This is a genomic window from Weissella sp. ESL1177 (assembly GCF_058107185.1).
The window spans coordinates 1,728,549-1,786,219 of record NZ_CM176591.1 but is presented as its reverse complement, the minus strand read 5'-3'; the positions used below and the strand labels follow the sequence as shown (position 1 = coordinate 1,786,219).

The following is a 57,671-nucleotide window of genomic DNA, read 5'->3' as shown; positions in this document are numbered from 1 at the left end:
ATGTTAGGCCGGTTTCATCAAGAACTAATTTGATTCCCTTTAAGATTGTCATTGATGTTCGTGATGAAATAGCCCGGTTAACATTATTCATTGCTTTGATAAAAGCTGCTCGATTAATAGTAAATTCCATAAGATCTCCTCAATGTACAAAAACATAATTATGAAATGCGTTCTGCCTTACTTAATTATAAATAAAAAGATAATAATAATAATAAGGGGTGTGGAAGTTGTGGATAACTCAAACCTATACCATTATACCAATTATTGGTCTATGTATATAAATCTGTGGATAACTAGCTAATGATTAGTGAATTATTCACAAGGCACTTTCTTACCCATTGCTCAATTCTTCACGAATATTTTGCACTTGTTCAGCTAGAATACTATCATTTTCGATGGCATTCTCAATTTTTTCCGTAGAATGCATAACAGTCGTATGATCTTTACCACCAAATGCACGGCCAATCTGTGGTAAAGAATCCTGTGTTAATTCGCGAGCGATATACATTGCGATTTGACGTGGGACAACAATTTCTTTATTACGCTTTTTCCCGTTTAAATCTTGGACAGTGACATTAAAGAAATTAGCAACAGCTTCTTGGATCAATGGAATCGTGATGGCTCGTTGTCGCTTGAAATTCATTGTTTCCAATATAGTACGCGCTGTTTCAACGGTAATTGGCACATTTGAAAAACGCATTTTTCCAACAACTTGATTGAAGACACCTTCTAGATCACGAACGTTGGTATCAACGGCTGCTGCAATTTCATCAATGACATCATTTGGGATGCTTAGATTTTCTAAATCAGATTTATTTCTTAAAATAGCAACACGTGTTGGTAGATCAGGTTTTGTGATATTAGCAGAATAACCTTGACCAAAACGGGTGACTAATCGCATTTCTAGACCAGGAATTTCTTTTGGTAATTTATCAGATGTTAAAACGATTTGATGATTTTCACGTGTAATGGCATTGAATGTATTGAAAAACTCTTCTTGGATTTTTTCTTTACCAGCTAAGAATTGTACATCGTCTACCATTAGTAAGTCAGTTGATCGATATTCACGCTTGAAGGCTTCAGTTTCTTTCTGACCACGACGCAATGCTTCAGTAAAATCATTGATAAAGTCCTCAGTCGTAATGAATTTGACGTTAGCATTTGGTGTGCGTTCAAGCACTTTATTACCAATAGCCTGCATCAAGTGCGTTTTTCCTAAACCAACACCACCATAAATGAGTAAAGGATTCCATTGTGTTCCTGGCTTATCGGCAACGGCTTGTGCAACAGCATAAGCTTCGCGATTTTCGTCAGAAGAAACAAATGTTTCAAATCGAAATTCTGGATTTAAAATCGATTGCGTCACAAATTCAGAAGCTAAATTGGCTTTACCTTGTTGTGTTAGCTGTTCATCATCATCTGGTAAATCGAATAACGTCGTTGGTGTTGGTGAAACATATGTGACAGAAGGAATAATGAAGGTTGGTTTACCAGTTAAGTTCAGTGTGGCAGTCATTGCTGCTTGCATGAATGCTTGATAATATGAACTACTTGCATTTAACCATTCAGTTGCGACTTGTTCGTATGCCGTTGTTAACTGTAAGGTTACCGTATTATTTTCATTTTCAACCAGTTGCAACGGTTTCAATGTATCAACATAGTTTGTGTATGAAAAGCCTTGTGAAATTGAATTCCGGAGCTCTTCTTTAATGGCATTCCAAAGTTGGATAGGATCCATTTGGTAACCTCCTTAAAAAATTAATTTATCTTTTTGTGGGTTTTCCACAGGACGTTTGCTGAATCTATTTTCTATAGATAGCACAATTCGACAAAGTTCATTTTATCAGCAAGTGAATAAGTTTTCCACAAGGAATATGCCTATTATATCAATGTTTTCGCCTCATTAAGTAACATTTTGGTAGATTCACAGGCTGTGGAAATCTTAATTTAAGTTATCAACTGGATGTAAAACAAAATAATGACCCAATTCTGGAAAGTGTGGATAACTTAGGGGAAAAGTGAGAAATTTACAAGCAATTGTTAACAACAGAATGTTGATAGTACAGTTTTTAAAATAGTTATCCACATATCCACAGGGTATGTGTTAGAAGGTTTTCCCAATATGTGGAACATGTGGAAAAACTGTGGATTGTGGGGAAAACTCACCTAACACTCTGTTAGATTACCTCTTTTTATTAACATAACGCTCTGTTAGTTTTTGGAAAACTTCTTTAAAAAAAAGGTGCTTCTAAATATAAAGTTTTTTTTAAGGAAAATATTAATCACGCATTATCCGCAATTTAAAATACATAAAGATTATCTAAATGACTTAATTTTCTTGATTTGACGTATCGGTAATGGTACAATTGGATACGAATTGTGGTTTGGCCATGCCAACCGCAGGCCAAATCTAACTACGAATGGGAGGTGTATTCATATGAAGCGTACATACCAACCTAAGAAGCGTCACCGTGAACGTGTGCATGGTTTCCGTAAGCGCATGAGCACTAGCAACGGTCGCAAGGTGCTAGCACGTCGCCGCCAAAAGGGCCGCAAGGTATTGTCAGCCTAATTAGGTCAGGCCTTCTATTAGGATTACTGATAATGATCGCGCATGAGTCGGCTATTTGGGCCGATTCATGCGTTTTCTTTTGTCGTGAAAAAGTTTGGAGCAAAAACAAATGCGTAAGAGTTACCGTGTAAAAAAAGAAGCTGATTTTCAACTAGTTTTTGAGCAGCATCACTCGGTCGCAAATAAAATGTTTATTGTTTACACAATGAGGCGTGAACAACCAACCCACTTTCGTTTAGGGATTTCAATTTCTAAGAAAGTTGGTTTGCGTGGTCATGAGCGTGTGTGGGTAAAGCGTCGTATTCGACAAAGTGTTTTGGAATTCAAACCCAAAATGCGTTCGGATATTGATATCCTTGTGATAGCGCGACCAGCAGCACATGATCAAGACATGGCGATCATTAAAAAGAATTTAGAACACGTTTTTAAATTGGCAAATGTTTTTGTCGATGATGAAGCGGAATAAAAACTACTATATATGGAGAGAACGAATGCAGACTGCTAAAAAAATGTTTACCATGCGTTCGGCTATTACTGCAATTGTTGCGTTGTTGATCATGATAGTTGCGGCCGTCATGTATGATGGGCATGTTACAGGAAATGGTTTTTGGCGTGGTATAATTATCGCTAATTTTTCACGTTCAATATTGGGTGTATCAGCCTGGTTTGGCAATAACTATGGTTTTGGTATTATTATTTTTACGTTATTGATTCGGTTATTGATTTTACCGTTGATGGTTTATCAAACTGGTTCAACGCGTAAGATGCAAGAGATTGCACCTGAATTAAAAAAATTACAACAAAAGTATTCAAGTCGTGATCCTGAAACAATGCAGGCAATGCAAGCTGAACAAAAGAAGTTATATCAGGAAGCTGGTGTTAATCCGTTTGCCAGTTTTATCCCACTGCTTGTCCAAATGCCAATCTTAATTGCGCTATATACGGCTATTCGAACAACGAAAGTATTGGAAACAGGCACATTTTTCTGGGTACAGCTGGGTGAGCGTGACCCTTACTTTATTTTGCCAATCTTGGCCGCCCTATTTACCTTTGCGTCATCATATTTGATTATGATGGGTCAACCAGAAAAAAATGGTATGACAACGTCAATGACATATGTCATGCCGATCATGATTTTTATCTTTGCGATCTCAGTACCTTCTGCCTTGTCACTTTACTGGGTGATTTCAAATGCATTCCAAGTTGCCCAAACGTGGACGATTCAAAATCCATTTGAGATTCGACGAGAGCGTGCAGCAAAGAAAGAAGCTGAACGTGCTAAAGAGCGTGCTATTCGTAAAGCGGTCCGTCGCCATAAGCGTTAATATAAGTTATCTAAAATAGCAGTCTACGAAATCATTCGTGACTGTTTTTTTGTTTGGTCATCTTAATCTATTTTTAATTTAGCACCTCTATGGTTAGAATTATGGTAAAATTAAGCATTAATAATATTATGTGTAAGGAGCGTACCCATGAAAACATTTCGTGAATTAATGTCTTGGGTTATTCCAATTCTGTTAGGATTACTTATCGCTTTTGGGATAAGGTCTGTTTGGTTTACCATGGTTCGAGTTGATGGTGCGTCAATGGAACCAAATCTAACCAATAACGAACGCGTCTTTGTTTTTAGAACTGATAAATTAAAAACAGAGACGATTCACCGTGGTAGTGTCATCGTATTTGATGCTCATGGTGAAGATCCAACAGCAACTGAAAGTAAGGACTATGTAAAACGTGTTATTGGATTGCCTGGTGATACGGTTAGTGCTGTTGACGGTGTTCTAAAAGTCAACGGAAAAGTTGTTGATCAAAAATATATTTCTGAATCTGAACAATTAGCAACCAATACAGTCAATCAAGTTGGTAATTGGCAATCACTTAAGCAATTAGGTAATCGTCAAGGTTGGACAGGTCAAAAAACGGTTAAAGTGCCAGCTGGTAAATACTTTGTGTTAGGTGATCATCGAACAGTTTCTAATGATTCTCGTTATTGGGGATTTGTCGATAATAATAAAGTGCTTGGGGTTGTTAAAGTGCCATTCTGGGGAAATACAACTAAGAAACAAAATATTAATACGGCTTGGAAATCATATTTTGAATAAGTAAAATTGAAATTAGAAAAATAAGAGGTTGGAACATGTTTTTTTGTTCCAACCTCTTATTTTGTGAAAACAACAGTTATTTTTAACGTCTTAACACGGTGACGATTAATAATCGTGCCATTTTAAACAGTGTATACTAAGGGTGAATGGAGGTACTGTTATGCAATTAGGATTAAAGGCTAGTACGAATAAACGTCAAATTGATGATCGACTACAATATCATCCTGATGTCTTTGAATTTCATTTAACGGATCAAGATTTTACAACTGATGGTTGGAAACACTTTTTAAAGATGGTCTCATATGTTAATGATCAAGTGCCTCACATCGTTTTTCATCATCCTATGAAATGGCACAATCAACGTTGTGAGCTATATACGAATCCAGCAGTAAACCCAAATCTGTATCAATTTGTTATTCAAAGTGCAGCACGTTTAATAAAATTGGCAGCACAAACCAATAGCTATGCCCTAGTGCATGGCGCTTATAAGTCTGCTATGAGTGATATTACAAATCAGTGGCCAACGATTGCACTCGCTCAAGATGCCGTTTTTCATGAAATGGATCGGTTAAGAGAAATTGCGCCCGAACATGTTGTTTTTGAAAATGGTATCTCACCAGTTTACGGATATGGTGATCCTGAAATAGAGAATCGAATCGTTCAAGCGAACTTCCCCTTGGCATTTGATATTAGTCATGCGTTCATTACCGTTCATGCTGATAATGATGCACTGATAGCAAGCTTACGACACCTGAAGCCGCAAGTGAAACACTATCATTTGGTTGATTCGATGGGAAAAGATCATGATAGTCTACCATTAGGCAAAGGACGAGTGGATTGGCAGCGCGTTATTGATGAGATAAATCCGTCAGCTAGTTGCATCTATGAAATTAACTTAGCAGATCAATGGCATTGCCAAGAGATGATTGCCAGTCATCAATACTTAACACATATTGTTTGCGAACACCAAAGCGCATTAAAATAAGTAATTTTCGTTATCATCTCACAGAAATTAACAGTAGAAATAATATGAGTTTCTATTACTAATTTCTAGGAGAAATTTTTTTATGCGGGACGCAACCCTCTCATTAAAAATTCGGCTGCTTCTTGACTAACACGAGTCACATCGATCGTATAGTTCGTAGAAAAAATTAACGGTGCAAGATAACTACCAATGGTTCCTAGAATATATTGGCATGTTCGACTGATCTGCCAATTAACGATTTGACCCTGTTGTTGATAGTATTCAAAAATTATGCTTAATTTCTCCAAGTTCAAATTAGAAATATTTTTGATAATTTGTTGGCGAATTTTGTCATTAGTCATTGATTCACGAATCAAAATACGAATTTGTGGCAAATTATTAATAAAAAATTGTAGTCGATTTTGAATGATATTTTGTAAAAATTCTTGAAAGTGAGGAACTTTTAGTTTTGTTAGTTCATTGATAAATTCATTTGCAACATTAGGCATCACTTCATTAATGATTGAATCAATCACAACTTGTAATAATTTTTTTTTGGTCTTAAATTGTTTATAAACGGTGCCTTCTGCGACACCAGCTAACTTGGCAATATCACTAGTACTCGTATTTTCAAAGCCTTTTTCAGAAAATAGCATCAAACATGCTTGCAAAACGGCTTTTTGTTTATCAGAAATATTCATTTCAGTCAGGCTTTTATTAAATAGTGTTGAAATATTGTTAGTCATAAATAATTTAATCCCCCCTAAACTTCACGATAACGGCGCATACCATTGAGATTCAAGACCAAGAATAGGACAGTAAAAGCTAATAATGCTAATAGATCTGGCCAAATTTGGGTGATACCAAATCCCTTAGTTACAACAGCGTTCATTGCATCGGCACCATAATAGAGTGGCATAACATGGCCAATTGCTTGTAACCAGCCCGCCATTTGGTCGATGGGGATGATTCCTGAGAAGAAGACTTGTGGAATGACAACAATTGGAATGAATTGCATCATTTGGAATTCTGATGTTGCAAAAGTTGAAATAAATAAGCCCATTGTTAGGGCAATCGTAGCCATTAGAACATTAATCAAGATGACATGCCAAATACTACCCAAGATTTGAATATCAAAAACGTAGATACTATATACAATAATCAATAGTGTTTGAATCAGCGCAAAAATACCATAACCACTTAAGTAGCCAGTAATAATTTCACCACGTTTGATGGGTGTTGCTAATAGACGCTTTAACGTACCGGTTGTTCTTTCACGTAGTAGGGCGATTCCTGAAATCAAAAAAACAAAGAAAAAGACGACAAACCCCATCATAACTGGCAAGAAAGCATCAAAAAAATTCGTGTCTTTGTCACCATAAATGTAGTGTGTGCTAACCGAATAGGATTTCGTTGCATTATTTTTTTGTTCAGGTAATGTGGTTTGAACATTTGCTTGCGTACCAGTTTGTTTTGCAAGTATTACTAGCTGTTGCTGTAATTTTTGAATCGCTTCTTTTTGTGTTTTTAAAGCCGTTACTGAAGCCTGTGTTTTTAGCTTAACTTGACCGGCTTGCAAACTTTTTTTAATAATTGAACTTTTGGTTTGATTACTATTTTGTAGCGTTAAAGTTAATTTATTGTCTTTTTGTGTCATGACAGCAGCATAGTCATGATCATGGATCAATTGTTTTGCCGAATCATCGGAAGAGATATGATGTATTTTCAAATTGTCATTGTTAATGGCTTTCACAAGCGTTGTGTCAACATTTCGAACGGCTAAATCTGCTGTTTGATCGTCATTAGATTGAAAAAGAAAATACATCAAAGTAAGAATCAGTAAGGGTGCGATAAACATCATGGCTAAAGTTCGTTTATCTCGCAACATTTCTTGTAAAATTCGCTTAATCATTGCTAGTGTGCGCATCTTGATCCCTCCCTGCTTTTAAAAAGACTTCCTCAACACTGTTAACTTTATATTCTTTTATTAATTTGGCTGGTTGGCCCTGCGCGATGGCGACACCATTGCGAATCATCAACAGACTGTCTGATTCTTCAGCATCGTCCATGACATGGGTCGTTAAGAGAATTGTTTTGCCTTCATGACTTAATCTGTGTAATTCTTGCCAAATTTGTTGTCTTAATTCAGGATCGATGCCCACAGTTGGTTCATCCAAAATGAGGATTTCTGGATTGGCAACTAAAGCAATGGCTAAAGATAAGCGTCGTTTCATACCGCCGGAATAGTCACTCACCTGTTTATCTAAATCTTCATCTAAATTAACAACTTTTGTTGCATAGTCAATTTGCGTTGGTAACGCTTTTTTATTCATACCTTGCATTTGTCCAAAGAAAATCAAATTTTCTCGAGCAGTTAATGATTCATATAAAGCATCAGCTTGCGCCATAAAGCCAATTCTAGCCAATATTTCGCGATTAGGCATAGCTGTCCCTAATACAGTAACAGATCCTTTTTTGGGTTTCGACATGCCCATGATCGTATTAATGAGCGTGGTTTTCCCCGAACCACTTGGACCAATTAAGCCTAAAATTTCACCAGATACAATCGATAAATTAATATCGCTAATAACAATATTTTTCCCATAACCTTGGGCAAGATCTTTTATTTGAATGATTTCTCCCATGTTGTCACCCCTCTGATTATTCTTTGTGACATTATTACCTTTAAAAGTGAGTGAGCATTCACTCCTTCGGTGTCAGCGTAACATGACACTGAAAGAATGTAAAAAGATTAGCTTGTTTTGTAGGTTAAACATAGTAAAAACATGATACTTATGACTTGTCCCATTATAGATATGAGCCTCAAATATTGTATTCAGTTGTTATTTTTCTTGACTTAAAGGTGATAATTTTGCGCTTATACCTGCCAAAATTCGGATAATTTCAGCAATTAAAGCGCCAATACCATCAAAAGATATGAAATCGTTGCATCTATTACTGGATAATGAAGAGATTTAGTCATATAGAAAATAAAATTGACTTCAAACATATTCAAAGAAAAATTGGGTTTAACTTTAACTTTCAACCGTTTCGGTATGGCGATCTATTCCATCAAAAATGGGTAACATTTTTTGTAAAGTCCATAAAAAATCGCCACACCTAACACTTGACTGCATTCTCACTTTAAATCAAAAATAGCAAACAAATATTTATTTTAGAGTATAATTACTCTAACTATTTGTTTGTGTTCAAAAAATTTAAGAAAAGCGAGAGTGGGAGTATATGCTATTTGATATGGTTAATTACGATGAATTAGAAAAAACACTTGAGAAAAAGTTTGAAGAATTTGACCATAAAAATGGTTTGGAAGTCACAAATAAAAAATATGCGTTTTCTGTTAAAGACAGCAATGGTAATTTCAAGGCTGGCGTGACCTTTAGTCAATTTGGTACTGAATTTTGGCTTCAAGATATTTATATTGATGAAAAATTTAGAGGTCAAGCTATCGGCACAAACTTAGTCGCAGAAGTTGAAAAATTTGCTAAAGAAAATGATGGAACGGTCATACGCCTCACAACTTATACAGATTTAGCGCCTGAATTTTATAAAAAAATGGACTACCGTATTCTTGGAGTTATTAAAGATGTTCCCCAGTCAGGAATTGACCGTATAGACTTCGTGAAATATTTAAAGTTTTAGTCAATCGCTTACTTTGTAAATACAAATTATTTAATTTTATTCAAACACAGATAAAAGAGAGTAAAAATATGCTGGAACAAGTTTATCTTGCCTATGGAGGAGTCATATGATAATCACTTTGAAAGAACTACAAAGTAATGAATTATCAGCTTTTTGGGAACTAGCTTTTAGTGATCCCAACGCTGAATGGACTAAATGGAATGAGCCATATTTTCCCAATAAAATACCGACAAAAGAGGCTTTTACTGATTTAACTCAGGAAAATACTTATTTAAATAATCCTTTACGTAAAATCATTTGGGCAGATGGTAAAATGACTGGAATGGTTACGGCCAACTATGAAGATAAGCCATTAAACCATTGGCTTGACGTGGGAATTGTCATTTATCGACAATCTGTACAACACCAAGGTATTGGGAAAATTGCTTTAAAACAATGGATAGATGAATTATTTGCGGCAACATCATTACCACATATTGGTTTAACCACATGGTCAGGTAACTATCGCATGGTTGCTTTAGCTGAAAGTTTGGCTCTAAAAAAAGAAGCTGAAGTGCGCCAGGTTCGTTATTGGCAAGGACAGTATTGGGATTTTGTTAAATATGGTATCCTACGTTCAGAATGGACAAAGTAATTTTTTACGGTAACATTCTCGTATGTTAAAATCCTCATAGTCCTGATTTACGAAGAAAATAAATTTGTGAAACGAGACTGGTGAGAGCCTTAAAATCTAAAATCCAATAGAGATTGGGACAAAAGTAAAAAAATTAAATATTCGAATTATGTATGATGAAATTAATAATTTTCGTCATTTAATTATAGTTTGGATATTTTCTTTTTAACTAGACTTTTGTACTTATCTCTTTTTTTATACACTATATTGGTTTTTAAATATTTTTATTGTGGGTACAAATAACAAGATTAAAACCATTAAACGTGTCGTCTATAATTTTTGAAACTTTAAAATGATTCGTCTACACATGTAATTACCTTTAAAGATAGTTTTAACTTGTAAAATTATACAAAAAAGCAGCCAAATTTATGAAAAATTCAGCTGCTTAAAGTTTAAGCTATTTACCTTTTTAGGTATATCTCAAAATACATCCATTATCTGTTAACCAAATAATCGTCCTAAATTGGTTGAATGATTGTTTGGTCGGCTATTTTGAGCAATTGTAGCGGGGTATCAAATGCTTCAGAAAGCAAATCTATTTGTTTTTGCATTAGGATAGCAGATTCGCTGATTAGGTCAGCAGAGCGCCGTAATAACCAAATGTGTTGGCTGTACCGGAATGCCTGATTTAAATCATGAAGCACCATTAAAACGGTCATTTGTCGTTTTACTTGTAGTTGTTGCAAAGTTTTTAAGAATCGTTCTTGAAAATGCAAATCTAAAAACGTTGTTGGCTCATCTAAAATCAATAAATCTGGTTGTTGTTGTAACACGAATCCTAACCAGGCAAGCTGTTGTTGTCCACCGGATAAATCAGACATTTGTTGATTTAATAACGGCGTCAATTGCAAGGTTTCGATGACTTCTGTATCCATCGTTGCCTGACTAAGTTGTAGTAATTCATACACAGTTAAGGGTTCGTATAACTGGTTATGTTGAGATAATACAGCAACGTGCTTGGCTTGACTAATGACTGAACCATGGTCGGGTTGCAGTTCGTTGGTTAGTAATTGAATTAAAGTTGATTTACCAACGCCATTTGGACCAATCAATGCAGTAATTTGATGCTCAGGTAAGTACGCTGATACATTATTTAATAACTGATGATTACCACGACTAAAGGAAAGATGATCAAGGTTGAGCATGATGACCTCCTTTGATTAACATTAGACCAAATAACGGGCCACTAATTGCTAATAGAATGGCACTGGTGGGTAGTTCCTTGGGTGCCATGACTGTACGTGCAATGGTATCAGCATTAAGCAATAACAAGCTACCCCATAAAGCGGTAGGCCAGATTAACTGCTGACTTTGTTGTTTCGGACTCATAAAACGGGCAATTTCTGGCAAGATGGCCCCTAGAAAGAACACTATACCGATGAGACTGGTTAGTGCCCCTGTCCATAAACCAATTGCCAGCAGGATGAACCAAATCGTTTTCTCTTCTGAAATACCAAGTAGTTTGACTTGCCGAGAAGGAAGCGCAAAATATTTCAAATTTGGCCAAACAACAGTGATCAGGATACAACCAATAATCGTCATCATGAATAATTGCATGACTTGTGGCCAGCTCACCGTACTTAGTGAGGGTATTGGAACTCCCAAACCTTCACTAGCAATATTAGTGAGTGCTTGAAAAGTCATGGCTGTTGCAATTCCCAATAAAATTAGACGCAATGGTGGTTGATGTTTTGGTAGTACAACGAACCAAACGGCTGTCAATACTGCTCCAGCAAAACTACTTAGCAAAACGTTGACGTTTAACAAATGTGGTAAAAGTACCAAGAAAGCAATCAATAGAAATTGACTACCATTCATAATACCTAAAATAGATGTATCCACAAGTTGATTGCGTAAAACGCTTTGTAGCAATAACCCACTAATACCAATGAGTGCCCCACCTAATACCGCGACAAGAATTCTTGGTAACCGGTAATTAATCATTAATTGCCAAGTGTCATGATTACCTTGAATAATTTTCATCAAAGAAATTGGTGTACTACCAACGACAAGTGCGACCATGATACTGATAACCACTAAGATGGCCAAAATAAATCGATAATATTTTGACATGATCGCCTCCTATTTTTTAAGCCAAGTACGAATTTGTTGATAAGCTTTAGGCGCATTTAAATTAGCAGTCATACCAAATGTTGGTTCCTTTGCTCGGTAAATATGACCTTCTTTAACGGCAGGAATTGCTTGCCATGTTGATTGCGTGAACAGTGAGTCAAAATTTTTGAAAACACTACCAGGCATTGCATGAGCCATCGTGATGATGACCGTTGGTTGCGTTTGGGCAATTTGTTCAGCATTCATCGTGACGAACGGACTGGAACCATTGCCAACCACATGACCACCAGCTTTAGTAATTAAATCACCGACATAACTATGTTTCGTACCAACTAAGAATGAGCCACCGGGCATTCCCATTAATAACAAGACATTTTGATGATGTTTGGTATGTTGTTGTGGTAACGACAGTGTGTGATTTAATTTTTTAGCAGCAGTTTCTCGATGGTAAGTTTTACCAAGAGAAGTAATTGCTGACTGTAAATTCGATAATGTATTAAAGTTCAACTGTTGATGTTTAATATGATCACTATCTAACTTTTGCTGATAATCAGAAGCAATCGCCGTATCTAAATACACCAAGTCAGGTTTTAATTGACCAATTTTTTCCAAGTTTGGTGCCACATGATTACCTACTTGTGGTAAATCACGATATTTTTTAGGTAGCGATTGTTGATCACCAGGTGTTGGTACACCTACTAAAGGCACGTTTAACTTATCAAATATTTGGGATTGTGCATTTGTTGTCACAATAATTCGCTTTGAAGTTGTCGTTTCATGAACTGGCCGCATCATTAGCCAAATCCAGCCAGCACTAATAATTAATAGTATTAACAATAAAATAGTTAATATTTTTTGTTGTTTTCGCATCGTCACTTACTTCTTTTTCTTCAAATTAAAGACAAGACCAAGAATGATACCTAAGACTAAGCCACCGCCAACGATACCAACGATTGGTAGTTGCGTACCCTGATCTTTATGTTTTTCTTCAGTAACTTGAGTTTTATGTTTTGCTTTTGAAGTTGATTTGTTAGTTGATGACGACTTGCTACTTACTGCATTAGTGTTGTCATTGTCATTTTGAGAACTTGAGCTAGTGACAGATTCACTTGTACTATTTGTTGTGACTGATGAACTGCTGGATTGTGAATTAACCTGTTGACTAGAAGATGTTGATGTAGAGGCAGCAGGTACTTTAGATGTATCTAATACTAAACCAACAATGTAGTTATGATGGTAATTAATACTGTCGACATCAACTTTAATTGCAGCATTGTGACGAGCGCTTAAGTTTGATGTCACGAAACTATAAGTAATCGTCTGTGAATTACCAGATTGGCTACGTGATACATTTGCTCCTGCACCATCAATGTTCAGTACTTGAACAGGATAGTCACCAAGATCTTTACCAGTTGTCACAGTTGACGTTACAGTATAAGTATTATTACCGTTCGCCGTCACTGTGGCAGAATGTGAAAAGTACGCTGCTGCATAAGAAGTATTAGATGTACCATTTTCTAGTACTTGCATAGGAACAGTATATGAGTCTGCATGAACAGCAGTTTGCATACCAAACATACAAAGTATTAATGCGAATAGTCCAAGGACTGCTCGAAGATATTTATTATGAAACATTTGCCTACCTCATTTTAAAGAAATTCGTCAAAAGGGCGACACCAACGTAACCCAATGCAGCAGCTAGAATACCACCAGCAACAATTAATACGTTACGTTGTGTCGTATTATCGTTTTTAGAATCATCTTGGGTATCTTTAGTGACATGACTATTTTTCTTAGCATGTGACTTGGTATGTGACTTGGCTTTAGCGTTATTTTGCGTATTACCTTTAGAAGTAGTTGTTGCATTATTTAAAGGTGTAAATGATGTTCCACGTGAAACATCTGAACTTAATGGGCTAGTTGTGAGACCAGAAGCATCTGGCAAACCAGTTGTTGGTTGCGTGGCTTCACTAGCACTACTCAATGCACGGCCAATTACCAAGCGAATCGTATAGATGTGATCGTATTGAAGCGGTGAGGTAAACTGAACGTGAATTTGCGTTGCAATAGGTGCTTTAATTTCATTTTCTGAGAATTGAAGCTCATAAGTTGATTGATAGTAGTTACCAGTCTTAATCGTGCTAATCCGCTTAACTTGGTGACGACTATCCATGAATGAAATTGGATTACGCCCCATCATAACAGGTGTATGTGTTGTGATATATCCAGTGTATGAGCCATTCTTATTGTGACGCAATTGAATAGTAGGTAGGAAATATTGTGCAGCAACTGAAGTACTATTACTATTACTCTGCAAAATCGTTAATTGATGCAGGGTTGCATTTGGAATACCAAGATAATTTTGAGAAGCAGAATTATCTTTCTGATTTGTATCAGCCTTTGGAATAATATTTTTGCCAAGGTTACTTGGTTGTTTTGTAGGTTGTATACTCTGAATATTAAAGACAATATCAGCACTAGGATTCTCAGTGAAATTGAGCGTTGGAACATAGATAGTCATATTAGACTTTAGCGTGTGTAATAAGTCAGACACTGGCAAAGTTACTTGCCAACCATTTTCTTTTGCTTGTGCCTTGTGACCATTGACAGCAAAAGCGGTCATTAGTGACATTGCACCATTTTTAGTTTTAAAGTAAATAGTTGCTTGACCATTTTTGACATCAACAATAGCTGTAGATGTCATGTATTGTTGCATTGTTGATGGTGTATGAGTACCAGTTTTATAAACTTGGTATCCAATTTGGTAACGACCATCTTTATTTATATTAGCGGGTTTTGAAGAACTTTGACTAGATTGACTTGTAGAAGCAGCGCTAGAAGAACTCTGACTAGACTGACTAGTAGAAGTAGCGCTAGAAGAACTCTGACTACTCGTTCCCTTAGCAATATCAAACTTAATATCAGCATCAGGATCTTCTGTTAAACCTATTTGTGGTACTTCGATATGCATGTGGGCTGTTAATGTCTTGGCTAAGTCCTTTGCTGGCAAAGTCACAATCCAATTATTTCCATTTGCTGTAGCTTTAGTATCATTAACCGATAATTGTTTCATCATTGACATCGCACTATTCTTTGTTGCAAAGGTAATCGTTGCTTTGCCATTTTTGATCGTCACTTTGGCTGATTCTGTCATGTAATTAGCCATAGTTGAGTCAGTCGTTGTTCCTGATTTATAAATATGATATTTGACATTGTAAGTACCATCTTTGAAATCAGTTGTCAGTAGCTGCTCAGGTTGACTAGTAGAAGTGGCACTAGAAGAACTTGAATTAGGTTTGCTTACAGATGAAGCACTGGAAGAACTTTGACTAGGCTTGCTTGTAGAAGCGGCACTAGAAGAACTTACTTGACTGTCAGATGAAGAGTCAGCTGCCCCATCATCACTACTAATATCCTTGATACTATTCATATCAAAGGAAATGTCTGCAGATGGCTTTTCCGTGTAGTTCAATTGGGCAACATAAATCGTCATGTCAGCTTTAAGGGTGTTAGTTAGGTCTTTCGCTGGCAAAGTGACAATCCATGAATCCCCCTTGGCCTCAGCGTCAACGCCATTAACCGAGAACTGTTTCATCATTGACATGGCATCGTTCTTAGTCTCGAAGTTAATGGTTGCCTCACCATTTTTAACAGTCACTTTGGCTGATTTAGTCATGTAGTTAACCATGGCCGAATCAGTCGTTGTCCCTGATTTGTAAACATCGTAATTTATAGCATACTTACCATCTTTTTGAATATCGGGTTGAGCTGGTGTGGGCTTAGATTCTGAAGTAGCGCTAGAAGAGCTTTGACTAGGCTTGCTTGTAGAAGTAGCGCTGGAAGAACTCTGACTAGGCTTGCTTGTAGAAGTAGCACTGGAAGAGCTTTGACTAGGCTTGCTTGTAGAAGTAGCGCTAGAAGAACTTTGACTAGGTTTACTTGTAGAAGTAGCGCTAGAAGAACTTTGGCTAGACTGACTTGTAGAAGCTGCGCTAGAAGAACTTGAACTAGGCTTGCTTACAGATGAAGCACTAGAAGAGCTTACTTGACTGTCAGATGAAGAGTCAGCTGCCCCATCATCACTACTAATATCCTTGATACTGTTCATATCAAAGGAAATGTCTGCAGATGGCTTTTCCGTGTAGTTCAATTGGGCAACATAAATCGTCATGTCAGCTTTAAGGGTGTTAGTTAGGTCTTTCGCTGGCAAAGTGACAATCCATGAATCCCCCTTGGCCTCAGCGTCAACGCCATTAACCGAGAACTGTTTCATCATTGACATGGCATCGTTCTTAGTCTCAAAGTTGATGGTTGCCTTACCATTTTTAACAGTCACTTTGGCTGATTTAGTCATGTAGTTAGCCATGGCCGAATCAGTCGTTGTCCCTGATTTGTAAACATCGTAATTTATAGCATACTTACCATCTTTTTGAATATCGGGTTGAGCTGGTGTGGGCTTAGATTCTGAAGTAGCGCTAGAAGAGCTTGAACTAGGTTTGCTTACAGATGAAGCACTAGAAGAACTTTGACTAGGCTTGCTTGTAGAAGTAGCGCTAGAAGAACTCTGACTAGGTTTACTTGTAGAAGTAGCGCTAGAAGAACTTTGACTAGGCTTGCTTGTAGAAGTAGCGCTAGAAGAACTCTGACTAGGTTTACTTGTAGAAGTAGCGCTAGAAGAACTTTGACTAGGCTTGCTTGTAGAAGCAGCACTAGAAGAACTCTGACTAGATTTACTTGTAGAAGTAGCGCTAGAAGAACTTTGGCTAGACCGACTTGTAGAAGCAGCACTAGAAGAACTTTGGCTAGATTGACTTGAGGAAGCAACACTAGAACTTGATGAATCATCCGTTGCGACATTTTTGATACTTTTCATGTCAAAGACAATATCTGCACTAGGTGTTTCTGTGAAGTTAATTGCGGCAACATAAATTGTCATCTCAGCAGTCAGTGTTTTATTCAAATCTTTAACTGGTACGGTCACAACCCAAGAATCATCTTTGGCTTTTGCCGTAACGCCATTGATTGAGAATTTCTTCATCATTGACATCGCATCGTTCTTGGTTGCGAAATCAATGGTAGCCTCCCCATCTTTAACGTTTACTTTGGCTGATTCAGTCATGTAAGTTTTCATCGTTGAATCGTCAGTTGTTCCTGATTTGTAGACATTATAATTAATAGAATAAGTGCCGTCCTGCAAGATGTCTTTGTCAGATGTGGCTGTCGATTCTGATGATGAACTAGATGAGCTGTCATTATCACTTGGTGCATTGATCAATGCTGGGGTCATATCAAAAGTGATATTTGAACTATAACCTTTACTTGGACTCTTTGGTACACTGGTAAATGACGCAATTGTTACCTTACCATCTTTATCTGGTATCAAGTCCTTGGTAGGAATAGTAAAATCAACGGATGTTTTACTATCTGTATCCTTAGTTTGACCGTCAAAAGTGACACTTGGAATCATTGACATCATGTCAGGAACACCATATGTGACTGAGACGACACTTGTTTGATCACCAATTTTAACGTTAAACTTTGGTGCAAAGAACTTATCCATTTGACTGTCAGGGCTAACATTAATTTGATAGTCACCAGTTTTGAATGTGTCTTGCGTTGCTGTTAGATCACCAACGTTAAAGGTTAGATTAGATGGATAATCGTGGACATATCCCATAGCGTCAACATGAGTAGTAGACTTTAAGGTTACTTGTCCATTTTTATCAGCTTGTAAATCCTTAGTTGGTATTGTAAAGGTTGTATCTTGACTAGTCACTGACTTCTTTTGACCATCAAGAGTGATATAAGGAATCATCCCAACTGTTTTGTCATCCAGAAGACTGATTGTGACGTCAGTTTTATCCCCTTTGACATTAATGTGAGCAGTTGAATTGAAGAACTTGTCCATGCCCTGATCAGCAGTCATTTTAACTGCTTCACCAGCTGAAACTTGATTACTATCGTTAGCGTCAGTTGATTTGCTTTCATCAGTTTGTGAATTGTCAACTGTTGATACGGTTGTGTCATTATCAGAAACTGATGTTGTAGAAGAAGACGACACACTTGTGGATTGACTATTCTTGGTTGAAGATACTGATGAAGTTGGTGAACTAACTGACGTTTGATCATCATTTGAACTAGCAGTGCTGCTTGATGACACACTAGAACTTGAAACAGTACTTGACGACACACTAGAATTTGAACTAGTAGTTGTTTCAGGCTTGAATCCCTGAATAGCTAAACGAATGTCATATTCATGATCATAATTCATCATTGGAATGTTCACATGAATCTTCGTTTTGATTGGTTGACCACTTGCTAATTCGTCAGCGGTTAATGTTAGGCGATAAACTGTTTGGTTGTACCCATTTTTTTGAGTGGTCCCCATTTTAACAACTTGATGTTGGGTATCCTCGCTTGAAATGGGGTCGTCGCCAAGACTAACTGGTGTATTAGATGTTAAATAGGCATAATAATTACCATCAGCCAGCTTCTCTAATGAAATCGTGTTTAAATAGAATTGGGATGCAGTAGAAGTTGCATCACTATTTCCCTGCAAAATTTTCAAATCATAATTCTTTTTAGTTGTTGCAGCTTGAGTTGTTTCAGCAGCATTAATGACCGTATTAACACTTGAAACAGTTGTTGTTGCTAGCATACTTCCAAGAACAACCGTTGAAAACAGTGTTGCAGTTCGTGAAAAAGTACTCATATCTGTCCTAAAACTCCTTGTATTATATTTTATTTGTCCAGTTTACAAGACTTCACACAATATTCATGAAAAGTTCATAATCGAACATGGTCAATTTTAAAGGTTATTTTTAGGTTAATCAAGTTATTTAAATCGAGAGTCTGAATATAATTAGTGATAAAATGGATTAAAGAAAATTTGCGAGGTTACCAATATGAAACAGACGTATGCGATTGTTGGTTTGGGCCGGTTTGGTAGCTCATTACTAGAATCACTAATAGAGGCTGATCAGGAAGTTTTAGTTATTGATAAAAATCCCAACCTAGTTGAGAATTATATGGATATTGCAACACATGCGGTCATTGCAGATGCACAGGATGAAGATGCATTACGAGATTTAGATTTAGCAAGTTTTGATCATGTTGTGGTTGCCATTGGGCATAATCAACAGGCATCGATTTTAACAACGATTCTATTGAAAGATTTAGGCGTTCGCCACGTTATTGCGAAAGCTGAAAATAATTTGCACGCTCGTGTACTAGACAAAGTTGGTGCTGATCAGGTTGTGAGACCCGAAAATGAAATGGCCCATCGTTTAGCTGAACAATTGATGACACCAAACTTGCTTAATTTTATTGACTTAGGTGATAAACATTCATTAGGTGAAATTAAAATCGGTAATTTACGTTTTGCAAACAAAACGATTGAAGAGATTGACATTAGAAAAAATTATGGTCTTAATATCATTGCGATTCGTTCAGAAGACCGAGTCGTTATTACACCCGAACCTGATGAAGTGATTCAGGTTGGGGATGTGTTAACAGTTGCGGGTGAAACGAAAGATGTGAAGCATTTTGAATCGTTAGTTGCCAAAATTAAGTAATTATCAGTGAATCGCTATTGACTATCAAACTTAAACGTCCTATAGTTAGACATACTAATTGATGTCTTGGTGAAAAAAGAGACTGTTGGTTATTGATGATATCTAGAGAATTTGTATTTGGTGAAAACAAATTATCATCAGCTAATAGTGGCGCTTTTGGAGAGACGAAAATTACCTGTAATTAAGTGGCTTAGTCAGCGACTAAGAATTAGGGTGGAACCGCGTTATCAAACGTCCCTATGTCAAATTTAATTTGGCATGGGGATATTTTTTTATCCTCATGCAGTGAGGTATATTTATGAATAATCAGTCTGAACGTGAGTTATCACGTGGTCTCAAGGCACGTCATGTACAAATGATTGCCATTGGTGGTGCGATTGGAACGGGTCTATTTTTAGGATCAGGTTCGGCAATTAAAGCAGCAGGTCCAGCGCTAATTTTAGCGTATGCCATCACTGGTTTATTTGCCTATTTAATGATGCGTGCGGTCGGTGAACTATTACTTTCGAATACAAAAGTTCGTTCATTCATTGATTTTGTACGAATTTATTTGGGTGATAAATGGGAATTTGCTATTGGTTGGGCATATTGGTTAAGTTGGGCAAGTTTAGCCATGGCTGATTTAACAGCTAGTGGTATTTATTTGCGGTATTGGTTCCCATCATTACCACAGTGGATTACGCCATTAATCGTTATTATTGTATTAGTAACATTTAATTTGATCAACGTTCGGTGGTTTGGTGAATTAGAATCATGGTTTGCTTCAATTAAAGTATTTGCGATTTTGGCATTGATCGTTGTCGGCATTGGTCTAATTCTTTCAGGATTCCATACAGGTGGCAATACAGCTAGTTTTAGTAATTTAGTGTCACATGGTGGTTTCTTTGCAACAGGATTTAAGGGCTTTATCATGGCATTTCCAATGGTGATCTTTGCTTTTACAGGAATTGAAATGGTTGGTTTAACTGCTGGTGAAACAGAAAATCCTGAACGTGATTTACCCAAAGCAATTAATTCAGTGCCCGTGAGAATTGGTTTATTCTACGTCGGGGCCATTGCAATTATTATGTCAGTTTATCCTTGGGATCAAATTGATACATCACAGTCCCCTTTTGTACAGGTGTTTTCGGGTATGGGGATTAAGTTTGCAGCAACATTAGTTAACTTTGTTATCTTAACAGCTGCTTTATCAGCGGCGAACTCAGCGATTTTTTCAACGTCACGTACATTATACGTGCTAGCAAAAAATCGCCAAGCACCTCATTCACTAGCAAAAGTGTCAAAGAATATGGTGCCTGTTACAGGTATGTTGGCATCATCGATTGTGTTCTTAGTGGTTGTCTTATTAAACTATTTCTTCCCTTCAAAAATATTTACGATGATTACCAGTGTTGCCACAATGAGTTTCATTTTTGTTTGGTTACTGATTATGGTTGCACATATTAAATATAGGCAAACACAAGCAGCGATTAATAATCCCTATAAAATGCCACTATTTCCGGCGACAAGTTATTTAACGATTATTTTCTTTATTATTGTGTTAATTATTTTAGCAATTAACGTTGAAACCAGATTATCAGTCTTTCTAACCATTCTATTCTTTATCTTGTTACTGGGTGGTTATAGTTTGTGGTCAAAACGTCGGCGTCAAGAATAAATGAAAAATAAGCGTGAGACAAAAGGCTTCAGTCTTTTGGAACACATTTAAGGACGGCAATCTACCAATTAAATTGATAGATTGCCGTCCTTTTCAGCTGGTCAAAACGACCGATGTTTTTATTAATAACGATGACTAATCTTCTAATAGTAGCTGAAAAGCAAGTCGTTCACCATTTGGGACAGGCATAAGCACGTGACCACAATATTGAAAACCAGCTTTTTTAACCGTCTTTTGCATCCCCTGATTAATTTCATGGGTATCAATCCGAATATCACGATAGCCATGCTCTAATGACAATATCACTAGATCATGAATTAAATGATGTGCGAGACCTTGACCACGAACATCTGCATCGATGGCAATGCGATGTAGACAGAGATATTGTGACTCATGACCTAACCATGAACCATCAATGTCCTCATAAGCTTGCTCAGGTCCGGGCACTAATTTACCAACACCAGCCACCTGATGATGATGGATGAGCACATAGACAAGGCCATTCTGAATATCTTGCACAAATTCTTCTCGTTGGGGCTCTGCTGATCCTTGCCATTGGGGTGAATTTTGACTGCCGAGATAGGCTACTGCCTGTTGAATAATACGATAAATAGCATCAACATCTGTTAATTTTGCTTGTCGCGTATAAGTTAATGACATGGATATGCGCCTCCCGATATAATTGAAATTTTGTACTTCATTATAGCAAATAATTAAAAAAATTGGTTTATAAAAAAATAAGCTAATAAAACAATGTTTTTTTAACTTATTATAAGGAATGATTAGGTATAATACTAATTAATGGTCATTTATATCGCCATGAACACGAATATAGTGATAAACGACATGAAATGAGGAAATAATCAATGCAAAAACGACCAGGAGATATTATCTTCCGTGCTGTTAAAGGTGCATTAATTGGATCAGGATTTATTTTACCAGGCATTAGTGGTGGCGCTCTTGCCGCCGTCTTTGGATTATATGAACGCTTAATTTTATTTATGGCAAATCCATTGAAAAACTTTAAAGCAAATGTCCGGTTTTTCTTACCAGTTGGAATTGGTGCAGTGCTGGGTATTTTTTTACTATCATTTTTGATTAGCTTTATGTTAGGAGAAATTGAAAGTGTTGCACGTTGGTTCTTTATTGGTGCTATTTTAGGAACGGTGCCAACATTATGGTATGAAGCGGGAAAAATGGGACGATCACAATGGGATATCGCATTGTCCATAATGGCGTGTATTTTGATGTTAATATTCTTATGGTTTGGTCGACCATTATTTTCAACCATTGAACCCAGCATGGGCGCTTGGTTTTTAGCAGGTGCTTTGATTGGATTAGGATTACTTGTACCAGGATTGAGTCCATCTAATTTTTTAATTTATTTAGGACTATACAAAGGAATGAGTGATGGTATTAAAAATGGTGATTTAACGGTATTGATCCCCCTTCTCTTAGGATTGATTGTGATTGTTTTAGTATTTGCAAAAGTTATGGCGTATGTTTTTAAAGTTGCTTATGCCAAGTTGTTCCATATTATTTTTGGTATTGTGATGGCATCAACAGTGATGATTATCCCGATAGATTATACTGGTTTCACTGTTTGGCATTATATGTTTGCAGTTATCTTATTAGCTCTTGGCACAGGATTGGGCTGGTGGATGGGTCGTTTAGAGCAGATGGTAAAGCCAGAGATAGTGGTTTAGAATTTCATAGTAGTGAAATTTGAGGTGGTGACTTGTCGTATGATACAAGGTAAATGATGCATGCAACAGCTCATCATTGAAAGCGATTTCAATAATGAGTTGTGTTTCATAATTAAACGTGCTATGGTTATCTTGTTAAGTTAATTAACGTATCTGGGGTGCTGTTAAGCTGAGAATATACCCACTGAACCTGATTTGGTTAATACCTGCGCAGGAAGATACAGTCCGAACATAGTAATTGATGGGCAGTCTTTTTGTGAAAACAAAGAGGCTGCTTTTTATATTTTATGAGGATTGCATAAAGCAATTGGTAAAAACAAAATCTAAACAACCATCGTCTGGGGTGCTGTCAAGCTGAGAATATACCCATGAACCTGATGTCGATAATACGATCGAAGGAAGTACGATATTTGACTGTGTACAAATACCCTTCTTTCGTGATGAGAAAGGAGGGTATTTTTTTGATTATTTTAAATGGTGAACAAATCGCAAATATGGCTGGTAAGACACTAGTCGATTTATTACAAGAAAAAACAGATATGATGCAAAATGTTGTTGTGGAATTAAATGGCAAAATTATTCATCGTGAAGAATTAGCGACACAAAGATTATCAGAAAATGATCATGTTGAACTAATTTCTTTTGTTGGTGGTGGTTAGAAAAGAGGACAAATAAAATGACACCAAAATTTCAAGGCGTAGCTGTCGCCGATTTCTTTGAGGGCATGAAAGCACGTAATGTTGCTGGTACAACGGAACCTTTGCAAAATGCGCGAGTTACGATTGCTGGTGCAGGTGGCTTAGGTTCAAATATTGCAATTGCACTTGCCCGTAGTGGTGTTGGTCATTTAACAATCATTGATTTTGATACCATCGAAATGAGTAATCTTAATCGGCAACAATATAAAGTTAGTCAGATTGGGATGCCTAAAGTTGTGGCATTGAAGCAAAATTTATTAGAATTTAATCCATTTATTGATATTGATATCCAGCAGGTCAAAATAACGCCTGATAATATCGAAATATTATTTGCAGATTGTGATATTGTCTGTGAGGCGTTTGATAACCCAATGGCCAAGGCGATGTTATTGGATGGTATAACCAACTTTTATCCTGACAAGCCACTTGTTATGGGCAATGGTATGGCAGGATTACATGTCACTAATGAGATGAAAACAAAACAACAGTTACCAAATGTTTATATTTGTGGAGATGGTTATAGTAAAGGTGCTGAAGGACTGATGGCACCACGTGTTATGGTATGTGCTGGTCATGAGGCTAATGCCATCTTACGGTTATTAACTAAGCGCCCCGTTTTAGCAGAATAGGAGATAAATAATCATGGTTGAAAGTAATGATGATTTAATTATTGGTGGTCACCATTTTTCTTCGCGTTTCATTTTAGGATCAGGGAAATATTCATATGAATTAATTGATTCGGCAATTCATCATGCTGACGCACAAATTATTACAATGGCTTTGCGCCGAACGAACGCAGCTGAAGAAAATATTTTGAATTATATTCCTGAAGATGTCACGATTTTACCAAACACATCTGGTTGTACGAATGCTGAAGAAGCTATCCGCATGGCACGCATTGCTCGTGAATTAAGTGGTAGTGATTTCATTAAGCTTGAAGTTGTACCAGATAAAACTTACTTGTTACCTGATAATGAAGAAACAATCAAAGCAACGCAGGTTTTGGTAGATGAGGGATTTATTGTGATGCCATATATGTTGCCTGATTTAAATGCTGCGCGTAAGTTAGTGGCCGCAGGTGCTGCAGCTGTGATGCCATTAGGAGCGCCAATTGGTACGAATCAAGGCTTGGCAACGAAAGCATTGATTCAAATTTTAATTAACGAAATTGATGCACCGATTATCGTTGATGCCGGTATTGGTCGTCCAAGTCAAGCAGCTGAAGCTATGGAAATGGGTGCCGCTGCAGTAATGGCTAATACAGCGATGGCAACAGCTGGTGATATACCATTGATGTCAGAAGCCTTTAAGTTAGCTGTTCAAGCAGGCCGAAAAGGTTATCTTGCGCATCTTGGTCGTGTTTTGGATAAAAAAGCTGTGGCATCTTCACCAATAGCGGGTATTAGTAAATAATTATGTCGAATGAAACTGTACAATTAGGTGATTTGCTAGATCAGTTCAATGCATCAGATGAAGTTGGGCAAAATCGGCTCGTTTATAATCAACAGTGGTTGCAGAATCAACGTGCTTTAATTTTACTTGGTCAAAAATATCATGCAAAAGCCACTGTTGATGATTATGGCAATGTTTCTCTAGATTTTCCGGGACAAGAAACAGTTGCACCGATTGCAACGGGTTCTCATATGGACACTGTGCGTCAAGGTGGTCGTTATGATGGCTTATTTGGTATTCTGGGTGGATTTTGTGCGATACAAAAAGTCTATCAACAAGGTTCTTTACCTAAAAAACCGCTCCGTTTGATTTCTTTTAGCGAAGAAGAAGGTAGCCGTTTTCCAGCAGCATTTACTGGATCCAGTTATTATACAGGACATCGGCAAGTAACATCATTAGTTGATAAATCAGGTATAACATTTGAACAAGCTAGACGCAGTGCAGTCAAACAATTACAAGCAATGTCTGGTGTGAGTCGACAGCGAGCGTCTTTACCAGCAAGCTTTATGGAATTGCATATTGAACAAGGACCGCGCCTGGCACAGGCACACCAATCAATTGGGTTAGTGACTGGCATTGTTGCACAAAATCGCTATGATGTGACGGTGCATGGTCAGGCAAACCATGCTGGTACGACACCAATGGCACAACGTCAAGATGCAGTTGCAACGGCAAGTTATCTGATGACAAAATTATATGATTTGGCCGGACAATCATCACAAAGTCTAACATTTACCATTGGAGAAATATATGTCTCCCCTAATGTGAGCAATGTCATTGCCGAAACCTGCATGTTTACCATTGATTGTCGGGATGAATCAGACGAATTATTAGCCACATTTGTGACAGCGATGAAAGCAATGATAGCACAATTTGATCATGTGACGGTAAAACAGACATTACATGTTCCTGCAACCCTTTTATCACAGGCATTAAGACAACAAAATGCTAAGATAGCTACTCAAATGAAGCTCCCCTTCCAAGAGTTATTTTCGGGTGCAGGTCATGATAGTCAAATAATGAGTGCGGTTGTGCCAACAACGATGATTTTTGTACCAAGTGAAGCAGGAATTAGTCATGCCCCGGTTGAATATACAAAGATGTCAGATTTATTAAATGGTATTGCATTGTTAGCTGTTAGTCTGTCTACACAAGCAAATGGGGCGTGAGAAAATGCGAGTAAAAGTTCATCTAACAACGCAAATTATTATTGGGATGATCATTGGTGTGATTTTCGGTGCTATTTTTGGCACAAAAATTGCAGGGATTCAAATGATTGGTGATATCTTTTTGAGACTGATTCAAATGGCAGTGATGCCTTTAGTTTTTTGTACAGTTATTGTGGCAGTCGGTAAATTACCATTGCAGCAATTAGGACGTCTCGGATTAAAAACAGCTACTTGGTTTGCAGGTACGACCCTTGTTGCTGCGTTAGTTGGACTTTTATTGGGTTGGTGGTTGATGCCTGGTGTTGGCATTCACTTGAAATTACATCCAGAACTCGTTGAAAATATAACGAGTCAGCCCCTTTCAACGTCAACCATGATATTAGATTTTTTCCCAACCAATATTTTTACGGCGTTAGCAAAAGGCAATACGATTCAAGTGATTATATTTGCACTCTGTTTTGGTGTTGTTTTAAGCCATGCAAATGCTCATCAACAGTATCAAAATATCATTCGTGGCCTAGAACAAATGAACCAATTATTGATTGATTTGATTCAATTCGTTTTACGATTGGCACCCATTGGTATTGGTGCGTTAACTGCAGCAACCATTGCTAAAAATGGGTTATTAGTTCTACTACCCTTATTCAAGTTTTTAGCCTTATTTGCGATTGGCACGATTCTTTTCTTAGCTGCCCTATTTGGCATGATTATGATACGTGCGCAGATGTCTTTACGGACAGTCATGCATGGTTTTGCTAATATTCTATTGATCGCAATGACAACGACATCTTCTGCTGCCTCATTACCAATCGAAATGGCTGATGCTGAACATCGTTTGGGTGTTAAAAAAGAGATTAGTGAGTTAGTTTTACCATTGGGGATGGCATTAAATAGTAATGGGTTAGCCATGTATTTAGCATTAGCATGTGTGACAATGACTCAGTTTTATGGGTTGTCATTGTCATTTGCGATGATGTTAAAGATTGTGCTGTTAGCCATTGTGGCGTGCTTAGGAACTGTCGCAGTGCCTGGTGGCGGCTTAGTGGCGCTAACAATTATTGTCCCAACGCTTGGATTACCATTAGACAGTATTGCCTTATTAGCAGGTATTGATTGGTTTGCAGGTGTTTTCCGTACGGTACTTAATGTTGTTGGTGACACAACGACTGCGATTATGATTGCAGCTGATGAAAAGGAATTAAAGCAAATCGTCTTGCCAGTAAAAAATTAGCTAAACGCTCAGCTGATGATTAAAGTTATGAATTTGTTAACTTTAGTATTTACTATAATGTTGGGTATGAATAGAAGTATGCATAGTCGTTTAAGTATTGAGATGCTGCTTAGATTTATAGTTGCACAAGAATAAAAAGATAGTGCAGCTTTGCATCAACGAGACTTCCCATTAAGTTGATACAAGATGGTGGCATAATTTAACGACGAAATAACCGCTAGTTTGTTGGAACTAAGGCGGTTATTTTTTTGCAATGATTAATCAATCGATTAAATTTAACCTAACATTGATATGCACCATTTTTGATTTTTATAAGTTAGACTTAAATTAATTAAAAGAATAAAAAAGCGCTCAAAAATTTTCATTCTGAGCTTTGTAATGAATTTCTATCATAAGCTTTACGATATAGATTGGTAATTGCGTATTACTTTTCAAAATTTCTAAATCTTGTAACATACTAATTTGTAGGAATCTTGTACTATTTTAGCGATTGGGTGAATATTTTGTCGTGAATTTATATCTCAGCGTTAGCTTGCTTTGTAGGTCAAATACAGTAGAAAACGCGATATTTATGACTAACATTGCTGTAGACACAACTCTTAAATATAGGATTCAGATATTACTTTTCTTGCCCTAAAGGTGATAATTTTGCGCCTATACCTGCCAAAGTTCGAATGATTCCAGCAATTAGAATGACAATAAACATCGGTTGACCATGGTCTAGTAAAAGACCACCAAACCATGAACCGATAGGAATGGACGCATAAGATACCATACGTGTAACTGAAACAACTCGCCCTAATAGTTCTTGAGGGACAGTTCGTTGTCGTAATGTAAAATAAGTAATCACATTGATGTTACCAAAAAAACTAATCAGACCTAAAATACAACCAATATAGAGATAATGCGTATTTAACAACAATAACAGGGTACTGATTCCTGCTAAAATAGTGCTGCTGGATAGCAAAAAGCCTGCATGAAAGTGATTGACGACTTTTCCCCCGATTAATCCAGCAATTAAAGCGCCAATACCACCAAGAGACATAGCAATCGTCGCAGCTATCACTGGATAATGAAGGAATTTCGTCATATAGAAAATAAAATTAGCTTCAAACATATTCAAAGCAAAATTGGTAAATAAAAACATTACTGAGCCACTAAAAATCACGCGTTGTTGCACACTATATTTAGCACCTGTCCCAATATCATGGGCTATTTTGTGCCACATACTAGTTGGTCTGTTTGCTTGATGATCAATCTTACTAGGTAATCCCCAAAGCATGATTGCTGCTAGCAAAAATGAAATGGTGTTGATCCATAAAGCATGGTTACCACCTAATAGGGTCACCACTGACCCACCCATTAAAGGGCCTAAAATTGATAACGTATTATCAATTGTTTGAATGACTGCATTAGCATTAGCAAACTTTTCTGGTATAACAATCTCTGGAATAATACTTTGAAAACTTGGGTGAATGAGAGGATCCATTGAAGATAAAATAAAAATACCAATATACAATAGTGTAAAGTTAATCGTTGCCTTTGATAGCATGATCATTAAACCGAAACTAGCTATCGCAGAAAAAAGATTTCCTAAAATTAAAATTTTCTTCTTATCGTAATTATCGGCTAAACTACCACCCACCAAAGAAAAAACTATCCAAGGAATAAAAGAAACACCAAACGTTGTTGCTGCATGATAAGCAGAGCCTGTCTTATCTAAAATAATGATTGGAATGGCTAATTTATATAGCCAATCTCCAATCGATGAAATTAAAAAACTAAGCCATAAATAATGAAACTTCGACCGTATTATCTGCAAATTTTTTCCTCCATAGATTAGATATTCATCAGTTTTTTGCTTATAAATTGAACTGATGTCTTTTATTTTAAAAGAAGTGTAAAATGGGAAGATGAGAATTTGCATATAGGTTAAAAATTATGAAAATTGGACAAATATTTAAAGAATTTAGAACAAGTAAACATATTACTTTACAAGAAGCAAGTCAGGGAATTATTTCTGTCCCTTTTCTGTCACGTTTTGAACGTGGCTTGACTGATATTTCTTTCACACATTTATTACAATTACTAAATCGCATTAACGTACAACTTTCGGAATTTGAATTTTTATACCAAGAACAGCGTACAGAAAATAATGATTTATTACCTGATTTTCAAATGGCTTATCAAAATGGTGATGTTAAACAATTAAAAAAATATTTAAGTCAGTGGCAAAATAAATCTGGTAAGTTTGCGGAGTTGCAAGTTATCCAATTAAAAATGATGTTGACAACCTTGGGTGTGGGTAAAATAAACGAAAACGAGATGCGAATTCTCGAAGAGTATTTTCAGAGTATAGCAAGTTGGACTTTCTTCGAATTATATTTATTTGGTCATGCGGTTCCATTTTTAAATAAAACTTTTATGTTTAATTTATTTAAAGAATTACAAAAAAAAGAAATCATTTACGATAACTTTCGTAATGATAGTTTTTCCATGCTCTTTTATATTTACAATAACGTCATCTTATTTTTATTAAGTCATAACTCTCTGGATGAAGCAGAGACACTAGTTATCAAATTAGAAAGTTATTTCAATGATCGTGATAAAGATTATTATCATAAAGCACGCATTTTTAACTTGAAGGGGCTTTTATTTTATCTACAAGGGAAAAAAGAAGTCGGACTACACTTAATCAAAAAAGCAAATATGATTGCCTATTTGACCAATCAAGATGCTAGTTATCTAAATAATGAACGACGTTATTTGGATGATTATTTAACATTCAACGAAGTGGAATTCGTTTTTGATTTCTCTGATGTATAAATTTAATTAGTGATTCCTGACAATCTAAATAATAATGAATTTTTAAATATGTAAGGTACAATACGTAGTTATAAAAAGCGCCAATTACAACTGTAATTAGCGTTTTTTAATTAAGCTATTTTCATGCATATATTGACCTTATATTAGGTAATGCTTTGATTATTATTTGTGCAACGCAATTCCCTTAAATAACTTGTCCACGTGATTCTTTTTGCCACGCATACCCACACCAACTAAGTTTAAGTCATTGGTTGAAAATTCTTTAATAGATGCACGATTATCCTCATCATTATATGTGGTAAATAACTCTTCGGTATAAATGGTCATTACAACATCTTTGTTTAATGCTTTTTGTACTAATTCTTGCAGTTGTTCCTTAGTAGCAGTATGAATCATAATTGGTTGTTGAGACATAGGTAAATATTCTTGCCCATCTTTATCTTGATATGGTTCGCCAATAATGTCTTGTGTCCCAGCAATACCACTAACTAAGAAAGAATTAACGTTAAGTTCTTGCCATGGTGCCAAATCATCACGTAGTGCAATTTTTATTTTAGTATCAAATGCCATTTCATACACCCCTGAATTAATATTTTATTGGTTACATAATAGCATGGTAAAATATATTAGTAAAATCGATATTTTTAATTTTTAATATCTAATTAATGAATTTAAAAGGTGGCGCTTATGGAATTAAAAAATTTATTAACTGTCAAAAAAATAGTAGAAACGGGTTCATATCAGAATGCAGCGAAGTCTCTTGGTTATTCACAATCAACAATAACTTTTCAAATTAAACAACTTGAAAAAGAATTAGGTTATCAGTTATTCAATCGACAAGGGCATGCTATGGTTCTTTCTTCAAATGGCAAGAAAATTATGCCAATGATCAATCAAATATTATCTAGAGTCGATGAAATGGAAAATATTAATAAAAAAGATAATATTAGCGGAGAAGTTATTTTGGCTGTTCCGGAAAGTCTAATTACCTATCAACTGCAACCCCTACTTCGTGAGTTTAAAAAAAGGGCCCCAAAAGCTAAGCTTGTTATTAAAGTTATGAATTGTTTTCAAATTTATAATCAAGTAAAACATGGGAATGTTGATCTTGGTATTCACTATAACGTTGGGTATGATGAAGGCATTCATCAAAAGAAATTGAACTCTTTTTCATTGGCCTTAGTTTGTTCTCCTTTTTTGTCATCAAAAAAGGATAAAGATTTTATAACGCGTAATCAAATTAAAGAAATATGTCATATACAAAATGATGCAGATGCCTTGTACTTAAAATATTTCAATCAATATTTAAAAGAAAAAAATATTGTATTAAATGGCACGTTAGAATTATGGAGTATTGAAGCTATCAAGCAAAGTGTTCATAGTAATTTAGGTGTTGCGATTCTTCCTAGATTTACAGTTGAGGAAGAATTAAAAAATGGCTTTTTAAAGGAAATACCACTCAATGATTTTTCTCACCAATTACAGTCAGTTGCTTCGTATAAAAAAAATCATTTTCAAAATAGTGCAACGAAATTATTACTCAATCTATTAGATACTTTTTGTTGATAATTGATGATGTTTATTCAAAATCTATTCCGGTTTGGGAAGCAGCGAAGGCGAAAAAGAAGAAGAAAAAAGAACTTTCAACCAAAGAAACAGAAATTACTGAGATAACAAATGATATAACGAGTGAAGATTACGTTACGGATATTGACGAAGGTGAATTATGGCGTGAAAAGTTGTTGGATAAACTACAACGAATGAATCCGTATAAATTCGAAGAATTAATCGTTAGTTTAATGCGTAAAATAGGTATTAAAATGGAACAAACGCCGAAATCAGGTGATAGTGGGATTGATGGTATTGGTTATTTAAGAACGCCAGAATTATTAACGTATAAAGTTGTTTTACAAACGAAGCGGTTTAATAAGGGTCAAGTAACTGGACCAGATACTGGACCAGATATTAGTAATTTTGCGGGTAGTATTAGTGGACATAATGCTGACCGTGGTATTTTTGTCACAACGTCAGTTTATACAAAAGATGCCATTGAACGGTCTCGTCAAGGAGCTAATTTAATTACACTCATTAATGGTGATGAGTTAATAGATTTATTGTATGAAAATCAAATGGATGTCCGTGAAAAGACGATTGTGGTTATTGACGATGATTTATTCGCAGAAGATTAATTATTGACTAAAATGGTTCTAAACTGTACCATACAGACGTACACGTACACAAAATGAGAGAGGTATTATATTAAATTAATTTTGGATAGAAGTATTTGTCTTAAATAGTATCAACTGGTACTGCTTAAAATGGAGGTGATAATCATGGTAAGCCAAGTACATTTCAGAATGGACGATAATGAAAAACGAGCTTTTGAAGTCGATGATATTCCTTTTGAAACGTTACAACCAATACCACAATTAGCGGCAGTCATTAAAAGTCAAGACTATATTGAATTTAATCATCCTGAAGAAGGGTTAGCATGGTTAAATGACTGAATACGTTTATAAAATTAATTTTGTGTGCTTTATTGATACGGGATCCTGTGCAGATCTTTTCAAATAAATAATTTTAAACATAACTTTGATAATAAAAGCCACGCCGTAATTATTAGATATTGATGTCTAACAATTACAGTGTGGCTTATTTTTTATCTTTATTTATGTGGTAATAAATAAGAAAATTATTTCAAAAATTCATTCAAAATTTCACTAAATGCTGGCATATCTTCAGCTGAAATGTCATAAGTTTCGCGATAATTTTGGACCATCTCATTACCAAATTGGCTAACTTCTAGTGGCATAAAGCTGGTATCAATTGGATCAATGTTTTGAATCTTGGCATCAAGTAAGATTGGTTTTGTATTACCGTTTGCTTGTAAATCACTAATTTTGTCCATAGCATCATGTAGTTCTTGTAAGTTTGTAACTGTAAAACCAATGGCGCCCATGTTGTTAGCCATCTCACCCCAATTAGCACCAAGTAGGTCAATACCATAAGGTGCTTGGTTGGCTTGAATTTTTTCATGCGCAATGTAGCCAAAGGCGCGGTTTTCCAATACAACATTGATAACCGGCAAATCGTATTTAACTTCAGTTAATAAATCAGGCATGACCATAGCATAACCACCATCCCCTGATATTGACCACACTTGTTTGTCTGGGAAGTTTAGTTTACCAGCTAGGCCGGCAGGTAGACCGAATCCCATGGTACCGTACCAGGCAGACATGGTGAACTTTTGTTGCTTATTGAATGGCAATTGGCGAATAGACCATTCAGTGTTATTACCAACATCAAGACCAAACACAGCATTATCAGTTGCGTTGTCCGCAATGGCCTTTAGGACACCTTCAGCACGCAATCCATCTTTGTCGTCTTGTGCTACCTTGTCTAACCAAGTTAACCATAAGGCACGGTCCTTCTTAGCAGCTTCTAGGAATGTTGTTATTTCGGCTTGATAATCGGTTTTTGCTAGCTCATTTAAGAAGCGATGTGCATCGGCCAAAACAGTGATATTTGCATCAAATTGTTTACCTAAATCAGCCAGATTATTGTTAACCTGAATAAATGTTTTGTCTTGTGGTAAGAAACGAGCAAATGGATAGTTGGTACCGACGAATAGAATCAAATCACTTGCTTGACTGACTTCAAAGGCTGACTTAGTGCCAAGTCGACCACGAGCCCCCATGTAATAAGGATGATCAGTTGGAAAGACATCGGTTGCTGGCGCAGTTGACAAAACCGGCATACCAAATTTTTCAGCAACTGCAACGGCTTCTTCACGCGCACCGCGAGCCCCTTTTCCTAGCCACATAATTGGGCGTTTCGCCGATTTAATGGCTTCAGTAACAGCTGTAACGTCAATATCTGAAATCGCCAAATCCAATTGGTTTTGTTTCAAAGGCTTTGTTTGCATATCAGTGTAGTCAATTTCCTGTCCTGATAGATCATCAGGTAAGATGACGACTGAAACTGAACGGGTTGCATATGCTGAACGAATGGCTTCATCAACAACTTTTGGAATTTGCTCTGCACTAACGACTTGCTTATGGAAAGTTGCAACGTCTGCAAAGATTGGGTCTTGATTCATTTCTTGGAAGAAGTTCGTATTCATGACACCAGTAGCCGATTGACCAACTAATGCTAATACGGGCGCGTGGTCCATCTTTGCATCATACAAACCATTTAATAGATGTACTGAACCAGGACCAGCTGATCCAAAAGCAACCCCAATCGTACCTGTTAACTTTGCATCTGCAGATGCTGCCAAAGCCCCAATTTCTTCATGACGTACTTGAATATACTTAATGTTATCTCGTTCTTGGTATAGACCATCAACCAGATTATTTACTGAATCAGCAGTAATACCATAAACGTGATCAACGTCCCACTGCTCTAATACTTTTGCTAACGCTTGTCCTGCTGTCATCTTTGCCATGAATAGATACCTCTTTTCATACGAAACAGAACGGTATAAAATCGTTCGTTTGTTTTAAACCAACATTTTTTGTTCAATCAATGAACAATGACCAGTATAACACTTACTTAATGTAAGTAAATAGTAAATTAAAAAATTGTTTTTGTTGTATCATACAGACGTACACGTACACGTACACGTACACGTACACGTACACGTACACGTACGCAAAAGAAAAACCGCGCCATTTGTTACGACGCGATTCTATGTATTGATTAAGCAGCCTCTGCTTCAGATGTTTTTGGTTGACGATTTAAGATTAGGTTCAAGACAATTGCAGTAATTGCAGCGACAGCAATTGGTGATCCAATTAAGTATTGCAACATTTGTGGTGCAGCTTCCTTAAGCTTATCAGGCAACAATGCTAGTGCCATTGTCACGGCGATTGGAATACCAATGATGTAGCTTTGATTACCAGATGTCTTTAAATCACCGATCGTGTTTAAACCATTTAACATAATGATGACGAGAACAACAGCTCCCACACCACCAATCACAGGTTCAGGAATGGCAGCTAACAAAGCAGATAATTTACTGAAAAATCCAAAACCAATAAACCAGCAACCGGCGGCAATGAAGACTTTACGACTAGCAACACCTGTGATCGATACGATACCAGCATTTGTTGAGTAGCCAGTCATTGGAATACTACCTAGTAACACAGAGACAAGACAGCTAATCCCCTCACCAATCATGCCGTGACTCCATTGTTTGCCAACAATTTTTTTACCAGTAACCGCACTCATTGCAAACCAAGTACCAGTCGTTTCAGCTGTTAGCACCATATAAATAATGATAAATGTAATGATAGCTGATAAGTTAAAAGTAAAGCCGTAATGGAATATAGTGAATTTTGGAAAACTAAACCAAGCGGCTGATGCTAGACCGCTCCAATCCATGCGCCCCATGAATACCGAAGCAATGACACCAACGATCATTGTAATAATAATGGCTGATATTTTTAGGAAGCGATGTATTTTAGCAACGTAAGTGCCGATGGTAACAACAATGAGCAAGGTTCCAACAGTAATACCAGCTAAAGCAACATTTTCAAAATCACTACCAGCAGCATGAAAAATATTACTATTTAGCATATTGGGCAAATTACCTAATCCAACACAGGTTATGATCGTACCACCAACTACCGGTGGCAAAAGATGGGTAATAATTTTTTCATACCAACCGGTCATACCAAGTATTATTAAGAATAATGCACCAATTAAACAAGAAGTTAGTACGACAGACATCCCACCATTGCGCCCACCATTAGCAAAATAAATACCAACAATGGCACTAGCAGGAACGAAAGATGGCCCTTGTGATAATGGCATTTTCATGAAAATTGCTGTTTGAATAATCGTACCGAAGCCACAAGCTAAGAAAGCTGCTTGTAATAAGGCAGAAGTTTGGCTAGCACTTAAGGCTAACATGCCAGCGATTAGCAATGGCCCCACATAGGCATCCATTGCAAGTACGTGTTGTAGGCCTAAGACAGTTGCTTCTGATGTTGGTAATGTATCATCAGGACCTAGAATTAATCCAGCCACTTTTTTATTCTCTGCCATTACTTGATCTCCCCCTTGGCAACAAGGCCTTGTGTTAAGACAACATCAATTTCATTGGGTGTTGTTTCATACATTAATTTTTCAAATCGTGTATAAGGGGTTTGTTCAACAAATTCTGGATACTTTGAATGAACAACTTGTAGGTCAGCAAAGGCACCTTCTTCGATAACACCCGTATTTAGGTGTAATGACTTCGCACCACCAGCAGTTGCTAAATAAAAAGCTGTGTCAGCAGTAATACGTGATTCACCAGCACCACGCTTTTCAACCTCAAGGTGATTATCAACACCATCACTAAGCATTGCTGAGGCGATGGCGGATTGACGTAGCGTTTGATAAATACTTGGTTCGTAACCACCACAGATATCAGTCCCTAACCCAACGTTAATATGCTTTGTGAGAGCTTTTTTAACCGGTAAAACAGCATTACCGTGGAATCCGTTAGAAATCGGACAATGTGCAATGGCTGTGCCACGTTTTTGGAACAAATCTAAGTCATCATCACTCAATAATGTACCATGTGCCATAATTGCTTTGTCAGTTAGTAAACCAGTTTCATCTAACATGACCGCATCACGTTTATTGTAGTTATCCAATGCATAAGCATCTTCAGTATCGTTTTCACTGCAATGTGATTGAATTAATAAATCGTATTTTTTAGCGAGCTTGCCTAGACCACGCATACCTTCTAAGGTACATGATGTTAAATAACGTGGTGTAATAACAGCCTGCATCTTTAATGGTTGATCAACGTTCATTTTCTCAACTGTTTGAATAAAGTCTTCAGTGTCGGCCAAAGCACTTTCTGTTGATGCATCATGATAATAATCAGGACATTCATCTGGGTTATCCATGACCACTTTACCGATCAAGCCGCGTTGATGAAACTTTTGGCAAGATTTAACGAGTTCAACGTTACCAGCGTTGTCTAGTGAACCAAAATACAAAACGGTTGTTGTCCCGTTGGCAATTAAAGTTTGTACGAGGTTATCGTAAACTTTGTGAGCAAATTCAGCATCAGAAAATTTTGCCTCTAATGGGAAAGTATATTTAAAAAACCAATCATCATCAAAGCTGTTTAATGCTTGACTAATATTTGGCCATTGAGGTGCGTGTACATGAGTATCAATAAAACCTGGTAGTAGATATTGATCATCAGCTAAAGTCCATAAATTATTATCAACTTTAGCCTGTTCTAAAACATCTTGATAACTGGTATCACCAGGATGGACGATCTTATCGATTTGACCATCATTGTTTAAACAAATTAAACTGTTGTCATAGAAACCAACCTTGGTTTCAGATATAGCAGAATAATAACTACCTTGAATAACTTTTGTAAAATGCACGACTCATTCACCTCATCTTTAAATTTCAATAATAACTTAACATTAAAAAATAAGGGCGTAAATAAAGTTCAATATTGAACTATTGAGGAAAATGATTTATAAAGGCTTATCTTAAGATTATTTTGGCTTTTTAAAATTTTTATATTCATGTAAAAATCGTCTAAATGTTAATTTGTGAGCAATAATAATATTAAATATATTTTATTTATTTGTGTTATTGTTCGTGTTTACAGTGATGATTGATTTATCCATGAACTAGCATTAGACGATAGTGTTTTGTCATTTTTTCGTATTGCTTGCTTATTTATGATAAGGCGTATGAGCATTGATCATAAAACTACGATAGATTTGCTCCGTCAATACGAGGCGCATGAGTTGATGTGGTAACGTGAAACGCCCAAAACTAATTTGTGTGTTGGCCCGTTTGAGTACTTCTGGGGCTAATCCCAAAGATCCACCAATCACAAAGGTTAAATCAGACTTTCCGGTCGTTGTTAAATGATCAATTTCAGCAGCTAGTTCTTCACTAGAGCGTTCGGTTCCCTTAATGGCTAATGCAAAAACGTATTCCTTATCTTTAATTTTATTAAGAATACGGTCACCCTCTTTTGCCATGACCTGATCCATTTGTGCCTGTGATAATTGTTCAGGTGCTTTTTCATCAGGAACCTCAATAATGTCAACTTTCGCAAATTTATGCAAACGTTTTGTGTATTCGTTAATACCATCTTTCAGATATTTTTCCTTTAATTTGCCAACACCGATAATTTTAATGTTCATTGTTCGTGTCCCTTCTTTATATGTTTATTTCATTTCGGAAAATGTTTCATAAGATGTGGATAAGTATCAAAATAAATTGTAAAACATGGGTTATCCACAAATTGATAACAACTTAAAAAATGCCTGTAATCATTATTATATCAGAGTTTAAGCTGCTTTTTATGAGTATTGGTAGTCACTTATCCACTGTTGTGAACAATGCTTGTGGATAACTATAAAAAACGGATAATAACGGGATTTATAACTAATAAATTAGTGAATTTATATAGAATAAAAGTCAGTATTTTAAAAGTTATACACAGTCCAAAAACGGCCACTTTATTAATTTAACAAAGGATAATTGAAATTTACGATATTAACATTCGATTTTTGTGTTTTTAATTGTGCGAAATAGGTGATAATTGTAGGATAATAATGGTAAATACGTACGTTTTTGCTTAAAAAGACAACAATTAAGTTAAAACCCAATAATTGATTACAGTTTAACCTAATTTTAAGCTAAAACCCTAATTTAACAACCTTTTGGCTATTACAATTGTTTTAAACAGGTTTTCCACATTGAATTATTTCCTGGTTTAATAGGGTTTATCAGGCATAAATTTTGAGTTATTAACATGTTTTCCACAGAAGGCGGTGGAATACGTGGACTTTTCCTCTTTTTATCCACAAAATTCTGTGAAAAACTTTTGGTGCGCTCATGTATAATAAAAGAGTGTTGGGAGATACTTAATTATGAAAAAAATATTTAACAAATTAACGCCACCGCAAGTATTAACGTTAGGATTTTTGGCGATTATATTTGTTGGGGCTTTGATATTAAAGATGCCGATTTCACAGCAGAATGGTGTTCATGTTAATTTTTTAGATGCCTTATTCACAGCTGTATCAGCAACGGCGATTACTGGGTTGACCGTGGTTAATACCGCAACAACTTGGACAATGTTTGGGCAAGTTATCTTATTGATTATGATTGAAATTGGTGCATTGGGATTCATGACGTTTGCGGTTTTGTTATTTGCAATTACGGGACAACGTCTTGATTTAAAAGCACGTTTGATGGCACAACAAGCCTTAAATTTGCGTAATTTAGCTGATGTTAAGAGTGTGTTGTCATATGTTTTCTCGTTATCAGCAATTATTCAAATTTTGGGTGCTTTGCTAATGCTACCTGATTTTATTCCTCGTTTTGGTGTCAGTCGAGGCATTTATTTGAGTGTTGCTTCGTCAATTTCTTCATTTGGAAATGCGGGTTTCACCTTCTTCGACCGACCAGTGACGTTTTTACAAAATGATCCTTATATTTTGATTATTTGGATGTTGTTGATTACAGCTGGTTCACTAGGATTTTTAGTTTGGCGCGATTTATTGCTTTATCACAAACAACGACGCGTTAGTCTACATACGAAAGTGGCCCTGCATGTATCAGCTTGGTTAGTTGGACTAAGTTTTGTGATGTTCCTTTTTACAGAAAAAATTTTAGCGCCGTTAGTGCATTCTTCATCACTAGGTCATCGTCTCATTGATACGTTGTTCTTAGCTGTTGTCCCACGTACGGCAGGTCTGGAAGTTATCCCATTATCGCAATTATCTGCTGCAGGGATTATGATTATCACTTTACTAATGTTTATTGGTGGTACACCAGGTTCAACATCTGGTGGTATTAAAACAACCACGCTTGGTATTTTGTGGATGCAATCATTGGCAGCATTACGTGGCCAAGAACAAGTGAATTTTGGTGGACGGCGGTTCAGTCCCAAAGTAGTCATTAAAGCGATGATGTTAGCAGTTATTTCAATTGTGTTTGTTGCCGCTGTTTCACTACTACTAACGATGACGGAAACCATACCAAAAGGTCAAGGTATGGAATACATTGTTTTTGAAGTCATTTCAGCCTTCTCCACAACGGGATTCTCGTTGGGATTGACCCCTCATTTAACGAGTTTTGGTAAAGTCATCATTATGATTGTGATGTTTATTGGGCGTGTTGGCTTGTATACAGTGATGTTCTCAGTGATGAATATTCGCGATAAGTCACGGAATTACCAATATCCAACTGAGGAAGTAATTATTGGCTAAAAGTTATTAAGTTGCGTAAACTTGTAGATAAAAATGATAGGAGTTCAAGCATGTCAGAAATTAAGATGATTGCCTCGGATTTAGATAGTACATTCTTTAACGATAATCGGCGCTATCATAAAACGCATTTTGCTAATATTTTAGATAAACTAACAATTCAAGGTGGTCATTTTATCGTTGCTAGTGGTCGTGATATTGAGTCAGTTGACCCTTCTTTTAAGGCGTTTGAAGGACGTTATGATTTAGTTGCAGATAATGGTGCTGTTGTTAGAACGTCTGATGGTGAAATTTTGCAAATGGTTGGTCTACACGTTGCGGATGTGACGGATATCATGGCAGTTATTAATGAATTACCGTTTCAACCATTACATGGTGCAGTTTTCACTGGAACAACCAAGACGTACATGCTACAGTCACAGGCACGTTTGAATTTAGTGCATAAAGCGAAAATGTTAAAATATCATCATAATTTGCAATTAATTGATTTCGTCGATCAAGTGCACGAACCTATTTTGAAAGTTACCGTGACCTTCGCCGAAGAACAAATGCAGAAATTTATTGATTTGGCACGCTTACGTCTTGGAGGTCGTGCTCACGTGACAACATCTGGTTATGGATCAGTTGATATTGTGGCACCAAACATTAATAAAGCCAATGGCTTACAAGTACTTGCTAGTCATTATGGATTGAAATTAAATGAAAATTTGGCAGCCTTTGGTGATGGTTTAAATGATGCTGAGATGTTAAATGTTGCAGCATATCCCTTTGCAATGATCAACGGTGATGAATCTTTGAAAGCCCTCTATCCAACTGCAGTTGCAGATAACAATCATGATGGTGTCTTAAAGACGATCGATACCTTACTTTAATTAAAAAGACCAACCTAGAAAATAAGGTTGGCCTTTTTATTGTGCATAAATATACAAAAATGATATGCATAGATAGAATAACGTTGTGGAATCTATTTGAATAGTCATTAAGCGTGTTAAACTTTTGTTCCCCTATGAATTACGATTGTAAAATTTTGTTAACATGTTCTTTAACATGAACTTTGTGATAGGTGTTACAATGGGCGAAATATTAATAAAAAATGAGGCGATATATGAAGCCTCATTTTTAATGTTATTCGGATAACTGATCCATCGCATCGTTCAATAAATGATCAACCGTGACATTTCCGTGACTAGTCGCATGCCCTTTAACCCAAATAAACGATAATCTTGGTGCAACTGGTTTTATCAATGTATAAATTTTTTGCCAGGCTTCTAAGTTAGCAATTTCTCCAGTTTGTTTGTGCCAACCGTTAGCTGCCCAGTTGTACATCCAATTGGTGACGGTATCTAAGACATATTTTGAATCACTAACGATTGTTATGGGGGTTGTAACCTTAGCAGCTTGTAATAAGGCATTTATTAACGCTAACATTTCCATATCGTTATTTGTTCGCCCAAAATAAGCCCCTTGGTCGGTAAAAATAGGTTCATTGAGGTTCGAGCCACGATAAATGGCAATAGCCCAACCAGCTTTATCCGTTTTCTTAACATGACCACCAGCAACATTGCCAGTATTACGACTACCACCATCGGTAAAAATGTAATATTGGTTGGGATCGGCATTAAATTTGCCATTATAAGCAATTTTGTATTGACGAGATGGTTCATTTTTAATAGTCACTTGTTCATCAAACCAGGCTTGTGCAGCAGATTTGGTTGTAAAACCTTTAAATCGTGGTGCTGGCTTTGTCTGGGTATAGGGTTTAACGGCTGACCAAGGCTTGGTATATAAGCCTTCGTATTGGTTACCAACAATGGCATAAGTTTTCATGAGAATGGTCCCTTTAATTCTGAATTTATTGCTTTTAATGATACAGTATTTTCTTTAATGTTGACAAGTTGACAGTACCTATTGTTTTAGTGTAGTATAACGGTGCAACACTGAAAGGAGCCAATATGGAATTTAGTTCAAGTCAGCCGATATATTTACAAGTAGCAACTTGGTTAGAACAACAAATTCTTGCAGGACATTATGAAACTGGGGGTAAAATTCCTGGCGTACGTGATCTGGCAGTCCAATTGATTGTTAGTACACGAACCGTGCAAAATGCGATTAATCAATTAGTTAATATTGGATTGATTGTGACAAAACGTGGGCAAGGAAATTTTGTCACTGAAAATGCAGAAAAAATCTCTGCTGTGAAAATAGATAAAAAAATGCAGGTCACACAAAGTTATATTGAAGAAATTATGCATATTGCACAAGCTGATGAAATACCAACATTAGTTGCAAATGCTGTGGCACATTATGAGGAGTTAAGTAAGAGGAGGACCAATGTTACAGGTTAATAATTTGCATTACACAAAAAGTAGGCATGTCATACTTCGCGGTTTGAGTTTTAAAATACCTGCTAAACGAACGGTTGCACTCTTAGGAGAAAATGGCGTTGGTAAAACCACGTTGATGCGTCTGATTGCAGGTCTAATTGAACCTAATCCACATTCGGATATTATGATTGATGGTGCAACAGGGGCTAAAATTAAAGCTAAATTATCCTATATTTCAACATTAGATTGGGCGAATAATTATGATCGTGTGACTGATATAGTCGACTTTTTCAAAATGGGCTATCCAGATTTCAACGAACAACGAATGGATGAATTGATTAAGTTTATGCGGATCGATCGTACGTTAAGGCTGACAAAATTATCAACCGGAACGATGGAAAAATTACTCATTGCTTTGACAATTTCACGTGATACAGCTGTCTATCTATTAGATGAACCGTTTGGTGGTGTTGACGTGTTAGCCCGTAAAAAAATTATGCAGTCACTTTTGCACTGGGTACCAGAAGACGCCACGGTACTAGTTTCTACGCACTATATTCAAGAAATTGAAAGTTTGGTTGATGATGCGATTATTTTAAAAGACGGTCGCTTACTGGCTTATGATTCAGTTGAAAACATCCGTCAAACGGAAGGATTGTCGTTGGAACAGTACTATACACAACTATATATTGAAGATAACGGGGGGCGCGAATAATGTTAACAAATACGCAACTCTTTAAAATTTTTGCTAAAGATTCGATGAATCGCATTATGTTTATCATGGGTATTGGTGCCGTTATTGGTATCTTAATTTTTATTTGGCAATTATTTCCTTTTGTACCACATGATGCAATTACGGGTAATATTGTCTCATCAGCTTTCAAGGATCGGTTGGTTGTTTATGAAGGTTTATTAGCCGTTTGTATCATTGTTGTATTAGGCATTCGGATGTTTATTTCTGCTTCGAAAACATGGAGTAAATCAAAATATGTGTTGTTGCCTGCGCGTGTCGATCAATTACTATTTTGGAATCTAGTTGTTCGATTTATCATTCATGTGTTTGCAATTTTTATTACAGGTATTATCTTTTTGGGATTAGAGTGGTTTGTTAATTCTTCATACCACGAAGCAATTGTGAATGCTTTGACATCCATTACCGTGGGAGGCATTGGTTGGGTGTTTAATATACTGATTGTATTTTATCTCTTCTTCAATTTAGCAGTTGTGACAAATAACTGGTTAATGGGATTTGTTGGTGATAAATGGCAACAACGGGTGAAAGTGCTGGCACTCATTCTACTAATTTATGTGTCAGGATACGTATTTGAATGGATACCTGGCATTACAAGCTATGGGTTCGGATGGCCTGGAACAGTTATTATAGATATTCTGGTAGATATTGTTATGATGGGATTAATATGGTATTTACTACGATACCATAATGATGCAAAGTAAATTAAATAATATTTTTAATATATACAAAAGGGGCATCAATCCATCTTGTTTTTATCAGATAAATTGATGCCCTTTTTAGATGTGTTCAAAAAAATCGATACGTGACATGATACGTTTAATGACTCATTTTAATATGATTTAATTTATGGTCTAGATGACCAAAAATGTGATGATCAGCGTATCCAATAAACATGCCTTGGAAAAAGAATGAGAACAGTGTTCCAACATTAATGGCAACCAAATCACCAGAGAATGCCCAAACAATCATTGATATCATCATTGGGAATGAAAAATTAATGATTTGTGAAATAGCAGCATTACCCTTAAAAAACATGAACCGCGTTAGATTGGCTAAATCATCAATCGGATGCAGAATAAATTGTAGACGTTGGGTAATGGAAACACCAAATCCAATCGAAACAATCCCTAGAAAATCAATAACAGTTCGCCAAGTGATTGGTAAATCACCTAATCCCATGGCAGTTAAGCGGTTTGAAACAAGACCAATGATGCCACTAAATGCCACAACAAAGAGGATATTACCAATTAGATGTGGCCAATCAATGCGTCGTTGTAACAAGCAAACAGCGATTGCTGCCAAAACACCATAGAAGAAGAGAATGATGCTAATTGGTGTTTGAGTAGCGTTAGCAATATTAGCGGCTGATGCTGTCCATGGTGCAGACCCCATATTGGCAGCAACGGTCACGCCGTTACCAAATGTATTAAAAAGTAAACCTGCAATAAAATAAATAATAATTTCGTGTGACGATAAACGTCTTAAATGCCCATGTTCGTTATACATAAAAATACCTCAATCATAGTTAACCTCAATTTTCATTCTAACAAACTTTAGCAAGTGTGTTCGATTAGTTTTATAAAAAGATCATAAAGTACAGTGATAAATTATCTTATTGTTCGGGAAAATCGAATTAAAGTTCGTTTTTTACTTGTTCAAGACACCGTTTTACGAAAAAAATAAGATAATCTTTGATTTTTGATAATCAAATATAATACAATAGGGAAGTTGTTTAAAAATTGAATTATTTATTAAGGGGTCTGGTTTTCATGTTTGAACGTTATTTCAAGCTATCTGAATCAGGAACGTCTGTTAAAACCGAGTTACTAGCTGGATTAACAACATTCCTGTCGATGGCTTATATTTTATTCGTTAACCCTTCAGTACTGGGCGCAACTGGCATGGATAAAAATGCTGTTTTCGTTGCAACTGGTCTAATTGGTGCGATTGCAACCATCTTTATGGGTGTTGTTGCAAAGTATCCATTTGCTATTGCCCCAGGGCTTGGTATCAATGCTTTCTTTGCTTATAGTGTTGTTATCGGTATGGGTATTAAATGGCAAACTGCGCTAGCGGGTGTTTTTGTTGCTGGTGTTATTTTCTGGCTTTTGACGGTGTTTAAAATCCGAGAAATCATTATTAATGCTATTCCAGCTGATTTAAAAGCAGCAATTGCTGGTGGTATTGGCTTCTTTATTGCCATGATCGGCTTGGTCGATGGTGGATTGATTGCTGCTAATAAATCCACCATTATTGGTTGGGGTAATTGGAGTGATCCGAAAGTATTATTGACGATTGCCGGTGTACTCATTACTTTTGCTTTGTACGCACGTAAAGTTCCTGGTGCCATCTTTATTGGTATGGTTGTTACTTCTATTATTGGTTTAGTTACAGGTTTGATTCCGTTACCTTCATCAATTGTTTCAAGTGTGCCAAGTTTGTCACCAACTTTTGGACAAGCTATCTTTGGTTTGAAGGATGTCTTTACTTGGCAGATGGTACCGGTTATTTTAACTTTTCTATTAGTTGCTTTCTTTGATACAGCTGGTTCGTTAATTGGTATTGCGCGTTCTGGTGGTTTCTTAGTTAACAATGAGTTACCACGAGCTGGTAAAGCTTTGATGGCAGATGCCATTGGTATGTTGGGTGGTTCATTATTAGGAACTTCACCAACAACAGCCTTTGTTGAATCATCAACAGGTATTGCCTTAGGTGGTCGTACAGGTTTGACATCAGTGTTTACAGGATTTTTCTTATTGTTGTCATTGTTCTTCTCACCATTGCTAGTCGTTGTGACTTCTAATGTGACAGCACCAGCATTGATTATTGTTGGTATTTTGATGGCAAGCAACTTGGCTGAAATCAATTGGCATGATTTCCCAGTAGCTGCAGCATCGTTCTTAACTGTTCTGGGTATGCCACTATCATATTCAATTTCTGATGGTATCGCTCTTGGATTTATTGTTTATCCAATTTTGATGATTGTGACTGGACGCGGTAAGAAAGTTCATCCAATTATGTATGGTCTGGGATTATTGTTTATCTTATTTGTCTTTATTCTACAAACAAATGGTTAATGGTTCCATGTGAAACATTAAAAACAGTCGATTGAAATTTTTCAATCGACTGTTTTTTAGTTTAGTTCATGGTCGCTGGTGCCGCCATGTATAATAGTCAGCATGTCCTTTAGAGAAATTTCAACCATATTCCGAATCGCATTATCAGTGTAAAAACCAATGTGTGGGGTAATAATGGCATTAGGTAACTCTAAAATAGTTTTTAAATAATCATTGTGAAATGGTGTTTTAGAAAAGTCGTTACTAAAGATATCTGCTTCACCTTCAATGGTATCCAAACCAGCGGCAGTAATATCGTGATGACGCAATGCAGTAATTAAGGCAGGGGTATCAACGACACCACCACGTGAAGCATTAATAAATATCGCACTTGATTTCATCTTTTTAAAAACAGTTTCATCAAATAAATGATAGGTACTGTCTAAAAGTGGTGTGTGGGTCGTCACGATGTCTGCTTCTTGATAGACCGTATCGTGATCAACATAATCTAACACACTATTTAATTCAGGACGATGAATTGGATCTGCTGCAATGACGGAGGCACCTAGTGCTTTAAAAATACGAGCAACTTCACTACCGATTTTACCAGCACCAATAATACCAACAGTTAAATCATGAATTTCACGAGATTGCAGACCTTCCCATGTAAAGTCACCAGATTGTTCACGGCGTTGTGCAGTATTTAAATGACGTAATAACCACATGACTTGTGTTAAGACCATTTCAGAAACAGAACGTGGTGAATATGCTGGCACATTAGTGACTTTTAGCTGATTTTGGGTGGCAAAATTTAAATTAATCGTGTCGTAGCCAGTTATCCGTAATGTGATTTGTTTGATACCAAATTCATGTAATTTTTGGTAAACAATGGGATCATCAATGAGATTATCTTGTTGCGTTGAAATACCATCATACCCTTTTGATAAAGCCACAGTTTCAGGAGTTAAGGTGACGTCATTATAATCAATTTGGACGTCAGGATGGTGGGTTAACCACTGTTTCACAACCACTTTTTCATCATCCATGATATGATACATTAAAATTTTTGTCATTTATCATTTTCCTTTGTAAATAGCATTATGAAAAGGTCAACGTTGAGAAAGCTTGTACGGCGCGTTTTAAAGTAGCCATATCTTGTGTCACAGCAATTCGAATGTAGCCCTTACCAGCATCGCCAAATGCTTGACCTGGGATAACTAGTACACCTGCTTTTTCTAATAAGTAATTACTAAATGCAATATCATCCATGCCTGTTGCTGAAATATCAGCAAACAAGTAAATACTGCCGGAAACAGGTAGGATAGTTAACCAAGGCAACTTGTTTAGTTCAGTCGCTACGTAGTTTAAGCGTTCTCCAAATTGTTCCTTCAACGTTGGCGTAAATTCATCGATATGTTGTAAGCCATAAGCACCAGCAGCTTGTGAAACACTTGGTGCAGAAAAATCGACACCTTCATTTAACAAGCCAGCAGCAGCGACAACATCGGCTGGGCCAGCTAAATAACCAATTCTAAAACCAGTCATTGCAAATATTTTTGATAAAGAACCAGCAACTAAGGTATGTTCGGGTGCGAGTACTTCTAATGGCATAAATTCATGATTGCCATATACAAATGGCCAATAGACTTCATCGGCAATTAGATAGAAATCATTTGATTTTGCTAAGTCAGCGAGTGTTTGTAATGTTTCTTGATTATAAACAGCACCAGTTGGGTTATTTGGTGTGTTCACGATGATGGCTTTGGTCTTGTTGGTAATAGCAGCCATAATATCTGCCTTCGTTGGTTGAAAATAATTATCAGCTGAACAAGGCACAATGACCATCTTGCCATAATGTGCTTCAATCTGGACTTTGTAAGGAGAAAAATAAGGTTCAAATACAATCACTTCATCATCAGGGTCAATAATGGCACCCAATGCTAAATAAGTTGCATGACTAGCACCAACGGTGGCACGGACATTTTCCTGGTGATAGGTTATGTGAAATTTTTGTTGATAAAAATCAATGATGGCTTGTAAATATTCTGGGTCACCATCACTAGCTGTGTAGTGCGTTTTACCAGCGGTCAATGCTTCTTTTGCAGCTGTTAAAATAGGTTCTGGTGTGATCATGTCTGGATCACCAATTGATAAATTAATAACATTGGTCATTAACGAAGCATTTTTACCAATATCTGACATGATATTAGTTGGTTGATTCTGAAATAAATTAGCAAGACGACGTGTCATATAAATCACCTCTAGTTTTCTCATTATATTTTAATAGTATTATACATTTTCTAAGGTTATTTTGCAGAGTCATTTTTATAAAAAAAGACAATCAATCGTCACCGAAAGATTGTCTTGTGTCTGTTATGATTATTTTTTACGGATTAACAATAAATTTAGCGGAATGCCCATTATCAACCAGAATAACGTTATCAGTCACGATTTTTGCCATTGCATCACGGGCTTCAACAGTTGCATTACCAACATGTGGTGTGAGAATGACATTTTTCAGTAGTTTAAAGCCATCATCTACGTTAGGTTCGTGTTCATAAACATCTAACGCAGCACCAGCAATTTCACCATTCTTTAAAGCAGTTAATAAGGCAGCTTCATCAATGATTGGTCCACGCCCCACGTTAATAATGGCGGCAGTTGATTTCATGGCTTTAAAAGCAGTTGCATCAAACTGATGATAATTTTCATCGGTTTGTGGCGCATTAATTGAGATAAAGTCACTAGTGGCAATTAATTCATTAAGTGATCTGTAAGTAACTTTCATTGAGCGCTCTTCTGGATCAGACAGTGGTGTGCGCTTGTAGTATTGCACATGCATCCCCAATGCATTTGCCTTACGTGCAACGTCACTACCAATATTTCCTAAGCCGACGATTCCTAATGTTTTGCCTGCAATTTCATGACCTAAGAAATATAAAGGTGCCCAGCCAGGAAAGCCATCATGGCGCATTTTTTGGTCACCTTCGACAATGCGGTGGCTGAGTGCCAACATTAAACCAATGGTTACTTCGGCAACGGCATTCGTTGAAACAGCAGGCGTGTTTGTCACAACAATGCCCTTTTCTTTGGCATAATTTGTATCAATATTATTAAAGCCAGCCCCAAAATTTGCAATTAATTTGAGCTTTGGTGCAGCATCAATAATTTCTTGATCAACCTTTGTTGAGAGTGGTGTAATCAAAAAATCAATATCACGAACGTTTTCAAGCAATGTTTCATGTGAAATTAAGCCATCACCATCATAAACAGAAACAGTAAAACCATGTTTAGACAGTGTTTGTACAGCCAGTGATGGTAGCTCTGCAGATAGATATACCTTACTCATAATGTTTCCCCTCTTTTTGTTTTGATAACGCTTTCATTATCTCGCAATTTGTGTGAAATGACAAATCAGTCAAGTGTTATATGATTCGTTCAAAAAAGTCATCTATTATGACGTTGTGGTTAAGGTAATGGCTTTCTTAACTAACGGCAAATAGATGACTTTCTATGTAGATATTTTAATGACTCAGCTTATTGAGAGCATCTAGAACAGGTTGGAACTCGGCTAAGGTGTGGTAACGGTCACCAATTAAGACACCATCATAACCAATGGCCTTGGCAATTGGTGAACCTGCTTCATCCATGTGACCACCTAAAATTAGTTGATAGTTAATTTCAGGGTAATGTTGTGCCATAAAGTGACGAATCGCATGATGAATCTCGCGAATTTCATCGATTGAATAAAGTGCGCGACCCATTTCAGTTGAAGCCAATGACTCATAGGCAATAATGATTGGTTTATGAATTGGTTCATCCTTCAGTAAAATGCCCAATTCTTCAACGACCATTTCAATATTGCTATATTGACCAACTGAAATAATTGGTGTGATATTATTCTCGAGTGCATTTTCTAATCGATTCCGGACAATCAATAGCCCCTCATTTAATGACTTGCGACGTTCCAAATGCCCAATAAAACTCGTTGTAATACCAAGAGACTGTAAAACACTTGGCGAAATTTCGCCAACAGTTCGTTGTTTAATAGTCAAATTTTGGCTGATAATTTCAAAATTATCATACGTGTTCGGCACGGGCAAAGTCGGTGCAATCTTTAAATCGATGTCGACACTTGCTTGACTAAGATCAGTCAAAAATTGTTTTTGTTGCTCAAAGTCAACTAAATTTTTAAAATTTAAGACGGCTAGCATTGGATAATACCTCCATATATGACGATTACTTGTATACGTCATAGTATAACATGTAAACTTTAATAATTTATGATGGCTTAAACTGTCGTATTGTTGGTATTAGGATTAGTGTATGAATAGATAATAAAGCTTTGTTAAGAGACCCGTGTCGAACATCACGAACAGACCAATTGCAAGATAGAAAATACGGGTGATTAGATCACCATACTTGGTAAATAGCGTTTTTACAAAGCGAATGTGACAAATATAGTATGCGCATATACTTGTCAATAAGGCCCAAATAATAAAATAAATGCCAGTAAAGATTGTTTCAAATAGATTAAAGGTTGATAATACAGGAATATATAGTGCAAAGTTATCAGCACCACACGAAGCCAAGTACATCACATAAACAAACCAAGTGGCATTAGCACTATTTGTTGATTTTGTCTGGTCATCATCGTCAGTTTCACCACGAATAGCAAACCAAATAGGAAGCAAACCTAATAAACCAATTGACCAAGTGGGTAAAAAAGTTTGAATCATTTGACCAGCAACGGCACTGATCGTAAATAATGTCAAAACGCCCAAAGTGTAACCAAGCATCGTATAGCGTAAACGAAATTTTTGAAGCATAAAAATTAAAACAATAAAGAAATCAACATTCGCACCAATAAATACGGCGGTCATTAGAGTGATGTGCATAGATAAGTCTCCTTATTTTATATAACCATTTGATTATATAACCTTTTTGGTATATGTTATCATTATCATACGACATTTAAAAGAGGAAAATTAAATGAAATTTGATCAAGAGGAATTTGATACTGCTCATGAAATTTTAAAAGTGCTTAGTAGTGAAACACGTTTACAAATTTTATTACTATTGGAACGGACCCCTATGACAGTCAATGAGTTGGTGCAAGCATTAAACATGTCACAGCCTGGTGTTTCAAAACAACTACGGATATTACGCGACTATCGGTTGGTATCATTTAATAAAGATGGCCAACATAGTGTTTATTCACTAGATGATACGCATGTTTTAACGGTTGTTGATGCGACAATGGGGCACGCACGACATATTTTAGGTCGGTCAAGTTGAAAAAATAAAAAATTAGTCAAAAGATTTGATGGCGGTCTTGGGGGATGACATGCGAATACGCTATATACGTTTATTGATAAAAATATTGTCGGTTATGATGTTGGTATTATTGGGATGGCTAGTGATTCATTTGTATCGGATTGGTGTTTTTAATGATACAGATTCACTGATTAAGTTACTCAAAAAATATGGTATTTGGGCGCCCATACTGTTTGTATTCGTACAGATTGTCCAAGTTGTTATCCCAATCTTACCAGGAGGTGTTTCATTAGCTGCGGGAGTAGTCATGTTTGGTCCGTGGTTAGGTTTTGTTTATAATTATGTCGGTATTGTACTGGGATCAATAATATTATTCTGGTTAGGACGGCGATATGGTCGCCGAGTTATTGATATATTTGTGAGTGAAGATACACTGAACAAATATATGCATCGATTAGATTCAAAAGGGTGGCATTGGACATTTGCATTGCTAATTTTTTCACCAGTTGCACCTGATGATGCGTTGGTGTTACTGACAAGTTTAACCGAAATGACGTGGCGTGAATTTACACTAATTATTGTACTTGGTAAGCCGTTATCTATTTTTATTTATAGTATGGCGATGTTGTATGGTGCTGATTGGTTATTAAAATTAATAGGCAACTAAAAAAGGAAAGTTCCACGTGGAACTTTCCTTTTTGTCGTTATACTTTATTTTTTAGCCTTAGGCTTCTTTAACATTGATAGATACATGAAAATTATTGAGCCAACACCAATGCATAACAAGACAATAATATCAGTCATGTTTGAAGCAGGGGTGCCATGAATATATAGGCTGTTAGTAATCATATCCAATGGGAAGCGTAATGGCGTCCAGCTGTAAATACCATTTGCGAATAGTGGTGTTAACATTTCCTTTGGATATGTTAGGACACCCATTGATAGCAACATGATAATGACGAGAATCGGTGCACCAGCAAATCCCAACCAATCCACAATGAAAGTTTGGATTAGGTAGAAAATGAAGGCGCTAAAGCCGATTGTTAACAAGAAATTACCAGTATTAGGAACAGGAACATCGAAGCAAATGTGAGCAAAGAAATAAATCGTTAAGCTAATAATAGCTGCTAGCACAATACCCGTTATGATTTGACTGGTAACCAGGCTAGCATTGAAATGACCATTTTCAGAGCGCTTTTTGTGTTCACGCCAGAGTAGAATAGTGCCAATTAGTGAACCTAACCATGAAATAACAACCATCAATAATGACGCCATACCGCTAACACTCTTATCAGGAATTTTGTTCATAACTTTAGTCGTTGAAGTGATTGGTTGATTAATCGTCTGCCATTGTGCAGGTGATAATGTGATTTTATTTTCTGTTAAGACATTTTGCATTTTTTGTGAAACACCTGTACTTAGACCGTTAATGATTTTAGGTAGTGCAGTTGTAACAACAGAAGATGCGGTTGCATTCATACCTTGGTTAGTAATGATTTTAACTTTAGCTTGCGATGGTAACGCCTTAGTGAGTCCAGCCGCAGCTTCAGTTTGAGCCTTTAACTGAGGATTACCAGCGATAGTTTCCTTAGGTAAGTCCTTTGTCTTAGCTTGGATGACCAATCCTTTAAGGTAGTTTTGTTGACCTGCTAAACTCTTATCAAAGTTTTTATCAATGACCAAAGCACCGTAGTACTTCTTATTATCCAAACCATTTTGTAGTTTGTTTTCATTTTTGACGTTGATCAACTTAAATTGGGCGTCATCATCATCAAACTTGTCTTCAAGCTTATCAATAATTGCTTTACTTTGCTTGTCGCCAGAATTGTTGACAACAGCAATTGGTAATTGCTTCAGCTCTACGGAATTACGAGCGCCGATTTGTGCAAATGAAAAAATTGCTAATACTGCGAAAATGGCAACTGCATATAGCCAAAACATTTTACTAGAAATGACTTTCCACATAAATATATTCTCCCTTATCCTATTATTTATCCAACAACATGTTGTATTATAATATGTGAGTAAATGAAAGAGTACAACAGATATGAATAATGTGTTGTATAGGGGGACAGATTTTGAAACAACTTGATCGAACAGCACACACAAAACAGAAAATTGTGCGGGCATTTATTGAGATTTTGCAAGAAATACCCGCAACAGAAGTTAGAGTTTCTGATATTACAAAAAAAGCCCAAATTGATCGGGGCTCATTTTATCGTTACTTTGAAAATAAAGAGGCTTTAATTGAGGACTGCGAAGAAAGCATTTTGAATAAATTCTATATTGAACACGAACAGCTGTTAAAACAAGTTAATTCATTAAATGAAATTCAACTGGTGCCGACGATTATTACGCCGTTGTTAGATACAATTTCTAATAATTTAGAGATGATTGATACCTTATTAAATCGTTTAGGGGATAATCATTTTTACGTGAAGTTTAAGGATTTTTTGTTGGATGAAGGGATGGCAACAGTTACTAAACTTGGTAATCATACTGGACGGCATTCTGATAAACAGCAAGAATTATTAGCAAATTATACAAGCTCAGCAATTTTGGGATTAATTAGTTTGTGGAGTAGTGATAGTCGCTTTACAAAACAGGATATCGAAACATTTATTGGGACGTTTGTGACGCAAGGGATAGGTAAATTAATCTAAAAAACGAGGTTGGGACAAAAGAAAATGTTCCAACCTCGTTTTGCTAAAATATTTGAATTATAAGCCTGTAATTTTTATAGCATAAACGCGTTCCAAAAGTCTGAAGCCTCAATGTAACGCAATTTACGTCATTCCTGTCCTTCGCTTTGCTACGGCCAAAAATAGCGCAAATTACGTTACACCCCGGCTTCAAAACGACTTTTGTCTCGCTCTCTTTTTATAATCTATTCTTTAACTGTATCGTTTAACTTTTTTGCTTGATATAAATCAGGGAAGACCTTGGCACTTTTGACACCCCAGTAATAGAAAATTAGTGAGACGACAATAATGACGACAAAATCCCATGGATAATGAATCCAACCAATTCCGTTGAATTCATGACTACCAGCAAATGAAATGATTGAAATAAAGACAAGATAAACAATTAACCATAGCGCTGATTTGAAAGCTTTGAAGGTATCATTGTGTTTGGCCTTATATTCATAATAGAAATATATCGGTAATCCAAGCATGATAACAATAATAACTTCAACAGTCGTTGGCCACATTGACCAGTAAATTGCTAGTGAAGCTAATACGAACGCTATCGGAGCAATAATTGATAAGAAGCGCAATTTAACGGGACGTTTGAAATCAGCCCCTAAACGTCTAAAGGCAACGGCAGTAACTGGTCCTGTTAAGTAAGCAATCAATGTTGATGCACAGATAACGGTTGCCAGTGTTGACCATGAACGAAATACCGAAACCATGATCATACTAATAACAAAATTAGTGATCATTGCAGCGTGTGGCATCTGGAATTTACCAGTAAGTTTACCTAAGTACTTTGGCATGTGCTTGTTACTTTCCATAGCGTATAGTACTCGACCAGTTGAAGCAGCAAATGATACACCAGTACCCACAGGTGAGATGAACGCGTCAAGGTAAAGTAGGACAGATAGCCAGTGAATGCCTAGTAGAATTGCTAAGTCAGCAAACGGTGAACTGAAGTTAATGCCGTTCCAACCATGCTTTGCTAGTATACTAGGATCAATGGCTGTGATAAAGGCACTTTGAATTAACACATAAATAACACCACTAATTAGTAATGATAAGAAGATACCACGATTAATATTCTTTTTCGTGTTTTTGATTTCGCTTCCCATGTTAATAACTGTTTGGAAGGCATTAAACGAAAAAATAATACCAGCTGTTGCCGTTGCTGAAAAGATAGGCGCAGAACCATAAGGCATGAATTCATGCATTGAGTGACCATAATTACCAGGGTGAAAACTTGAAAGTATCAACATGATAACCGTAATGGCCGGAATACCTATTTTGAAAATAGAAATAAAATTAGTGAACTTTGTTAGTAAGGTGACTGACCAAAAATTAATAAGGGTAAATACTAACATAAAACCAAAGACTAGCAATAGTCCAGGTGTAGTAATTTCACCATTACTGAAAAATTGGTTAGTCCAATTAGCCCATGACCACGGCCATGAACTCATATATTGAACGGCGGCGACTGCTTCAATCGGAATCAAAGCAATCAAAGATACCCAGTTAGACCAAGAAGAAATAAAACCAAGTAAAGGTCCATGTGAGTACTGGGCATAACGGCTCATACCCCCAGCTTCAGGGAACATTGTGCCTAGTTCAATATAGTTGTACGCAATTGATGCGATAACGACACCACCAATCACCCAAGAAATAATTGCTGCTGGACCAGCGACGCGGGTTGCCTCCCATGATCCAAATAACCAACCTGAACCAATTAATGATCCGAGCGTCAGCATGACAAGTTGAAATAAGCCAATCTTTTTTGTTTTATTTGACTTCATAATACCTCCTTCAGGTAATAGCCAATATTGTAACAAATTTATGAAATAATACCAAATTAGGGATTATCGAGGCAATTTTAATAGATTTATTAAATAAGAAAGCATTTAATTTGATTGAAAACAAACAGAAAACGATTTCAAGTAGTTTGTATAGCAGTTGTAAAGAATTTTTGATGATTATAAATAGGCTGTCAATTTATTGTAAAGATTGTTACAACAAAAATACTAATAAAAGTTTTAATAAAAGTTGTTATTGTTCGTTATAATGCGAATGAATACCTGATAGTGGGGTAAATAAGGCGGTTTTTAACTAAAAATAATAATTACCCCCTTTTTTAAAGATTCCTATGTTACAAGTAATTTGTTGCGTCTGCCATGATATTTTTCGATAATATACTTGCAACGTTATTATTTTGAGGATCATTTAAGGAGATAAGGCATGATTTTTAAAAAGCATCATGACAATGTCGAAATGACAACTGCAAAGCTCGCCGTGTTGTTGGTACCTGTGATGACATTATCAGTGGGGATAACATCTTTAATGGCAGCAAAATCATATGAAATTATTCGATTAGCGAATGCCAAAAGTCAGGCAATCGAGAAAGAGAAATAAGTGCATGGTGAATCGTATTTTTACGTACTTAAAAAGTGACATCATGTTTACTGTCAGTATGGTGCTGGCAGTTGTCACTTCTTTTTTTGTGGTGCCTGATTTAGGAGCAGTTAATTGGCATACCATCTTTAGTTTGATGACTATGATGATCTGGGTTAGTTTATTAGAAAATGCAGGTGTCTTACATGCGGTATCTGTCTGGTTAGTTAGTCGTAGTCATCATGCTCGAGCGTTAATGACAAGTGTGACATTTCTATCGTTTTTTGGGGCAATGTTACTTTCAAACGATATTGCAATTTTGACATTAATGCCAATTTACTTACGATTAGCATCAAGTTTATCAACACAACTAAAAATTATCGGCTCAACGCTGATTATCATGGCTGCTAATTCAGGGGCAATTTTATTTCCATTTGGTAAATCACAAAATTTGTTCTTATTCGGGCATTATGGGATTGGCGTTGGTGAGTTCTTTGGTTGGTCAATCTCATTGACCATTGCATCTATGATTTTAATGTTTATTATTACGCGATTTATCAAAGCAACACCGC

The 57,671-nt window shown here is 36.4% G+C and carries 56 protein-coding genes and 2 riboswitches (2 of these 58 cut by a window edge); of the genes, 30 read left to right on the top strand and 26 right to left on the bottom strand.

The window, feature by feature from the left end:
* On the bottom strand, window positions 1-130 hold the beginning of the coding sequence (dnaN, locus tag AC3B5D_RS08720) for a DNA polymerase III subunit beta (RefSeq protein WP_489840409.1). Its footprint begins 1,001 nt before the window's first position; 130 of the gene's 1,131 nt are visible here — the first part of the coding sequence; it begins with the start codon at window positions 128-130; the stop codon falls past the left edge of the window.
* Window positions 131-331: 201 nt separating this feature from the next.
* Window positions 332-1,738 carry a chromosomal replication initiator protein DnaA gene (gene dnaA, locus AC3B5D_RS08715; protein ID WP_489840410.1) on the bottom strand — a complete coding sequence of 469 codons (1,407 nt, stop codon included), beginning with the start codon at window positions 1,736-1,738 and terminating at the stop codon, window positions 332-334.
* Window positions 1,739-2,437: 699 nt separating this feature from the next.
* On the opposite strand from dnaA, the gene rpmH reads away from it, so the two are divergent.
* The 5 genes from rpmH (at window position 2,438) to AC3B5D_RS08690 (ending at window position 5,659) form a co-directional block, all read left to right on the top strand.
* Entirely contained in the window at window positions 2,438-2,572 is a 135-nt protein-coding gene (gene rpmH, locus AC3B5D_RS08710) for a 50S ribosomal protein L34 (protein ID WP_002828338.1), read from the top strand.
* 109 nt (window positions 2,573-2,681) lie between these two features.
* Entirely contained in the window at window positions 2,682-3,038 is a 357-nt protein-coding gene (gene rnpA / locus AC3B5D_RS08705) for a ribonuclease P protein component (RefSeq protein ID WP_489840411.1), read from the top strand.
* Between the two features lie 25 nt (window positions 3,039-3,063).
* On the top strand, window positions 3,064-3,897 hold the full coding sequence (locus tag AC3B5D_RS08700; RefSeq protein ID WP_489840412.1) for a YidC/Oxa1 family membrane protein insertase: 834 nt from the start codon (window positions 3,064-3,066) through the stop codon (window positions 3,895-3,897).
* A 147-nt stretch (window positions 3,898-4,044) separates the two neighbouring features.
* The gene (gene lepB / locus AC3B5D_RS08695; protein WP_489840413.1) at window positions 4,045-4,674 is read left to right on the top strand and encodes a signal peptidase I; all 630 of its coding nucleotides are present in this window, start codon (window positions 4,045-4,047) and stop codon (window positions 4,672-4,674) included.
* Between the two features lie 160 nt (window positions 4,675-4,834).
* The gene (locus AC3B5D_RS08690) at window positions 4,835-5,659 is read left to right on the top strand and encodes a sugar phosphate isomerase/epimerase family protein (RefSeq protein ID WP_489840414.1); all 825 of its coding nucleotides are present in this window, start codon (window positions 4,835-4,837) and stop codon (window positions 5,657-5,659) included.
* 80 nt (window positions 5,660-5,739) lie between these two features.
* Here the strand turns inward: AC3B5D_RS08690 and AC3B5D_RS08685 are convergent, their stop codons facing one another.
* Genes AC3B5D_RS08685 through AC3B5D_RS08675 form a run of 3 tightly spaced genes read right to left on the bottom strand, consistent with a single transcriptional unit; the run spans window position 5,740 to window position 8,283 of the window.
* Window positions 5,740-6,384 carry a TetR/AcrR family transcriptional regulator gene (locus AC3B5D_RS08685; RefSeq protein WP_489840415.1) on the bottom strand — a complete coding sequence of 215 codons (645 nt, stop codon included), beginning with the start codon at window positions 6,382-6,384 and terminating at the stop codon, window positions 5,740-5,742.
* Window positions 6,385-6,401: 17 nt separating this feature from the next.
* On the bottom strand, window positions 6,402-7,565 hold the full coding sequence (locus AC3B5D_RS08680; protein WP_489840416.1) for an ABC transporter permease: 1,164 nt from the start codon (window positions 7,563-7,565) through the stop codon (window positions 6,402-6,404).
* On the bottom strand, window positions 7,543-8,283 hold the full coding sequence (locus AC3B5D_RS08675; RefSeq protein ID WP_489840417.1) for an ABC transporter ATP-binding protein: 741 nt from the start codon (window positions 8,281-8,283) through the stop codon (window positions 7,543-7,545). The genes AC3B5D_RS08680 and AC3B5D_RS08675 overlap by 23 nt, the downstream gene beginning before the upstream one ends.
* 598 nt (window positions 8,284-8,881) lie before the next feature.
* Here AC3B5D_RS08675 and AC3B5D_RS08670 point away from each other — a divergent pair.
* Window positions 8,882-9,298 carry a GNAT family N-acetyltransferase gene (locus AC3B5D_RS08670; RefSeq protein WP_489840418.1) on the top strand — a complete coding sequence of 139 codons (417 nt, stop codon included), beginning with the start codon at window positions 8,882-8,884 and terminating at the stop codon, window positions 9,296-9,298.
* A 106-nt stretch (window positions 9,299-9,404) separates the two neighbouring features.
* Complete coding sequence (locus AC3B5D_RS08665) at window positions 9,405-9,932, top strand: GNAT family N-acetyltransferase (protein ID WP_489840419.1); 528 nt, start codon at window positions 9,405-9,407, stop codon at window positions 9,930-9,932.
* 497 nt (window positions 9,933-10,429) lie between these two features.
* Here AC3B5D_RS08665 and AC3B5D_RS08660 read toward each other — a convergent pair whose 3' ends face one another.
* Genes AC3B5D_RS08660 through AC3B5D_RS08640 form a run of 5 tightly spaced genes read right to left on the bottom strand, consistent with a single transcriptional unit; the run spans window position 10,430 to window position 18,756 of the window.
* Window positions 10,430-11,116 (bottom strand): ABC transporter ATP-binding protein, encoded by a 687-nt coding sequence (locus AC3B5D_RS08660; protein WP_489840420.1) that lies wholly within the window; start codon window positions 11,114-11,116, stop codon window positions 10,430-10,432.
* Window positions 11,103-12,044 (bottom strand): FecCD family ABC transporter permease, encoded by a 942-nt coding sequence (locus AC3B5D_RS08655; protein ID WP_489840421.1) that lies wholly within the window; start codon window positions 12,042-12,044, stop codon window positions 11,103-11,105. The genes AC3B5D_RS08660 and AC3B5D_RS08655 overlap by 14 nt, the downstream gene beginning before the upstream one ends.
* A 9-nt stretch (window positions 12,045-12,053) precedes the next feature.
* A complete protein-coding gene (locus AC3B5D_RS08650) occupies window positions 12,054-12,914 on the bottom strand; it encodes an ABC transporter substrate-binding protein (protein ID WP_489840422.1) in 861 nt (286 codons plus the stop codon).
* Between the two features lie 6 nt (window positions 12,915-12,920).
* Window positions 12,921-13,679: an NEAT domain-containing protein gene (locus AC3B5D_RS08645; protein WP_489840423.1), complete on the bottom strand. Its 759-nt coding sequence runs from the start codon at window positions 13,677-13,679 to the stop codon at window positions 12,921-12,923.
* A gap of 4 nt (window positions 13,680-13,683) precedes the next feature.
* Entirely contained in the window at window positions 13,684-18,756 is a 5,073-nt protein-coding gene (locus tag AC3B5D_RS08640) for an NEAT domain-containing protein (RefSeq protein WP_489840424.1), read from the bottom strand.
* A 193-nt stretch (window positions 18,757-18,949) separates the two neighbouring features.
* Between AC3B5D_RS08640 and AC3B5D_RS08635 the strand changes: the two genes are divergently transcribed.
* On the top strand, window positions 18,950-19,618 hold the full coding sequence (locus AC3B5D_RS08635) for a potassium channel family protein (RefSeq protein ID WP_489840425.1): 669 nt from the start codon (window positions 18,950-18,952) through the stop codon (window positions 19,616-19,618).
* 298 nt (window positions 19,619-19,916) lie between these two features.
* Complete coding sequence (locus AC3B5D_RS08630) at window positions 19,917-21,275, top strand: amino acid permease (protein WP_489840426.1); 1,359 nt, start codon at window positions 19,917-19,919, stop codon at window positions 21,273-21,275.
* A 135-nt stretch (window positions 21,276-21,410) separates the two neighbouring features.
* Here AC3B5D_RS08630 and AC3B5D_RS08625 read toward each other — a convergent pair whose 3' ends face one another.
* Window positions 21,411-21,935 (bottom strand): GNAT family N-acetyltransferase, encoded by a 525-nt coding sequence (locus AC3B5D_RS08625; protein ID WP_489840427.1) that lies wholly within the window; start codon window positions 21,933-21,935, stop codon window positions 21,411-21,413.
* Window positions 21,936-22,141: 206 nt separating this feature from the next.
* Here AC3B5D_RS08625 and AC3B5D_RS08620 point away from each other — a divergent pair, with 206 nt between their 5' ends.
* The 6 genes from AC3B5D_RS08620 to AC3B5D_RS08595 all read left to right on the top strand — a co-directional run bounded on the left by AC3B5D_RS08620 (window position 22,142) and on the right by AC3B5D_RS08595 (window position 27,531).
* Entirely contained in the window at window positions 22,142-22,981 is an 840-nt protein-coding gene (locus AC3B5D_RS08620) for a DUF368 domain-containing protein (RefSeq protein ID WP_489840428.1), read from the top strand.
* Between the two features lie 144 nt (window positions 22,982-23,125).
* Window positions 23,126-23,215: riboswitch (TPP riboswitch) on the top strand.
* A gap of 95 nt (window positions 23,216-23,310) precedes the next feature.
* Window positions 23,311-23,400, top strand: a riboswitch (TPP riboswitch).
* A 42-nt stretch (window positions 23,401-23,442) separates the two neighbouring features.
* Window positions 23,443-23,640 carry a sulfur carrier protein ThiS gene (gene thiS / locus AC3B5D_RS08615; RefSeq protein ID WP_489840429.1) on the top strand — a complete coding sequence of 66 codons (198 nt, stop codon included), beginning with the start codon at window positions 23,443-23,445 and terminating at the stop codon, window positions 23,638-23,640.
* A gap of 17 nt (window positions 23,641-23,657) precedes the next feature.
* Window positions 23,658-24,308 (top strand): sulfur carrier protein ThiS adenylyltransferase ThiF, encoded by a 651-nt coding sequence (gene thiF / locus AC3B5D_RS08610; protein ID WP_489840430.1) that lies wholly within the window; start codon window positions 23,658-23,660, stop codon window positions 24,306-24,308.
* 13 nt (window positions 24,309-24,321) lie between these two features.
* Entirely contained in the window at window positions 24,322-25,092 is a 771-nt protein-coding gene (locus AC3B5D_RS08605; protein WP_489840431.1) for a thiazole synthase, read from the top strand.
* Window positions 25,093-25,094: 2 nt separating this feature from the next.
* A complete protein-coding gene (locus AC3B5D_RS08600) occupies window positions 25,095-26,300 on the top strand; it encodes a hydantoinase/carbamoylase family amidase (RefSeq protein WP_489840432.1) in 1,206 nt (401 codons plus the stop codon).
* Between the two features lie 4 nt (window positions 26,301-26,304).
* Window positions 26,305-27,531 carry a dicarboxylate/amino acid:cation symporter gene (locus tag AC3B5D_RS08595; RefSeq protein ID WP_489840433.1) on the top strand — a complete coding sequence of 409 codons (1,227 nt, stop codon included), beginning with the start codon at window positions 26,305-26,307 and terminating at the stop codon, window positions 27,529-27,531.
* A 619-nt stretch (window positions 27,532-28,150) separates the two neighbouring features.
* Here AC3B5D_RS08595 and AC3B5D_RS08590 read toward each other — a convergent pair.
* Complete coding sequence (locus AC3B5D_RS08590; RefSeq protein ID WP_489840434.1) at window positions 28,151-29,353, bottom strand: MFS transporter; 1,203 nt, start codon at window positions 29,351-29,353, stop codon at window positions 28,151-28,153.
* Window positions 29,354-29,472: 119 nt separating this feature from the next.
* Between AC3B5D_RS08590 and AC3B5D_RS08585 the strand changes: the two genes are divergently transcribed.
* Window positions 29,473-30,357 (top strand): helix-turn-helix domain-containing protein, encoded by an 885-nt coding sequence (locus tag AC3B5D_RS08585; protein WP_489840435.1) that lies wholly within the window; start codon window positions 29,473-29,475, stop codon window positions 30,355-30,357.
* Between the two features lie 162 nt (window positions 30,358-30,519).
* Here the strand turns inward: AC3B5D_RS08585 and AC3B5D_RS08580 are convergent, their stop codons facing one another.
* The gene (locus tag AC3B5D_RS08580) at window positions 30,520-30,927 is read right to left on the bottom strand and encodes a DUF2000 family protein (RefSeq protein WP_489840436.1); all 408 of its coding nucleotides are present in this window, start codon (window positions 30,925-30,927) and stop codon (window positions 30,520-30,522) included.
* A gap of 117 nt (window positions 30,928-31,044) precedes the next feature.
* Between AC3B5D_RS08580 and AC3B5D_RS08575 the strand changes: the two genes are divergently transcribed.
* From AC3B5D_RS08575 to AC3B5D_RS08565, 3 genes are all read left to right on the top strand, one after another.
* Entirely contained in the window at window positions 31,045-31,923 is an 879-nt protein-coding gene (locus AC3B5D_RS08575) for a LysR family transcriptional regulator (RefSeq protein WP_489840437.1), read from the top strand.
* A complete protein-coding gene (locus AC3B5D_RS08570; RefSeq protein ID WP_489840438.1) occupies window positions 31,920-32,546 on the top strand; it encodes a restriction endonuclease in 627 nt (208 codons plus the stop codon). Before AC3B5D_RS08575 ends, AC3B5D_RS08570 begins: the two co-directional genes overlap by 4 nt.
* 144 nt (window positions 32,547-32,690) lie before the next feature.
* Window positions 32,691-32,864 (top strand): type II toxin-antitoxin system RelB/DinJ family antitoxin, encoded by a 174-nt coding sequence (locus tag AC3B5D_RS08565; RefSeq protein WP_489840439.1) that lies wholly within the window; start codon window positions 32,691-32,693, stop codon window positions 32,862-32,864.
* A 185-nt stretch (window positions 32,865-33,049) separates the two neighbouring features.
* On the opposite strand, the gene AC3B5D_RS08560 is transcribed toward AC3B5D_RS08565, so the two are convergent.
* From AC3B5D_RS08560 to rlmH, 4 genes are all read right to left on the bottom strand, one after another.
* A complete protein-coding gene (locus tag AC3B5D_RS08560; RefSeq protein WP_489840440.1) occupies window positions 33,050-34,804 on the bottom strand; it encodes a thiamine pyrophosphate-binding protein in 1,755 nt (584 codons plus the stop codon).
* 254 nt (window positions 34,805-35,058) lie between these two features.
* Window positions 35,059-36,408, bottom strand: a complete 1,350-nt coding sequence (locus AC3B5D_RS08555) for a uracil-xanthine permease family protein (protein ID WP_489840441.1) — start codon at window positions 36,406-36,408, stop codon at window positions 35,059-35,061.
* Window positions 36,408-37,757: an amidohydrolase family protein gene (locus AC3B5D_RS08550; RefSeq protein ID WP_489840442.1), complete on the bottom strand. Its 1,350-nt coding sequence runs from the start codon at window positions 37,755-37,757 to the stop codon at window positions 36,408-36,410. Before AC3B5D_RS08550 ends, AC3B5D_RS08555 begins: the two co-directional genes overlap by 1 nt.
* 300 nt (window positions 37,758-38,057) lie before the next feature.
* Complete coding sequence (rlmH, locus tag AC3B5D_RS08545; protein WP_489840443.1) at window positions 38,058-38,537, bottom strand: 23S rRNA (pseudouridine(1915)-N(3))-methyltransferase RlmH; 480 nt, start codon at window positions 38,535-38,537, stop codon at window positions 38,058-38,060.
* 732 nt (window positions 38,538-39,269) lie between these two features.
* On the opposite strand from rlmH, the gene AC3B5D_RS08540 reads away from it, so the two are divergent.
* Window positions 39,270-40,613, top strand: coding sequence for a TrkH family potassium uptake protein (locus tag AC3B5D_RS08540; RefSeq protein ID WP_489840444.1), 1,344 nt, complete (start codon window positions 39,270-39,272; stop codon window positions 40,611-40,613).
* A 50-nt stretch (window positions 40,614-40,663) separates the two neighbouring features.
* Entirely contained in the window at window positions 40,664-41,482 is an 819-nt protein-coding gene (locus AC3B5D_RS08535) for a Cof-type HAD-IIB family hydrolase (protein ID WP_489840445.1), read from the top strand.
* A gap of 253 nt (window positions 41,483-41,735) precedes the next feature.
* Here AC3B5D_RS08535 and AC3B5D_RS08530 read toward each other — a convergent pair whose 3' ends face one another.
* On the bottom strand, window positions 41,736-42,437 hold the full coding sequence (locus AC3B5D_RS08530; RefSeq protein WP_489840446.1) for a ribonuclease H family protein: 702 nt from the start codon (window positions 42,435-42,437) through the stop codon (window positions 41,736-41,738).
* Between the two features lie 125 nt (window positions 42,438-42,562).
* Here AC3B5D_RS08530 and AC3B5D_RS08525 point away from each other — a divergent pair, with 125 nt between their 5' ends.
* Genes AC3B5D_RS08525 through AC3B5D_RS08515 form a run of 3 tightly spaced genes read left to right on the top strand, consistent with a single transcriptional unit; the run spans window position 42,563 to window position 44,389 of the window.
* Window positions 42,563-42,955, top strand: a complete 393-nt coding sequence (locus AC3B5D_RS08525) for a GntR family transcriptional regulator (RefSeq protein WP_489840447.1) — start codon at window positions 42,563-42,565, stop codon at window positions 42,953-42,955.
* Window positions 42,942-43,649 carry an ATP-binding cassette domain-containing protein gene (locus AC3B5D_RS08520; RefSeq protein ID WP_489840448.1) on the top strand — a complete coding sequence of 236 codons (708 nt, stop codon included), beginning with the start codon at window positions 42,942-42,944 and terminating at the stop codon, window positions 43,647-43,649. The genes AC3B5D_RS08525 and AC3B5D_RS08520 overlap by 14 nt, the downstream gene beginning before the upstream one ends.
* On the top strand, window positions 43,649-44,389 hold the full coding sequence (locus AC3B5D_RS08515; RefSeq protein WP_489840449.1) for a hypothetical protein: 741 nt from the start codon (window positions 43,649-43,651) through the stop codon (window positions 44,387-44,389). Before AC3B5D_RS08520 ends, AC3B5D_RS08515 begins: the two co-directional genes overlap by 1 nt.
* Window positions 44,390-44,504: 115 nt before the next feature.
* On the opposite strand, the gene AC3B5D_RS08510 is transcribed toward AC3B5D_RS08515, so the two are convergent.
* Window positions 44,505-45,194 carry a DUF6198 family protein gene (locus AC3B5D_RS08510; RefSeq protein ID WP_489840450.1) on the bottom strand — a complete coding sequence of 230 codons (690 nt, stop codon included), beginning with the start codon at window positions 45,192-45,194 and terminating at the stop codon, window positions 44,505-44,507.
* Window positions 45,195-45,457: 263 nt separating this feature from the next.
* Here AC3B5D_RS08510 and AC3B5D_RS08505 point away from each other — a divergent pair, with 263 nt between their 5' ends.
* Entirely contained in the window at window positions 45,458-46,765 is a 1,308-nt protein-coding gene (locus AC3B5D_RS08505) for an NCS2 family permease (RefSeq protein ID WP_489840451.1), read from the top strand.
* 56 nt (window positions 46,766-46,821) lie between these two features.
* On the opposite strand, the gene AC3B5D_RS08500 is transcribed toward AC3B5D_RS08505, so the two are convergent.
* The 5 genes from AC3B5D_RS08500 to AC3B5D_RS08480 form a co-directional block, all read right to left on the bottom strand.
* Window positions 46,822-47,817 carry a D-2-hydroxyacid dehydrogenase gene (locus tag AC3B5D_RS08500; RefSeq protein ID WP_489840452.1) on the bottom strand — a complete coding sequence of 332 codons (996 nt, stop codon included), beginning with the start codon at window positions 47,815-47,817 and terminating at the stop codon, window positions 46,822-46,824.
* A 25-nt stretch (window positions 47,818-47,842) separates the two neighbouring features.
* Complete coding sequence (locus AC3B5D_RS08495) at window positions 47,843-48,994, bottom strand: aminotransferase class I/II-fold pyridoxal phosphate-dependent enzyme (RefSeq protein ID WP_489840453.1); 1,152 nt, start codon at window positions 48,992-48,994, stop codon at window positions 47,843-47,845.
* Window positions 48,995-49,130: 136 nt separating this feature from the next.
* Window positions 49,131-50,093, bottom strand: coding sequence for a 2-hydroxyacid dehydrogenase family protein (locus AC3B5D_RS08490; RefSeq protein ID WP_489840454.1), 963 nt, complete (start codon window positions 50,091-50,093; stop codon window positions 49,131-49,133).
* 175 nt (window positions 50,094-50,268) lie between these two features.
* Window positions 50,269-50,958, bottom strand: coding sequence for a triose-phosphate isomerase (locus AC3B5D_RS08485; protein ID WP_489840455.1), 690 nt, complete (start codon window positions 50,956-50,958; stop codon window positions 50,269-50,271).
* A gap of 105 nt (window positions 50,959-51,063) precedes the next feature.
* Complete coding sequence (locus AC3B5D_RS08480) at window positions 51,064-51,642, bottom strand: cadmium resistance transporter (RefSeq protein WP_489840456.1); 579 nt, start codon at window positions 51,640-51,642, stop codon at window positions 51,064-51,066.
* A 94-nt stretch (window positions 51,643-51,736) separates the two neighbouring features.
* Between AC3B5D_RS08480 and AC3B5D_RS08475 the strand changes: the two genes are divergently transcribed.
* Together AC3B5D_RS08475 and AC3B5D_RS08470 are read left to right on the top strand one after the other, a co-directional pair.
* Entirely contained in the window at window positions 51,737-52,042 is a 306-nt protein-coding gene (locus AC3B5D_RS08475; protein ID WP_489840457.1) for an ArsR/SmtB family transcription factor, read from the top strand.
* Between the two features lie 49 nt (window positions 52,043-52,091).
* Window positions 52,092-52,688: a TVP38/TMEM64 family protein gene (locus AC3B5D_RS08470; RefSeq protein WP_489840458.1), complete on the top strand. Its 597-nt coding sequence runs from the start codon at window positions 52,092-52,094 to the stop codon at window positions 52,686-52,688.
* Window positions 52,689-52,732: 44 nt separating this feature from the next.
* Here the strand turns inward: AC3B5D_RS08470 and AC3B5D_RS08465 are convergent, their stop codons facing one another.
* The gene (locus AC3B5D_RS08465; protein ID WP_489840459.1) at window positions 52,733-53,986 is read right to left on the bottom strand and encodes a YhgE/Pip domain-containing protein; all 1,254 of its coding nucleotides are present in this window, start codon (window positions 53,984-53,986) and stop codon (window positions 52,733-52,735) included.
* Between the two features lie 113 nt (window positions 53,987-54,099).
* On the opposite strand from AC3B5D_RS08465, the gene AC3B5D_RS08460 reads away from it, so the two are divergent.
* Complete coding sequence (locus tag AC3B5D_RS08460) at window positions 54,100-54,684, top strand: TetR/AcrR family transcriptional regulator (protein ID WP_489840460.1); 585 nt, start codon at window positions 54,100-54,102, stop codon at window positions 54,682-54,684.
* A gap of 224 nt (window positions 54,685-54,908) precedes the next feature.
* Here the strand turns inward: AC3B5D_RS08460 and AC3B5D_RS08455 are convergent, their stop codons facing one another.
* On the bottom strand, window positions 54,909-56,507 hold the full coding sequence (locus AC3B5D_RS08455) for an APC family permease (protein WP_489840461.1): 1,599 nt from the start codon (window positions 56,505-56,507) through the stop codon (window positions 54,909-54,911).
* A gap of 439 nt (window positions 56,508-56,946) precedes the next feature.
* Between AC3B5D_RS08455 and AC3B5D_RS08450 the strand changes: the two genes are divergently transcribed.
* Together AC3B5D_RS08450 and AC3B5D_RS08445 are read left to right on the top strand one after the other, a co-directional pair.
* The gene (locus AC3B5D_RS08450) at window positions 56,947-57,120 is read left to right on the top strand and encodes a hypothetical protein (RefSeq protein ID WP_489840462.1); all 174 of its coding nucleotides are present in this window, start codon (window positions 56,947-56,949) and stop codon (window positions 57,118-57,120) included.
* Between the two features lie 4 nt (window positions 57,121-57,124).
* A protein-coding gene (locus tag AC3B5D_RS08445) for an SLC13 family permease (protein ID WP_489840463.1) crosses the window boundary here: on the top strand, window positions 57,125-57,671 show its 5' end (the start). It continues 551 nt past the right edge of the window; only the first 547 of its 1,098 coding nucleotides appear in the window; the start codon lies at window positions 57,125-57,127; the stop codon falls past the right edge of the window.

Excerpts from the sequence above, each read along its gene's own strand:
- dnaA (WP_489840410.1), bottom strand. The coding sequence starts at position 1,738 with ATGGATCCTATCCAACTTTGGAATGCCATTAAAGAAGAGCTCCGGAAT.
- rpmH (WP_002828338.1), top strand. The coding sequence starts at position 2,438 with ATGAAGCGTACATACCAACCTAAGAAGCGTCACCGTGAACGTGTGCAT.
- rnpA (WP_489840411.1), top strand. The coding sequence starts at position 2,682 with ATGCGTAAGAGTTACCGTGTAAAAAAAGAAGCTGATTTTCAACTAGTT.
- AC3B5D_RS08700 (WP_489840412.1), top strand. The coding sequence starts at position 3,064 with ATGCAGACTGCTAAAAAAATGTTTACCATGCGTTCGGCTATTACTGCA.
- lepB (WP_489840413.1), top strand. The coding sequence starts at position 4,045 with ATGAAAACATTTCGTGAATTAATGTCTTGGGTTATTCCAATTCTGTTA.
- AC3B5D_RS08690 (WP_489840414.1), top strand. The coding sequence starts at position 4,835 with ATGCAATTAGGATTAAAGGCTAGTACGAATAAACGTCAAATTGATGAT.
- AC3B5D_RS08685 (WP_489840415.1), bottom strand. The coding sequence starts at position 6,384 with ATGACTAACAATATTTCAACACTATTTAATAAAAGCCTGACTGAAATG.
- AC3B5D_RS08680 (WP_489840416.1), bottom strand. The coding sequence starts at position 7,565 with ATGCGCACACTAGCAATGATTAAGCGAATTTTACAAGAAATGTTGCGA.
- AC3B5D_RS08675 (WP_489840417.1), bottom strand. The coding sequence starts at position 8,283 with ATGGGAGAAATCATTCAAATAAAAGATCTTGCCCAAGGTTATGGGAAA.
- AC3B5D_RS08670 (WP_489840418.1), top strand. The coding sequence starts at position 8,882 with ATGCTATTTGATATGGTTAATTACGATGAATTAGAAAAAACACTTGAG.
- AC3B5D_RS08665 (WP_489840419.1), top strand. The coding sequence starts at position 9,405 with ATGATAATCACTTTGAAAGAACTACAAAGTAATGAATTATCAGCTTTT.
- AC3B5D_RS08660 (WP_489840420.1), bottom strand. The coding sequence starts at position 11,116 with ATGCTCAACCTTGATCATCTTTCCTTTAGTCGTGGTAATCATCAGTTA.
- AC3B5D_RS08655 (WP_489840421.1), bottom strand. The coding sequence starts at position 12,044 with ATGTCAAAATATTATCGATTTATTTTGGCCATCTTAGTGGTTATCAGT.
- AC3B5D_RS08650 (WP_489840422.1), bottom strand. The coding sequence starts at position 12,914 with ATGCGAAAACAACAAAAAATATTAACTATTTTATTGTTAATACTATTA.
- AC3B5D_RS08645 (WP_489840423.1), bottom strand. The coding sequence starts at position 13,679 with ATGTTTCATAATAAATATCTTCGAGCAGTCCTTGGACTATTCGCATTA.
- AC3B5D_RS08640 (WP_489840424.1), bottom strand. The coding sequence starts at position 18,756 with ATGAGTACTTTTTCACGAACTGCAACACTGTTTTCAACGGTTGTTCTT.
- AC3B5D_RS08635 (WP_489840425.1), top strand. The coding sequence starts at position 18,950 with ATGAAACAGACGTATGCGATTGTTGGTTTGGGCCGGTTTGGTAGCTCA.
- AC3B5D_RS08630 (WP_489840426.1), top strand. The coding sequence starts at position 19,917 with ATGAATAATCAGTCTGAACGTGAGTTATCACGTGGTCTCAAGGCACGT.
- AC3B5D_RS08625 (WP_489840427.1), bottom strand. The coding sequence starts at position 21,935 with ATGTCATTAACTTATACGCGACAAGCAAAATTAACAGATGTTGATGCT.
- AC3B5D_RS08620 (WP_489840428.1), top strand. The coding sequence starts at position 22,142 with ATGCAAAAACGACCAGGAGATATTATCTTCCGTGCTGTTAAAGGTGCA.
- thiF (WP_489840430.1), top strand. The coding sequence starts at position 23,658 with ATGACACCAAAATTTCAAGGCGTAGCTGTCGCCGATTTCTTTGAGGGC.
- AC3B5D_RS08605 (WP_489840431.1), top strand. The coding sequence starts at position 24,322 with ATGGTTGAAAGTAATGATGATTTAATTATTGGTGGTCACCATTTTTCT.
- AC3B5D_RS08600 (WP_489840432.1), top strand. The coding sequence starts at position 25,095 with ATGTCGAATGAAACTGTACAATTAGGTGATTTGCTAGATCAGTTCAAT.
- AC3B5D_RS08595 (WP_489840433.1), top strand. The coding sequence starts at position 26,305 with ATGCGAGTAAAAGTTCATCTAACAACGCAAATTATTATTGGGATGATC.
- AC3B5D_RS08585 (WP_489840435.1), top strand. The coding sequence starts at position 29,473 with ATGAAAATTGGACAAATATTTAAAGAATTTAGAACAAGTAAACATATT.
- AC3B5D_RS08580 (WP_489840436.1), bottom strand. The coding sequence starts at position 30,927 with ATGGCATTTGATACTAAAATAAAAATTGCACTACGTGATGATTTGGCA.
- AC3B5D_RS08575 (WP_489840437.1), top strand. The coding sequence starts at position 31,045 with ATGGAATTAAAAAATTTATTAACTGTCAAAAAAATAGTAGAAACGGGT.
- AC3B5D_RS08565 (WP_489840439.1), top strand. The coding sequence starts at position 32,691 with ATGGTAAGCCAAGTACATTTCAGAATGGACGATAATGAAAAACGAGCT.
- AC3B5D_RS08560 (WP_489840440.1), bottom strand. The coding sequence starts at position 34,804 with ATGGCAAAGATGACAGCAGGACAAGCGTTAGCAAAAGTATTAGAGCAG.
- AC3B5D_RS08555 (WP_489840441.1), bottom strand. The coding sequence starts at position 36,408 with ATGGCAGAGAATAAAAAAGTGGCTGGATTAATTCTAGGTCCTGATGAT.
- rlmH (WP_489840443.1), bottom strand. The coding sequence starts at position 38,537 with ATGAACATTAAAATTATCGGTGTTGGCAAATTAAAGGAAAAATATCTG.
- AC3B5D_RS08540 (WP_489840444.1), top strand. The coding sequence starts at position 39,270 with ATGAAAAAAATATTTAACAAATTAACGCCACCGCAAGTATTAACGTTA.
- AC3B5D_RS08535 (WP_489840445.1), top strand. The coding sequence starts at position 40,664 with ATGTCAGAAATTAAGATGATTGCCTCGGATTTAGATAGTACATTCTTT.
- AC3B5D_RS08530 (WP_489840446.1), bottom strand. The coding sequence starts at position 42,437 with ATGAAAACTTATGCCATTGTTGGTAACCAATACGAAGGCTTATATACC.
- AC3B5D_RS08525 (WP_489840447.1), top strand. The coding sequence starts at position 42,563 with ATGGAATTTAGTTCAAGTCAGCCGATATATTTACAAGTAGCAACTTGG.
- AC3B5D_RS08520 (WP_489840448.1), top strand. The coding sequence starts at position 42,942 with ATGTTACAGGTTAATAATTTGCATTACACAAAAAGTAGGCATGTCATA.
- AC3B5D_RS08515 (WP_489840449.1), top strand. The coding sequence starts at position 43,649 with ATGTTAACAAATACGCAACTCTTTAAAATTTTTGCTAAAGATTCGATG.
- AC3B5D_RS08510 (WP_489840450.1), bottom strand. The coding sequence starts at position 45,194 with ATGTATAACGAACATGGGCATTTAAGACGTTTATCGTCACACGAAATT.
- AC3B5D_RS08505 (WP_489840451.1), top strand. The coding sequence starts at position 45,458 with ATGTTTGAACGTTATTTCAAGCTATCTGAATCAGGAACGTCTGTTAAA.
- AC3B5D_RS08500 (WP_489840452.1), bottom strand. The coding sequence starts at position 47,817 with ATGACAAAAATTTTAATGTATCATATCATGGATGATGAAAAAGTGGTT.
- AC3B5D_RS08495 (WP_489840453.1), bottom strand. The coding sequence starts at position 48,994 with ATGACACGTCGTCTTGCTAATTTATTTCAGAATCAACCAACTAATATC.
- AC3B5D_RS08490 (WP_489840454.1), bottom strand. The coding sequence starts at position 50,093 with ATGAGTAAGGTATATCTATCTGCAGAGCTACCATCACTGGCTGTACAA.
- AC3B5D_RS08485 (WP_489840455.1), bottom strand. The coding sequence starts at position 50,958 with ATGCTAGCCGTCTTAAATTTTAAAAATTTAGTTGACTTTGAGCAACAA.
- AC3B5D_RS08480 (WP_489840456.1), bottom strand. The coding sequence starts at position 51,642 with ATGCACATCACTCTAATGACCGCCGTATTTATTGGTGCGAATGTTGAT.
- AC3B5D_RS08475 (WP_489840457.1), top strand. The coding sequence starts at position 51,737 with ATGAAATTTGATCAAGAGGAATTTGATACTGCTCATGAAATTTTAAAA.
- AC3B5D_RS08470 (WP_489840458.1), top strand. The coding sequence starts at position 52,092 with ATGCGAATACGCTATATACGTTTATTGATAAAAATATTGTCGGTTATG.
- AC3B5D_RS08465 (WP_489840459.1), bottom strand. The coding sequence starts at position 53,986 with ATGTGGAAAGTCATTTCTAGTAAAATGTTTTGGCTATATGCAGTTGCC.
- AC3B5D_RS08455 (WP_489840461.1), bottom strand. The coding sequence starts at position 56,507 with ATGAAGTCAAATAAAACAAAAAAGATTGGCTTATTTCAACTTGTCATG.
- AC3B5D_RS08450 (WP_489840462.1), top strand. The coding sequence starts at position 56,947 with ATGATTTTTAAAAAGCATCATGACAATGTCGAAATGACAACTGCAAAG.